The sequence below is a fragment of the Streptomyces sp. NPDC096048 genome, from assembly GCF_044763415.1.
Taxonomy (GTDB): domain Bacteria; phylum Actinomycetota; class Actinomycetes; order Streptomycetales; family Streptomycetaceae; genus Streptomyces.
Map to the genome: position 1 here is coordinate 287,848 of NZ_JBIWGG010000010.1, position 57,271 is coordinate 345,118.

Annotated in this window: 48 protein-coding genes and 1 pseudogene (1 of these 49 cut by a window edge); 24 read left to right on the top strand and 25 right to left on the bottom strand. The window is 70.2% G+C overall.

Annotated features, from left to right (window positions below; all coding sequences use genetic code 11):
* Positions 1–540: 540 nt before the first annotated feature.
* The 8 genes from ACIQ6R_RS27760 to ACIQ6R_RS27795 form a co-directional block, all read right to left on the bottom strand.
* The gene (locus tag ACIQ6R_RS27760; RefSeq protein ID WP_404224166.1) at positions 541–1,077 is read right to left on the bottom strand and encodes a hypothetical protein; all 537 of its coding nucleotides are present in this window, start codon (positions 1,075–1,077) and stop codon (positions 541–543) included.
* A 138-nt stretch (positions 1,078–1,215) separates the two neighbouring features.
* Positions 1,216–2,139 carry a class I SAM-dependent methyltransferase gene (locus tag ACIQ6R_RS27765; RefSeq protein WP_404224168.1) on the bottom strand — a complete coding sequence of 308 codons (924 nt, stop codon included), beginning with the start codon at positions 2,137–2,139 and terminating at the stop codon, positions 1,216–1,218.
* Between the two features lie 80 nt (positions 2,140–2,219).
* A complete protein-coding gene (locus ACIQ6R_RS27770; RefSeq protein WP_404184907.1) occupies positions 2,220–3,323 on the bottom strand; it encodes an NAD(P)-dependent alcohol dehydrogenase in 1,104 nt (367 codons plus the stop codon).
* Position 3,324: 1 nt separating this feature from the next.
* Positions 3,325–4,725: an aldehyde dehydrogenase family protein gene (locus ACIQ6R_RS27775; RefSeq protein WP_404224170.1), complete on the bottom strand. Its 1,401-nt coding sequence runs from the start codon at positions 4,723–4,725 to the stop codon at positions 3,325–3,327.
* Between the two features lie 11 nt (positions 4,726–4,736).
* A complete protein-coding gene (locus tag ACIQ6R_RS27780) occupies positions 4,737–5,489 on the bottom strand; it encodes a (5-formylfuran-3-yl)methyl phosphate synthase (protein WP_404224171.1) in 753 nt (250 codons plus the stop codon).
* Positions 5,490–6,222: 733 nt separating this feature from the next.
* Positions 6,223–6,729, bottom strand: coding sequence for an SRPBCC family protein (locus ACIQ6R_RS27785; protein WP_404224172.1), 507 nt, complete (start codon positions 6,727–6,729; stop codon positions 6,223–6,225).
* A 343-nt stretch (positions 6,730–7,072) separates the two neighbouring features.
* Complete coding sequence (locus ACIQ6R_RS27790; RefSeq protein ID WP_404224173.1) at positions 7,073–7,606, bottom strand: GNAT family N-acetyltransferase; 534 nt, start codon at positions 7,604–7,606, stop codon at positions 7,073–7,075.
* A gap of 110 nt (positions 7,607–7,716) precedes the next feature.
* Complete coding sequence (locus tag ACIQ6R_RS27795; protein ID WP_404224175.1) at positions 7,717–9,261, bottom strand: fused MFS/spermidine synthase; 1,545 nt, start codon at positions 9,259–9,261, stop codon at positions 7,717–7,719.
* Between the two features lie 157 nt (positions 9,262–9,418).
* Between ACIQ6R_RS27795 and ACIQ6R_RS27800 the strand changes: the two genes are divergently transcribed.
* Positions 9,419–11,872 carry a SpoIIE family protein phosphatase gene (locus ACIQ6R_RS27800; protein WP_404224177.1) on the top strand — a complete coding sequence of 818 codons (2,454 nt, stop codon included), beginning with the start codon at positions 9,419–9,421 and terminating at the stop codon, positions 11,870–11,872.
* 337 nt (positions 11,873–12,209) lie between these two features.
* On the opposite strand, the gene ACIQ6R_RS27805 is transcribed toward ACIQ6R_RS27800, so the two are convergent.
* Genes ACIQ6R_RS27805 through ACIQ6R_RS27825 form a run of 5 tightly spaced genes read right to left on the bottom strand, consistent with a single transcriptional unit; the run spans position 12,210 to position 19,776 of the window.
* Positions 12,210–15,392 (bottom strand): glycoside hydrolase family 38 C-terminal domain-containing protein, encoded by a 3,183-nt coding sequence (locus tag ACIQ6R_RS27805; RefSeq protein ID WP_404224179.1) that lies wholly within the window; start codon positions 15,390–15,392, stop codon positions 12,210–12,212.
* Positions 15,393–15,434: 42 nt separating this feature from the next.
* Entirely contained in the window at positions 15,435–16,640 is a 1,206-nt protein-coding gene (locus ACIQ6R_RS27810) for a glycoside hydrolase family 76 protein (RefSeq protein WP_404224180.1), read from the bottom strand.
* Positions 16,641–16,688: 48 nt separating this feature from the next.
* Positions 16,689–17,510: a carbohydrate ABC transporter permease gene (locus ACIQ6R_RS27815; RefSeq protein WP_404224181.1), complete on the bottom strand. Its 822-nt coding sequence runs from the start codon at positions 17,508–17,510 to the stop codon at positions 16,689–16,691.
* Positions 17,507–18,466 carry a carbohydrate ABC transporter permease gene (locus ACIQ6R_RS27820; protein ID WP_404224183.1) on the bottom strand — a complete coding sequence of 320 codons (960 nt, stop codon included), beginning with the start codon at positions 18,464–18,466 and terminating at the stop codon, positions 17,507–17,509. The genes ACIQ6R_RS27815 and ACIQ6R_RS27820 overlap by 4 nt, the downstream gene beginning before the upstream one ends.
* The gene (locus ACIQ6R_RS27825; RefSeq protein ID WP_404224185.1) at positions 18,463–19,776 is read right to left on the bottom strand and encodes an ABC transporter substrate-binding protein; all 1,314 of its coding nucleotides are present in this window, start codon (positions 19,774–19,776) and stop codon (positions 18,463–18,465) included. Before ACIQ6R_RS27825 ends, ACIQ6R_RS27820 begins: the two co-directional genes overlap by 4 nt.
* Before the next feature lie 295 nt (positions 19,777–20,071).
* Between ACIQ6R_RS27825 and ACIQ6R_RS27830 the strand changes: the two genes are divergently transcribed.
* The 4 genes from ACIQ6R_RS27830 (at position 20,072) to ACIQ6R_RS27845 (ending at position 25,315) form a co-directional block, all read left to right on the top strand.
* Entirely contained in the window at positions 20,072–21,790 is a 1,719-nt protein-coding gene (locus ACIQ6R_RS27830; protein WP_404224187.1) for a class I mannose-6-phosphate isomerase, read from the top strand.
* Positions 21,787–22,722, top strand: a complete 936-nt coding sequence (locus ACIQ6R_RS27835) for an ROK family protein (protein WP_404224189.1) — start codon at positions 21,787–21,789, stop codon at positions 22,720–22,722. The genes ACIQ6R_RS27830 and ACIQ6R_RS27835 overlap by 4 nt, the downstream gene beginning before the upstream one ends.
* Before the next feature lie 44 nt (positions 22,723–22,766).
* The gene (locus tag ACIQ6R_RS27840) at positions 22,767–23,807 is read left to right on the top strand and encodes a LacI family DNA-binding transcriptional regulator (RefSeq protein ID WP_404224190.1); all 1,041 of its coding nucleotides are present in this window, start codon (positions 22,767–22,769) and stop codon (positions 23,805–23,807) included.
* 152 nt (positions 23,808–23,959) lie between these two features.
* Positions 23,960–25,315 (top strand): glycoside hydrolase family 125 protein, encoded by a 1,356-nt coding sequence (locus ACIQ6R_RS27845; RefSeq protein WP_404224192.1) that lies wholly within the window; start codon positions 23,960–23,962, stop codon positions 25,313–25,315.
* A gap of 44 nt (positions 25,316–25,359) precedes the next feature.
* Here ACIQ6R_RS27845 and ACIQ6R_RS27850 read toward each other — a convergent pair whose 3' ends face one another.
* Positions 25,360–25,647, bottom strand: a complete 288-nt coding sequence (locus ACIQ6R_RS27850) for a hypothetical protein (RefSeq protein ID WP_404224193.1) — start codon at positions 25,645–25,647, stop codon at positions 25,360–25,362.
* 491 nt (positions 25,648–26,138) lie between these two features.
* Here ACIQ6R_RS27850 and ACIQ6R_RS27855 point away from each other — a divergent pair, with 491 nt between their 5' ends.
* Genes ACIQ6R_RS27855 through ACIQ6R_RS27870 form a run of 4 tightly spaced genes read left to right on the top strand, consistent with a single transcriptional unit; the run spans position 26,139 to position 29,145 of the window.
* Positions 26,139–26,645: a DUF2617 family protein gene (locus tag ACIQ6R_RS27855; RefSeq protein ID WP_404184886.1), complete on the top strand. Its 507-nt coding sequence runs from the start codon at positions 26,139–26,141 to the stop codon at positions 26,643–26,645.
* Positions 26,642–27,043, top strand: coding sequence for a DUF4247 domain-containing protein (locus ACIQ6R_RS27860; protein ID WP_404224194.1), 402 nt, complete (start codon positions 26,642–26,644; stop codon positions 27,041–27,043). Before ACIQ6R_RS27855 ends, ACIQ6R_RS27860 begins: the two co-directional genes overlap by 4 nt.
* 55 nt (positions 27,044–27,098) lie before the next feature.
* Positions 27,099–27,536: a DUF350 domain-containing protein gene (locus tag ACIQ6R_RS27865; RefSeq protein WP_404184880.1), complete on the top strand. Its 438-nt coding sequence runs from the start codon at positions 27,099–27,101 to the stop codon at positions 27,534–27,536.
* Between the two features lie 10 nt (positions 27,537–27,546).
* Entirely contained in the window at positions 27,547–29,145 is a 1,599-nt protein-coding gene (locus ACIQ6R_RS27870) for a polyamine aminopropyltransferase (protein WP_404224196.1), read from the top strand.
* A gap of 178 nt (positions 29,146–29,323) precedes the next feature.
* Here ACIQ6R_RS27870 and ACIQ6R_RS27875 read toward each other — a convergent pair whose 3' ends face one another.
* On the bottom strand, positions 29,324–31,318 hold the full coding sequence (locus tag ACIQ6R_RS27875; protein WP_404224197.1) for a flavin monoamine oxidase family protein: 1,995 nt from the start codon (positions 31,316–31,318) through the stop codon (positions 29,324–29,326).
* A gap of 287 nt (positions 31,319–31,605) precedes the next feature.
* On the opposite strand from ACIQ6R_RS27875, the gene ACIQ6R_RS27880 reads away from it, so the two are divergent.
* Positions 31,606–33,504: an NAD-binding lipoprotein gene (locus tag ACIQ6R_RS27880; protein WP_404224199.1), complete on the top strand. Its 1,899-nt coding sequence runs from the start codon at positions 31,606–31,608 to the stop codon at positions 33,502–33,504.
* A gap of 129 nt (positions 33,505–33,633) precedes the next feature.
* On the opposite strand, the gene ACIQ6R_RS27885 is transcribed toward ACIQ6R_RS27880, so the two are convergent.
* Positions 33,634–34,152: a phosphatase PAP2 family protein gene (locus ACIQ6R_RS27885; protein WP_404224201.1), complete on the bottom strand. Its 519-nt coding sequence runs from the start codon at positions 34,150–34,152 to the stop codon at positions 33,634–33,636.
* Between the two features lie 318 nt (positions 34,153–34,470).
* Between ACIQ6R_RS27885 and ACIQ6R_RS27890 the strand changes: the two genes are divergently transcribed.
* From ACIQ6R_RS27890 to ACIQ6R_RS27900, 3 genes are all read left to right on the top strand, one after another.
* Complete coding sequence (locus ACIQ6R_RS27890) at positions 34,471–35,091, top strand: ATP-binding cassette domain-containing protein (protein ID WP_404224203.1); 621 nt, start codon at positions 34,471–34,473, stop codon at positions 35,089–35,091.
* The gene (locus tag ACIQ6R_RS27895) at positions 35,088–35,918 is read left to right on the top strand and encodes a hypothetical protein (RefSeq protein WP_404224205.1); all 831 of its coding nucleotides are present in this window, start codon (positions 35,088–35,090) and stop codon (positions 35,916–35,918) included. The genes ACIQ6R_RS27890 and ACIQ6R_RS27895 overlap by 4 nt, the downstream gene beginning before the upstream one ends.
* A 245-nt stretch (positions 35,919–36,163) precedes the next feature.
* Complete coding sequence (locus ACIQ6R_RS27900) at positions 36,164–37,081, top strand: SDR family NAD(P)-dependent oxidoreductase (protein ID WP_404224206.1); 918 nt, start codon at positions 36,164–36,166, stop codon at positions 37,079–37,081.
* Positions 37,082–37,281: 200 nt separating this feature from the next.
* Here ACIQ6R_RS27900 and ACIQ6R_RS27905 read toward each other — a convergent pair whose 3' ends face one another.
* The 5 genes from ACIQ6R_RS27905 to ACIQ6R_RS27925 all read right to left on the bottom strand — a co-directional run bounded on the left by ACIQ6R_RS27905 (position 37,282) and on the right by ACIQ6R_RS27925 (position 42,514).
* Positions 37,282–37,524 carry a DUF5133 domain-containing protein gene (locus ACIQ6R_RS27905; protein WP_404224208.1) on the bottom strand — a complete coding sequence of 81 codons (243 nt, stop codon included), beginning with the start codon at positions 37,522–37,524 and terminating at the stop codon, positions 37,282–37,284.
* A gap of 424 nt (positions 37,525–37,948) precedes the next feature.
* Positions 37,949–38,332, bottom strand: coding sequence for an STAS domain-containing protein (locus ACIQ6R_RS27910; RefSeq protein WP_404184853.1), 384 nt, complete (start codon positions 38,330–38,332; stop codon positions 37,949–37,951).
* Positions 38,329–39,453 (bottom strand): B12-binding domain-containing protein, encoded by a 1,125-nt coding sequence (locus ACIQ6R_RS27915; RefSeq protein ID WP_404224210.1) that lies wholly within the window; start codon positions 39,451–39,453, stop codon positions 38,329–38,331. Before ACIQ6R_RS27915 ends, ACIQ6R_RS27910 begins: the two co-directional genes overlap by 4 nt.
* Entirely contained in the window at positions 39,450–41,069 is a 1,620-nt protein-coding gene (locus ACIQ6R_RS27920) for a SpoIIE family protein phosphatase (RefSeq protein WP_404224212.1), read from the bottom strand. The genes ACIQ6R_RS27915 and ACIQ6R_RS27920 overlap by 4 nt, the downstream gene beginning before the upstream one ends.
* Positions 41,070–41,353: 284 nt before the next feature.
* Entirely contained in the window at positions 41,354–42,514 is a 1,161-nt protein-coding gene (locus tag ACIQ6R_RS27925) for a PP2C family protein-serine/threonine phosphatase (RefSeq protein ID WP_404224214.1), read from the bottom strand.
* A 149-nt stretch (positions 42,515–42,663) separates the two neighbouring features.
* Here ACIQ6R_RS27925 and ACIQ6R_RS27930 point away from each other — a divergent pair, with 149 nt between their 5' ends.
* Both ACIQ6R_RS27930 and ACIQ6R_RS27935 read left to right on the top strand, forming a co-directional pair.
* Positions 42,664–43,146: a MarR family winged helix-turn-helix transcriptional regulator gene (locus ACIQ6R_RS27930; protein ID WP_404224215.1), complete on the top strand. Its 483-nt coding sequence runs from the start codon at positions 42,664–42,666 to the stop codon at positions 43,144–43,146.
* A 399-nt stretch (positions 43,147–43,545) separates the two neighbouring features.
* Positions 43,546–44,106, top strand: coding sequence for a DUF6328 family protein (locus ACIQ6R_RS27935; RefSeq protein WP_404224217.1), 561 nt, complete (start codon positions 43,546–43,548; stop codon positions 44,104–44,106).
* Positions 44,107–44,384: 278 nt separating this feature from the next.
* On the opposite strand, the gene ACIQ6R_RS27940 is transcribed toward ACIQ6R_RS27935, so the two are convergent.
* Positions 44,385–44,849, bottom strand: coding sequence for an ATP-binding protein (locus ACIQ6R_RS27940; protein WP_404224219.1), 465 nt, complete (start codon positions 44,847–44,849; stop codon positions 44,385–44,387).
* 179 nt (positions 44,850–45,028) lie between these two features.
* Between ACIQ6R_RS27940 and ACIQ6R_RS27945 the strand changes: the two genes are divergently transcribed.
* From ACIQ6R_RS27945 to ACIQ6R_RS27965, 5 genes are all read left to right on the top strand, one after another.
* Positions 45,029–45,394, top strand: a complete 366-nt coding sequence (locus ACIQ6R_RS27945; RefSeq protein ID WP_404184832.1) for an STAS domain-containing protein — start codon at positions 45,029–45,031, stop codon at positions 45,392–45,394.
* 324 nt (positions 45,395–45,718) lie between these two features.
* Positions 45,719–47,356, top strand: coding sequence for a SpoIIE family protein phosphatase (locus ACIQ6R_RS27950; RefSeq protein WP_404224221.1), 1,638 nt, complete (start codon positions 45,719–45,721; stop codon positions 47,354–47,356).
* Positions 47,357–47,897: 541 nt separating this feature from the next.
* Positions 47,898–48,740 carry a GAF and ANTAR domain-containing protein gene (locus ACIQ6R_RS27955; RefSeq protein ID WP_404184826.1) on the top strand — a complete coding sequence of 281 codons (843 nt, stop codon included), beginning with the start codon at positions 47,898–47,900 and terminating at the stop codon, positions 48,738–48,740.
* 101 nt (positions 48,741–48,841) lie between these two features.
* Positions 48,842–50,146, top strand: a complete 1,305-nt coding sequence (locus ACIQ6R_RS27960) for an acetyl-CoA carboxylase biotin carboxylase subunit family protein (protein ID WP_404184823.1) — start codon at positions 48,842–48,844, stop codon at positions 50,144–50,146.
* A gap of 12 nt (positions 50,147–50,158) precedes the next feature.
* Entirely contained in the window at positions 50,159–52,249 is a 2,091-nt protein-coding gene (locus ACIQ6R_RS27965; RefSeq protein WP_404224223.1) for a CocE/NonD family hydrolase, read from the top strand.
* 243 nt (positions 52,250–52,492) lie between these two features.
* Here the strand turns inward: ACIQ6R_RS27965 and ACIQ6R_RS27970 are convergent, their stop codons facing one another.
* Together ACIQ6R_RS27970 and ACIQ6R_RS27975 are read right to left on the bottom strand one after the other, a co-directional pair.
* Positions 52,493–52,921 carry a VOC family protein gene (locus tag ACIQ6R_RS27970; protein ID WP_404224225.1) on the bottom strand — a complete coding sequence of 143 codons (429 nt, stop codon included), beginning with the start codon at positions 52,919–52,921 and terminating at the stop codon, positions 52,493–52,495.
* A gap of 58 nt (positions 52,922–52,979) precedes the next feature.
* A pseudogene (locus ACIQ6R_RS27975) lies at positions 52,980–53,201 on the bottom strand (hypothetical protein); the annotation flags it as partial.
* A gap of 164 nt (positions 53,202–53,365) precedes the next feature.
* Here ACIQ6R_RS27975 and ACIQ6R_RS27980 point away from each other — a divergent pair.
* The 3 genes from ACIQ6R_RS27980 (at position 53,366) to ACIQ6R_RS27990 (ending at position 56,071) form a co-directional block, all read left to right on the top strand.
* Positions 53,366–54,556 carry an NAD(P)/FAD-dependent oxidoreductase gene (locus tag ACIQ6R_RS27980; protein WP_404224227.1) on the top strand — a complete coding sequence of 397 codons (1,191 nt, stop codon included), beginning with the start codon at positions 53,366–53,368 and terminating at the stop codon, positions 54,554–54,556.
* Between the two features lie 10 nt (positions 54,557–54,566).
* Positions 54,567–55,505 (top strand): sigma-70 family RNA polymerase sigma factor, encoded by a 939-nt coding sequence (locus ACIQ6R_RS27985; protein WP_404224229.1) that lies wholly within the window; start codon positions 54,567–54,569, stop codon positions 55,503–55,505.
* A 137-nt stretch (positions 55,506–55,642) separates the two neighbouring features.
* The gene (locus ACIQ6R_RS27990; RefSeq protein ID WP_404224230.1) at positions 55,643–56,071 is read left to right on the top strand and encodes an SRPBCC family protein; all 429 of its coding nucleotides are present in this window, start codon (positions 55,643–55,645) and stop codon (positions 56,069–56,071) included.
* A gap of 156 nt (positions 56,072–56,227) precedes the next feature.
* Here the strand turns inward: ACIQ6R_RS27990 and ACIQ6R_RS27995 are convergent, their stop codons facing one another.
* A complete protein-coding gene (locus ACIQ6R_RS27995) occupies positions 56,228–56,623 on the bottom strand; it encodes a RidA family protein (RefSeq protein ID WP_404184806.1) in 396 nt (131 codons plus the stop codon).
* Positions 56,624–56,759: 136 nt separating this feature from the next.
* Here ACIQ6R_RS27995 and ACIQ6R_RS28000 point away from each other — a divergent pair, with 136 nt between their 5' ends.
* On the top strand, positions 56,760–57,271 hold the 5' portion of the coding sequence (locus ACIQ6R_RS28000) for a helix-turn-helix transcriptional regulator (protein ID WP_404224231.1). The gene runs 463 nt beyond the window's last position; 512 of the gene's 975 nt are visible here — the first part of the coding sequence; the start codon lies at positions 56,760–56,762; its stop codon lies beyond the right edge, outside the window.

Genomic DNA, 57,271 nt, shown 5'->3' on the forward strand with positions numbered 1-57,271 from the left:
CCGCGCATGAAGCGGGGTGAGTCTGGACATCACCGCGCCCATGACGCCCACGCAGGACACCTGCGCGGACACCCTGGTGACCAGGCCGGCCGCGTTCGCGCGCAAGGAGTGGAACCGAAGCCCACGACGGCCAGCTCCCCCGGGACGCTGAGACCACGCGCGAGCGACGTGCAGTGCGCCCAGGGCGCTCCAGGCGCTGCCGGGCCGTCTCGTTCCGCAGATGCGGCTGCGGACCGATCGCCGCGATGCCCCTGCGGCCCGCCCGCGACGAGTCTGGCCACACTCACGGTCTGGGGGGTCGACCCGCTGATCGCGGTGACCGCGCTGAGCACGATCAACGCCGTCGGGCGGTGGGGAACGTTCTTCGTGTACGCCGCGATGAACGTGCTGTGCGTGGTCTTCGTGGTGTGCAAGAGGCTCTACGGGCCCCCGGCAGTCCGCGGGCCAGTCTGAGGGCGCGGACCTGACCGCGGCGCGCGGCGCACCGACACCCGCGGGAGGCACCGAGCCCGCACCCGGCCCGCGGGTGAGCGACCGGACTCACTCGATCAGCGCGTCCGCAGCGATGACCAAGAGCCCGATCAACATGTCCACGGCCCCGGCGCGGAAGGAGGACAGCCGGCCGAGACCCGCCGTGCGGGCTGCCAGAACTCCCGCACCGAACAGGCCGACGGTGTTGAACAACAGAGCCACCTCGACCGCCGTGTCCTCCGTCCACCACTCAGCGACGGCGCCCAGCAGAAGCAGGACGGTGGGCAGCACGGCAGCCGGCAACGGCCATTCGGCGAGCACCGCCCGCAGCCTGCCGGGCGCGGCCGACGCATCGCCGGCAGCACGCTGGGCGATGACATGCGCGTACCCGTGGGCGGCACCCGACGCCAGCGCGGTGAGGAGCACCCACAGCGCGTCCTGACCGGGATCGGCCTCCTCGCCCGGCACGTCCAGTGCGGCCACCATGGCGCTGGCCAGCACCAGACCGTAGATGCCCCTGAACAGCAACCGCTCCGCCAGGTGGGGTGCGAGGCTGCCCCTCGGTGCGGTTCCCTCGGGCTGGGAGTGCTGGGCGTGGTCGGACATCGCATGGCCTCGGGACGGGCGGAGAGAATCGGTCTCCCCATGCTCACGCGTACGTCCCCGGCCCACGCGCCGCCACGCCGGTCGAGAGTCTCCGTGAGTGCCTCGGACGCGGTTTCGACCTGTGCGAGCGGGTCGCCGCTAGCACTCCGGCCGGGGCTTGTCCGCGAAGACCCAGCGGTTGCCCGCGAGGGCGTCGTTCGCCTCGGGCAGCGGGCCGCGGCCGTGCCGGTGGGTGAAGTCGAAGGGGGTGCGGACCGATGTGGACCAGCCCATGTTCGCCAGACGGGCCGCTGAGTCGGGCCTCGCCTCCCTGCTGAACAGTGTGAGCAGGTCGATGCCGAGTTGCTGATGGGTCGACCTGTACAGCGGGCTGTCGCGGTACTCCATCAAGTCCTTCTCCAGCTTGACCTCGAACGCCAGCGCGCTGCCCGCCGCACTCAGCCGGTCCACCGTGCCGATCAGGTAGGTCTCCGCCGCATTGGGCAGGTAGAACAGCAGTCCCTCGGCCAGCCACACGGTGGGCGCCGTCGGGTCGAAGCCGGCTGCCGTCAGCGCGCCGACCCAGTCGGCGCGCAGATCGACCGCGATCGGTACGCGCGTCGTCGCCGGTGCCGCCGACAGCGCGCCCAGCACCTTGTGCTTGAAGGCGAGGACCCCGTCCCTGTCGATCTCGAAGACCACACAGTCGGGTGGCCAGTCGAGTCGGAAGGCCCGTGTGTCCAGCCCCGCCCCGAGCAGGACCACCTGGCGGGCGGCGCCGGCCCGGACCGACCGGAGGACGAAGTCGTCGAGCACGCGGGTCCGCAGCCCGAAGTAGCGGGCGAAGCGTCCCCACAGCGGGCTCTCGTCTCCGTCCGGAGCCTGGTGCAGGCGCACCGGCCAGTGTGCGGACGCCGGGGCGGAGAGCACGAAGTGCTCCGCGTAGAAGTCCTGGGCGAGGCTGTCGGGACGGTGGGTCTCGATCGCCCGTGCCGCGGCGACCAGGAGGGCGGTGAGGCCGACCCCTCCCTCCACGCCGTTCACGCCCTCCACTCCGGTGCTGCGATGTGCCGTATCGGCCATGCGTTCTCCCCTGGTTCGAGTGGAGGCCGGCGTCGCTCGGGGACGGCAGCTCAGGTGGGTGGCGTCGTGCGAGGCCCCGTTCACCGCTCTCGCCCTTCCGGGATCAGGACGGGTTTGACGACGCGGCCCGTCTCACAGTCGTGTTCGGCCTCGTTGATACCGGCGAGCGGATAGGTGCGGATCAGGCGGTCGAAGGGGAACCGCTCGGCCTGCCAGAGGGCGGTCAGCCGCGGGATCAGCAGTCCGGGGACCGCGTCGCCCTCGCAGATGTGGGAGATCCTGCGCCCGCGGTCCAGTGTTCCCGGTTCCAGCGGCAGCGCGCTGTGGAGCCGTGCCACCAGGCCGAGGTGGCCGTTCGGACGCAGCGATCGGAGCGCATCGTTGATCAGCTTCACGGAACCCGTGGTGTCCAGCGCGTACCGCGCTCCCCCGTCGGTCATCCGCTGGATACGGTCGGGAAGTCCGGCCGCTGCGGCGTGCAGTGGAAGGGCGTGGAACCGCTCGGCCAGAGCCAGCCGTTCGGGGTGCCGGTCGACGGCCACGGTCACCGCGCCGGCGGCGTGCGCCGCCATCACCGCGGCCAGGCCCACCGCTCCCGCGCCGAAGACCGCGAGCGTGTCACCCGGCCCGACGCCGAAGGAATTGAGGACCGCTCCGGCGCCGGTGAGGAAGCCGCAGCCCAGCGGTCCGAGCAGTTCGAGGGGCAGTGAGCGATCCACCCGGACGGCGTTGCGGGCCGGCACCATCGCGTACTCGGCGAACGAGGACTGGCCGAACCACCGGGGAGCCATTTCCGCGCCGTCGGCGTCGGTGAACCGGCCGGCGTTCTCCCTGCGTCCTCCGAAGAGGTTCAGCGAGGCGAAGGAGTCGCAGTAGGCGGGGGCCGCGCCCATGCAGCCGCGGCAGCGGCCGCAGGAGTCGAAGCTCAGGACCACGTGGTCGCCGACGTCCAGACCGGTGCAGGCGCCTCCCGTCTCCACGACGACTCCGGACCCCTCGTGGCCGAGCACGGCCGGGAGCGGTGAGCGGCCCGCCGAACCACGGACCGCGAGGTCGGTCCGGCACATCCCGCAGCCCGCGATCCGGACCAGGAGCTCGCCCTCGGCCGGTCCTTCCTTCAGCATCACCTCCTCGACAGTGAACGGGTCCTCGTACGAGCGCAGTACGGCCGCACCGAACTTCACTTCATGCCTCCTCGGGCCGGTGCACGACGAACGGGCTGAGGTTTCCGTAGAGACCCCACGGTCCGCCCGCGACGCCGACACCGCTCTTCCCGACGCCGGCGAAGGGCTGTGCGAGGGAGAGCTCGGCGTGATGGTTGATCCAAGCGGTTCCGCACTCCAGGCGGTCGGCCACCGCCGCGGCCCGGTCGAGGTCGGTCCCCCACACCGAGCCGCCCAGGCCGAACCCGGTGCCGTTGGCCGCATCGACGGCCTCGTCGAGGGTGCTGTACGGCAGCACCGGCAAGACGGGGCCGAACTGCTCCTCCGTCACCACCGGGCTGTCGGCCGGTACGTCGGTGAGGATCGTCGGGGCGAAGAAGTACCCCGGCCGGTCCAAGCGGTGCCCACCCGCGGCGGCGCGGGCGCCGTCTGCCAGGGCCCGGGCCGTGTAGCTCCCGACTCGGGCCAGTTGAGGGGCGTTGTTGACCGGTCCGAGCTGCGAGTGGGGGTCCAGGCCGGGACCGACGACGGCCGCCTTCGCCCGGTCCGCCAGCACCTCCACCACCCGTGCGCGAAGACGGACCGGGGCGTAGACGCGCTTGACCGCCATGCAGACCTGCCCGCAGTTGCGGAACGCCGCCCAGAACAGCCGGTCCGCGCTCGCCTCCACATCGACGTCGTCCAGCAGGACGGCGGCGTCGTTGCCACCGAGCTCCAGGGTGACCCGCGCAAGCGAGGCCGCCGCGCTCGCGGCGACGGCCCGGCCCGTGGCCGTCGAACCGGTGAAGGTCACGTGCCGGATTCCCGGATGCGACGCGAGCCGGGCGCCGAGTGGCTCACGCCCGGTGACGATCGTCAGTACTCCCTCGGGCAGGGCGCCGGAGAGGACGGACCCGAGCAGCCGGGTGGCGAGGGGCGTGAACGGAGAGGGCTTGAGCAGCATGGTGTTGCCCGCGGCGAGCGCCGGCGCGAACTTCGCCGACGCGAGCTGCAGGGGGAAGTTCCAGGGAACGATGGCGGCGACGGGTCCGAGCGGTCTCCACCGGAGCTCGCTGCGTACGGGACGGCCGTCCGTGATCGGCTGGGGCCCGACGACCAGCTCGGCGAAATAGCGGAGCCGGGCGGCCGTACGGGCCACCTCCGCGTACGACTCCGTCAACGGTTTGCCCTGTTCACGGGTGAGCAGTGGGGCGAGGTCGGCCGCTGCCGCCTCGACGGCGTCCGCCGCCGCGAGCAACGCGGTTCTCCGGGTGTCCGGCTCGGCCCGCCAGCCGCGCCAGGCCTCGTGGGCCCGTTTCACGAGCGCGTCCAGCTCGTCCGGCCGGCGGTCGGGAGCCTCGTCGAAGGCCTCACCCGTAGCCGGATCGACGACGGCGAAGTGCCCGCCCCCGCCACCGGGTGTTCGGTGGGACTGTTCCGTCACCACGGCGAGGGTCAGCTCGCCGTGGGGGTGGTCGCGTGCTCCCGGACATGCCGGTCCATCTCCGCCCGGAACGCCGCCACCAGGTGTGGCTGGATCCGGCCGGCGTTGCGGTCGCCACCCTCGCAGACGGCACCGCGCACCCCGACGATGTCCGTCTCGATGCGGGCCAGATCTCCCAGGTCGCCGACCTTGACGCTGCCCGCCAGAGCGGCGAGGAGTCCGGCGTCGTGGGCGCGGCGCACGAACCGCGCGCAGACGTCGGGCGGAAGGTGGTCGAAGAGCCGGGTACCGTCCTTGACCGCGGTGTCGAGCATGGCGGCGTCGCAGCCGGAACGGCGCGCGATGTCGGGCAGCGCGAGCGGGTTGACGCAGCCGATGCGGTGGGCGTCGGCGTAGCCCGAGGCGACGACGAACGCGTCCGCCCGGTAGTCCTTCACCGCACGGACGACCCCTCGCATGACGTCGACGGCCTGTTCGGGTGTCGTGCACCCGTAAAGGCCGACCTTGATGTAGGTGGCTCCGGAGACGGCCGCACCGAGCGCCGCCTGGGCCACCGTGCCGGGCTTGTACGGTACGTCCCCCACGGTGGCGGAGACCGGCTTGTCCGCCGGCACCGCCGTGCGGATGTCCCTGATGACCCAGGGGAAGTTCGCGCCGAGAGAGCCCTCGTCGGGCTTCTTGACGTCGACGATGTCGAGGTGCTCGGCCGCCTTGGCGCAGTCGAAGGCCTCGTCGACACCGTCGGGAGAGATGAGAAGCAACAAGGTGGAATCCTTCCCCTGCCTGTCCACCTGCCGAGGGCAGGTGTGCGGATTCGCCTGGCTCACGTGCGGTCCGCACATCATTTCCGTGGGTGTCGGGCCTCGGCAGGGCGCGCGGAGTGACGAATGGATCGTTGCCACGACGTGCCCGCGCCCCGCGCAACGCGCCGTCTGCGCCGAACCGGCGGCGCGCGGGCGGGCCACCGGCCCGGCGGGACCGACGACGCGCTACGACACCCAGGCCCGCCGCCTGGCTGACGCGAGCCGGTCATCCGCTGGGTCTGTCCGGATCGGTCGCGCGTTTCCGCCCTCGGGTCGCGTCCACGAGGCCGGCGCCGACTCGGGTTACTCATGGCCACCGCCGACGCCCGCGGGCTGTTGTCGTCGGCGATCCGCGGCCGGGGCCGCGGGCTCCCGGTCTTTGCGCCCGGTGGCGGGCCGACGGGCCCGGGTCCCGGTGCCGACGTGGGGCGAGGCGGGAAGGACAGGGCACGGGAGACCGAGCGCTGCCGGTCCCCCTGAGCGAGGACGAACTCAGCCGCGCGAGCCGCTCCTGACACATGCACGCGCGGCCGGCGTCCCGGCGCATCGCGCCCCGGCGCGCCGCGTCGCGGAACTGCCGGCGGGGAGTTGACAACCGTCCAGGCGATCGCCCGCTCGAAGGAGACCGGGCACCGAGACGAACGAGTGCCGTAGTGCCCCAGTGCCCTAGTGCCCTAGTGCCGGTCAGGGTCTGTCACAGGGTGCGGGCCTGCTCCAGCTCACGCTTGAGGTTGCGCAGGGTCGTCTCGATGTTGCGGACCTGGAACTCGGCGAACGTCTTACCCGAGGTGACGAGCCGGTCAAAGGCATTCGCCGCGAACGCGGGCCACGCACGCCGGTCGTCGGTCCACGTCTCCGTCACGCGCGTGCTGTCGCCCACGGGCTCGAAGCGGTACTCCCAGGTGGCGATCGGGCCGGGCAGGCGCGGGCGGCCGAGCCCGATCGCGTGGACCCGGAAGGCGAAGCGCCTCCCCGGCTCCGCTGCCGTGACCGTGCACCGCGTCACCCACTTGAAGGCGCCGCGCTTGTTGCGCCCGACGAACGTCGCACCCAAGGCGGCACTCCCCTCCGTCGGGCCCGTCGTGCCCAGATTCTCCGGGCTCCAGCGGCCCATGTCTCCGGGACGGCTCACGGCCAGGTAGGCGGCGTCCGGCGAGACGTCGATGACGATGCTGCCGCTCACGGTGAATGTACGAGCCACTGCTTTGCCTCCGGCCGGGAACACAGAAAGTTACTGACGAGTAGGAACATGCTACGCGCTGAGGCGACGCCCGGAGGGCCGGACTCCGTTCACTGCGTGAGGGCAATCGCCCCGGACGAGTCCTGGTCGGCGCGACCGGTGACGGCCACCGTTGCGCCGAGCCCGACAGAGCACCGCGCCGGCGATGGACATCCCGCCGTCCTTCTCGTCCGGATACTCGGAAGCTTCGGAGGCTTCGGAAGCTTCCAGGGCGATGTCCGACGGTCGCCGCCTGAGGCTGCCCGGGAACGGGAGCACCGCCGCGCCTGCCGCAGGGCGCGTCCTGGAGTGAGTCGTACGGGTGCTAATCCTGGTACTGCGTCAGGTCGATGCCGAACATCGCGAGGTCGTAGCCGTGGACCGGGTGCTGTGCCGTCCCTTCCGCCTGCATGCCGAGCTTGTCGAGTACGTTCACGGAAGGTCGGTCGATCGCCCGGCAGACGGCGACCACACGGTCCAGGCCCCGGTCCTGCAGGGCGAACTCCAGTGTCGCGTGCGCCGCTTCGGAGGCGTACCCCTGCCCCCAGAACACCCGCCCGAGCCGCCAGCTGATCATCACCTGACCAGCGATCTCGGCCGGAGCGTCGGCGACGGACAGGCCGACGGCGCCCACCACCTCACCGGAGCCCAGGAGTTCGACCGCGAACATCCCGAACCCTTCCTCGTCCCATTCCTCCTCCCATGCCTCGATGTCCTCGGCCGTCTGTTCCAGGGAGCGCGGCTGGCCGTCACCGATGCCCTGCATCACCGCCGGGTCAGCATGAATCTCGGACAGGGGGACAAGGTCGTCGTCCAGCCATCGACGCAGGACAAGACGAGGAGTTCGGATCTCGGTCATGATCCCATCTTCCCGCCGCGGGGGCGGGAAGGCGAACCGCGGCGCCGCGTCCCCCGGCCTTGTGACCGAGGCTGCGCGGCCCAGCCCGGCAGCGCTGAGAACCGGCTGGGTCAGTGGCTGCTCGGTGGGCCGTAGGGCTGGAGGAGCTGGTCGACGGGCGCGTAATCGTCGGTCAGCGGTTGGGCGCCGCCGATCCAGGAGGTCAGGTCGTCGCCGGTGGCGATCTTCCAGCCGGTTTCCCGGGCGTCCAGCGCTTCCTGAACCGTGCCGAGGCCGACCGGTCGGTCGGAGGCGAGTACCACCATGTTGCCGCCCTCGGAGGCCGTGGTCTCGGTGAAGCCGATATCGGTCGGTTCACCGACCACGGCCACATACTCGAAGGTCTCGCCGAGGGTGGCCACCTCGGCCCGCGCGAAGGACAGAGCACCGTGATCGATCAGGTTGGCGACGTACAGGCCGTCCTCGTCGAGCACCCGCCGTACGTCCGTCATCGCTTCCACCGTGGTGAGGTGCCACGGGACACTGACACCCCCGAAGGCGTCGCCGACGACGAGGTCGCGACTGTCGGCGTCCAGTCGCCGCAGGGCGAGCCGGCCGTCCTCGGCACGTACGTCGATTCCGGCTTCCGCTCGCAGCCCGAGGTGGTCGCGGTTGATGCGAATGACCCCGCTGTCGATCTCGGACACGAGGCTGCGCGTACCGGGCCGCGTGGCCGCGAGGTAGCGGGGGTAGGTGAGCCCGCCGCCGCCCAGGTGGTGGGCGACGAGTGGCTCACCCTGCGGAAAAGCGGCGTCGACCACCGACGCGATCGCGCGTACGTAGGTGAACTCCAGGAAGGTCGGGTCGTCGAGGTCGACGTAGGAGTGCCGCAAGCCGTCCAGCACGAACGTGCGGCCGCTGGGCCGGTCGGGATCCGCGACGACTCGTGCGCAGTGGTACCTGGTCTCCGTGTCGCAGGCACCGGGCGCGACCGTGGTGGCGAGGCCGCCGGCGATGATCACGAAGACCAGGACAGCGGTGCCGATCCACCGGCGCGTGCGCCACTCGACCAGCGCGGAGCCGACCACCAGCAGTGCGCCGAGCCCGATCAGGATGCCGCTGACAGGCAACCGTGACACGAGCACGAACCCGGTGAGAACGGTGCCGACGATGGCGCCGACGGTGCCGACGCCCGACAGCCGTCCGACAACCGTTCCGGTCTCGGCGAGGCTGGTGAGACGCAACTTGGTGACGATGGGCGTCACGGCGGAGAGCAGGGCCCCCGGCAGGAGAATCGTCAGCGAAGCGATCAGCAACAGCAGCACCGGGGCCCACTCCGCGGTGGAGCGCAGCACGGCGGGGGTGAGCGCCACGACCGCTCCCGACACCCCGAGCGAGGGGCCCAGCAGCCGGCGCGGGTCGACGTGGTCGGCGATGCGCCCGCCCAGCCAGGAACCGAGGGCGATCGCGGTGAGGGCGATACCGATCACCGTGGTACTGGTCTCGAGGGTGAGGCCGAGGTAAGGAGCCAGTAGCCGCAAAGCGACGATCTCGACCACCAGGACCGCCGCCGACGCCCCGAACACGAGGACGGCAGCCGCACGGGGGCCCAGGCCGTAGTGGCGGGGCGTGTCTTCGGCGGGAGGCGGGGAAGACGGTCCTGTCACGGGCGACATCCTTGCACGCGGCTCACCTGCTGACAGGAGTTGAGGAAAACCGGTCGCCTCGCTGCCCGCTCGCCGGAGGCAACCTCGCTGGACGAGCGGTCCTGCGGTTGTGCTCGCCCAGGGGACGGCGGATTCTGTAGGGGACGAACGGGGCTGGTGTGGCGCCATGACTGTTTGGAACACGGACGACGGTGCTGACTTTCGTGGCCCCCTCGACGTCACCAGGGCAGCCACGATGGTCATCGACGCCGACGACACGGTGATCGGGTGGAGCCCGGCGGCGCAGCGGTTGCTCGGTTATCAGCCCCAGGAGATCGTCGGCCGCCCCCTGAGCATGCTCCTGCCGGCCGGCTCCACGCCCTCCGTCCGCTCCCTCACTCCTCACCTGCAGGGGAACGACATCCGCACCGCCCGGCACAAGGACGGGGTGGAGGTGATCGTCGCCATCGCGGCATGCCCCCTGCCGGGCGCCGGCACGGCGGCGCGCGTGCTCGTCGCGGCCGAGCTCAAGGATCTCCGGGTGTGGGACTCCCGGCTGGCCCTGCTGAACGGGCTGGCCACCCAGTCACCCGTCGGCCTGGCCATCTACGACACCGATCTGCGTGTGACCTGGTGCAATACGGCATTCGAACGGGAGATCGGACGGCCGTTCGCCGAGTTCCGCGGGCTTCGGGCCGATGAGCTGTACGCGGAGGGGAGATTCGTGACCAAGGGGCATCCGCCCACCCTTGACGCGGTCATGAACCATGTCCTGGCTACCGGTGAACCTTTTCTGGACTTGCATTTCCAAGGCCGGCCGCCCAGCGATCCGGATACGGTCCACCTCTGGTCCTGTGCCTACTACCGGCTGCAGGACGCCGACGGCCATGTCTTCGGAGTGTGCGAGGACGCGTTCGACATCTCCGATCGCTACAAGGCACAGCGGCGGCTGGCCCTGCTCGTCGAGGCGGGCCTCGGGATCGGAAGCACCCTCGACGTGATGGTCACCGCCCAGAAGATCACCGAGGTGGCGGTGCCGGAGTTCGCCACCACGGTGACGGTCGACCTGGCGAGCGAGGTGCTGGAGGGCGAGGCCCCGGCCACCAGCGGCGCGGCGCCCATGCCTCTGGTTCGGGCCGCCCGCCGCTCGACCGAGGAGCACGACGCCGGGGGGCCGGGAGCGCCGTCCTCCCCGTCACTCGTCCCGGACCGCTCGCCCGTGGAGTACCCGTCCGGTTCGCCGCAGGACCGTTGTCTCTCCTCCGGTGGGCTCGTGCTCGAGAACACGACCCTGGTCGTGCCGCTGCGGGCAGGGGGCGGCATGCTGGGACTCGTCACCTTCGTCCGCGGCGCCGGTGCGGCCACCTTCGACGGCGGTGAGGTGGCGCTGGCCGACGAGCTGGTCGCCCGCACGGCTGTGTCCATCGACAACGCCCGCCGATTCACCCGTGAGCGCACTGCCGCGCTGACCCTGCAGCGCCAGTTGCTGCCGCAACAGTTGCCCGAGGCGTCGGCGGTCGACCTGGCCTACCGGTACCTGCCCACGGACGACGTGACCGGGGTCGGCGGTGACTGGTTCGACGTCATTCCGCTGTCCGGGACCCGGGTCGGTCTCGTGGTCGGGGACGTGGTCGGTCACGGGTTGCAGGCGGCCGCAACCATGGGCCGGCTGCGTACGACCGTACGCGCGTTCGCCCAGATGGACATGGACCCCGTCGAGCTGCTGTCGCGGCTCGACGACCTGGTGGCTCAGTCGGCGGAGGAGCAGTGGGGCGAGATGGGTATGCCGGACGGCACCCACGCCGACGTCACCACAGGGGCGACCTGCCTCTACGCGGTCTACGATCCGGTCTCGCGGCGCTGCGTCATGGCCAGGGCCGGGCATCTGCCACCGGCGGTCGTCGACCCGGACGGCCGGGTGTCCTTTCCGGACCTGCCGGCCGGTCCACCTCTGGGTCTCGGCGGGCTGCCTTTCGAGTCCACGGAGGTCGAACTGCCGGTGGGCAGCCTGCTGGGCCTCTTCACGGACGGTCTGGTCGAGGCCCGCGACCGCGACATCGATCACGGACTCGCCCTCCTGGGACGGGTACTCAGTGACCGGTGCGCGTCCCTGGACGAGCTGTGCGACCGCGCGGTGGCGGAACTCCTGCCGAGCGGATCGACGGCGGACGACACCGCGCTGCTGCTCGTCCGTACCCGCGAACTCGACACCACGCAGGTGGCCGAATGGGAGCTCCCCGCCGAACCGGTCGCCGCGGGCCGGTTCAGGGACCTGACCACCCGGCAACTGCACCAGTGGGGTCTGGAGGAACTGTCGTTCACGACCGAGCTGGTCGTCAGCGAACTGGTGACCAACGCGGTCAGATACGCTGAAGGACCCGTTCAGGTACGCCTTATCCGTGACCGCACCCTGTTGTGCGAGGTCGCCGACACCGGCCACACGTCACCGCATCTGCGCCACAGCGGCGAGGACGACGAGGGCGGGCGAGGGCTGTTCATCGTCGCGCAACTCGTCCAGCGCTGGGGCACACGCTATTCCGGTGCCGGCAAGACCATCTGGACCGAACAGGCTTTCCCGCGCCGGGACGAGAGGTCACCCGGCACGAGCCGGTTCGAGGATGGCCTGGTCCCCGGTCGATAGCCGGTACCGGGCGGTCCGTCGAGGACGGTGGGAGCATACTCGAGCAGTTGGACGAGGACGCAGTTCCTTGCCGGTGGCGCCCGTGATGACAGTTCTGTCCTGGCCCACGTGAGCGGGGTCTCGCCCGTCGGGCCACCCTCGTCCCGAAATTCCGCAAGATCCTGTTGCGCACCGCCCGGAGGCGGACGCGGCCTCGTGCGCGGCGACCATCAGTGATGTGCCGCGGCGGACACGACGGAGGCGAACCGGTCGGACGGCAGCGGCGTCGATTCCGAGCTCCCGGCTGCAGAGGCCCGGCTTTGTGGGCCGGGCCTCGAATTGCGCTGCCGCTCGCAGGTCACCCGTCGTTCGATCTCGCGGGCGCCGCGGCGCTGCGAGCGGTCGAGGAGTGCAGGTGGAGGACGACGGCTGCCGTCCCGAGCGCGGGGACATCCACCGGGACAGCGCCGTCCGGCTCCGGGGCGATGTCATTCGGGACCAGGCCCAGGTAATTGGTGCGGACGGCGCGGGCGACGGTGAAAGGGGTGCTCAGGCGGCAGGTGACGGGGGTGTCGGCCACTGACTGCAGGCGGACCAGGAGTCCGCCGTTGTCGGGGACGGTGACCCCGACGAGACGGACCCTGGAGTCGTCCAGGGTCAGGAACTGTGTCTGGGCCGGGGTTTCGCTCCCGGCGGCGGCTCGGGCGCGTACCGGCACGATCGGGTGGCTGGTGACGGCTGCGACGCGTACGGCGAGCTCGTCGGCGTGAGCGGGGGTGTCCTCCGTGGTCGTGGCGAAGCCGACGCTGTAGCGGAAGACGTGGTCGAACGCCTGTTGGGCGGGGAAGTTCGTGTCCCAGATGTTGTTGTGTACCCAGGAGAAGACGGTGGCCGGCTCTTCCTGGGGCAGTGACTGGGGGTAGGGGACGTAGGGGATGGCGATCCCGCCGAGCTGGACGAGGGGAGCGTCCGCTGTCGCCAGTGCGACGTGGTGGGTGCCGTCGCTCAGGCTGATCCAGCGCCGGACGGCGCGCATATGGGCGGCCGAGCCCGGTACGTTCTCGCGGTCGGTGCCCAGGACACCGCCCGTGGCCTCCGTGTGCACGACAGGACGGTCGAGGGCGAAGGGGAAGGCGAAGAAGGCACTCTCCTTCGTGAGGGTCGCGGTCTTGTCGATCCGGTTTTCTATGTCGATGCGGGCCGCGCGGTGCGGAAGGTGCACCCGCACACGAAGTCGGCGGGTGCCGGCCGGGGCGCATTCGTAGACGATCGTCTGACCGGAGGCGTCCGTGCTTCGGTCGACGAGTGCCGCGGGCGGGGCGGTGCTGCGGGAGGCCAGCAGGTGCATCGAGTCGTCGGCGACGGTCTTGCTGGACTGGTGGTTGAACGCCCCGGCCGTGGCGTATTCGTCGTAGACGTATCCGTTGAAGCCGATGACGGCGTCGGTGCGCACCATCTCGCGACCGGTGCGCTTGTCGATGACGGAGGTGATGCACGCCTGTCCCAGGTCGACGGTGACGCGCAGGTGGCCGTTCTCCAGCACAGTGGCTTCGGCGGGCGAGGTCGTCTTCTCGTCGCGCGGCGCCGAGGGTTCGGCCTCGGTGGCGACGTCCAGACGCACGGCTCCGCAGGCCGGCACGTCCGTGACGGGTACGTTCAGGAAGCGGCCGGCCGCACGGTGGCGTTCGTTGCTCTGGGGCTCTTCCACGAAGGGCAGGGGTGAGCCGGTGCGCGCGTCGAGGACCCGGACCGCGTCGTCGAGAGCGACGGTGATCTCCGGCAGGAAGATCCGGACGGTCTCGTCGCGTGGCCAGCTGCAGGTGTTCACGGCGTAGAAGGACGCCGCCACGTCGTCGGCGGGAGCGAGGGCTTCACCGAGCAGGGCGGAGGCGGCGTCCAGGAGTGTCTCGGCGTCGTCGTGGGCGCGCACGGCCTGGGAGTACTTCCAGTGCCACTGCTTCTCGCCGGAGCCGTGGCCGTGGTCTCCGTGGGTCCAGGGGTCGCCGGCGCCCCAGGTGTGTTCGTTGAACAGCGAGGCGGACCGGTAGACGTCCGGCGCGCCCGCGGTGACGGCCGTACTACCGGGCACACCCATCAGGTGGGCGTACCCGGCCACGGTCTGTGCCTCCGCGAGGGCCGCCTGTCCGCGTCGGGTGGCGGCCAGTGGTACGGCGCCGGCGCCGACCCCGTCGACCCACCAGTCGCTCCAGTCGCCCCGGTAGGTCTCCAGGCGGTCTCCGACGCGCTTCTGCGCGTCCTCGAAGAAGTCCTGGTTGCGGGAGGCGCGCAACCGCGGGTACGCCCACTGTTCGTTCCAACGGCGCACCGTGTCGGAGATGATGCGGCGCGGCGGGCCGTTGTCCGCGAACTTGCCCAGTACCCGCAGGTGCAGGACGTCCCACGGGTAGGGGTCGGCGGTACCGGGAAGGTCGAGGGTGGGGAAGCCGGGGATCCCGCGTCCCTGGTGGGGGTAGGGGAACTGGGCCAAGGCGCTGAGGTAGGCGGGCAGCAGGTCGTCGACGTGGTCGTACGACTCGTCGAAGCCGAGGATCGAGCCCTCCATGTAGGCCAGGCCGTGCGGGGTGTCCGTCCGCCAGACCAGGACGCTGTTGCCGCTCGGCGCCTGCCAGCGGAACAGCCGGGGAAGGTGCTCCCCGCCGACGAGGTGGGGCACGGCGCGGCCCGCCCAGTTGTGCGCCACGGACAGGTAGCGGATGCCGTTGTCCGCGAGTACGTCGGGCAGGCCCACCACCTGACCGGGCACGTCCGTCTGCATGGCCGTGGTGATCTCGATGCCGTACCGGTCGCGCAACTCGGTCACCGGGCGCAGCAGTTCGTGCAGTTCGTCGGTGGAGCAGGTCTCGGTGTGCAGGTTGAACGGCATGGCCGTGAGTTCGACCCGTCCCTCGCGGACCCGGTTCAGGAAGTTCTCCACCTGGCGCCGGGGCCGGCTCGCCCGCCAGTCCTGGAAGGAGTGGAATCCCTCGACTGCCCAGCGGAAACGGGCCGGGTCCGGCCAGTCGTCGGTGGCGTGGCACAGTTCCAGGAGCGAGTCGAGGTAGGCACGGCTCTCGGCCATCACCCGGCCCTGCGGGTCGGTGTAGCCGATGTCCAGGTGGGAGTGCTGCACCAGGTGCAGCGTCCAGTGGCGCTGCGGCCGTGCCTCGAAGGCGAGTCGGGTGCCCTCTTCGAGTTCCGGAAGCTCGATCAGCAGGGAGGTGGGTGCGTCCACCTCCGGGACCAGGAGGCGTGTGTCGCCACCTGGTCCCGGCATGACCTCGCAGTGGACGGGGGTGCCTCCGCCGGTGGTGACGTGCGCCTTGGTGACGTGCCGTCGCGGGAGCCCACTGTCGGGACGGTCCACCCGCAGCCGGATAGACTGCAACAGTCGGCCCGTCCCGTCGTAACGCAGCAGTGGCTCTCCCGACAGCCGCACCTGAAGGCCGCCGAGGCCGACGGTGGTGGCCACACGCTCCTTCAGGATGTCGCGCGCGATGTCGGAGTCCCACCAGGACGGCCGGGTCAGCGGTGGCTTGGGCATGGTGCGTGAGTGTCCTTTGCGATGAGGATGCGGTGGGCCGCGTCAGGAAGGCTGACGGCGCTGGTGCGTGGCGTCGGCGAGGGTGGCGAAGATCTGGACCATGGCCGACTGGTTGAGGGTCGCGGCCGGCGCTGTGGGGTCGTAGTCGCCGCCGTTGGAGGGCTGGAACCGGAACAGGCCGGTGGAGGTGTCGCGGTTGGACCGGTAGGTGCCGTCCGCGTACGCGCTCATGGCCCGCAGGTAGGCGGGGTCGGGGCGGAGTGTGTCCAGGTCGAGCAGGTCCTTGAAGTAGAAGGCGTTGAAGACGGCCGGCTGGTCGTGCAGACGGCTGCCCTCGGTCCAGTACGCCAGCGAGCCGCGGGCGTCCTGCGTGGCCTTCTTCAGGTACTCGGCGTCGCCGGTGCCGCGGTAGAGCGCGGTGGCGGTGCCGATCATGGCACCCGAGTTGTAGGTCCACAGCGTCTCGTTGGTGCTGCCGTCGTCACCGCGGTCGTTGACGTACAGACCGGGTGCCTTGCGCATGCACGAGTACACCCAGCCGTACCACTGTTCCGCCTTGTCGAGGTAGGTGCGGTTGCCGGTGTGCTCGTACAGGCGAGCGGCGAGCTGGGCCGACAGGGCGGTGACGTTGGTGGCCCGGATGTTGTTGCCGGGCGAGTCGTACCAGTCCATTCCGCCCGGACACGTCTTGGTGGTGTCGCCGTCCCAGGCTCGGGAGACGACGGGTACGACCTGTTCGGCCCGGTTCAGCAGGCGTTCGTCGCCGGTTGCCTCGTACTGGTCGAGCTGGGTGAGGGCGACCACGGCGTTGTCGTCGTAGTAGATGTCGCCGCCGGTGCCCAGAGGGGCGGGCAGGTACGACGCGTAGCCCGGGCGCTCTCCGCCGGTGGAGTAGAGCTCGGCCGTGTCGAGCCGCTCGGCCGCGTCGTGCCGGTAGGTGGTCCCGGTGTGCGGCAGTTGCTGCATGTCGACGGCCGCCTGCGCCGCCTCGCGAAACGGCCACAGGTAGGAGTGCTCCGGATCGGTGGGCTGCCGGGGGGTGTGCTCGAGGTACAGCCCGTGGCGGTCCGGGCCCTCGTACAGGTGCTCCTGCAGGGCGCGGTAGGTGCCGGTGGCGCGGTCGGCCCATGCGTCGGAGGAGAGCGGGCGGGTACGTTCGGGGCTCTGGGCGTGTGCGGGAGCGGCGGTCCAGAGCAGTCCGGCGCAGACGACGGGCGCGGTGGCGCGGGTGAGCAGCGATCGCAGCATGGGTGTTTCCCTTCGCGGCAGTCAGGAGGGAGGAGACGGCGTGCGGGCTCAGCGGTGGATCTTGAGGCTGCTGACGAAGAAGCGCTGGGCGGAGAAGAACAGCACCAGAGTCGGCAGCGAGACCAGGAGGGCGCCGGCCAGCACAATGGGCGGCCCGACGTTGGAGTAGTTGCCCTGCAGGTCGGCGAGCGCGGCCATGACCGGCCGGATGTTGCGGCTCGTGACCATGGTGATGCCGAACATCAGGTCGTTCCAGACGGCGACGAACTGGAACACGAACACGGCGATCATGGCGGACCGGGTCAGCGGGACGTGGATCTGCCAGAACACCCGCCACCACGACGCGCCGTCCATGCGCGCGGCTTCCACGACCTCCCGCGGCAGCGTCAGGGCGTAGTTGCGCATGACGAAGAACGCGAACGGGACGGCGATGGCGGTGTAGATCAGCACGAGGCCGATCTGAGTGTCGTACAGCGATGTGTGGGCGTAGGACAGGAACAAGGGCCTGATGAAGACCTGGAGGGGCAGCAGGGTGCCGGAGTAGATGACCCAGAACCACAGTGCCTGCCGTTTGACGGGCATGATGATCGTGGCGAAGGCGGCGAAGCCGGCGATCACCGCGGCGGCCACGGCGCTGACCACGGAGTACAGCAGGCTGTTGCCGAGGGCCGGACCGAGGTTCGCCTTGTCCCAGGCTAGGGACATGTTGTCGAACAGTCCGAAGTCCTGGGGCAGCCAGTGCGGGCTGCCGGAGTAACTCGCGGCGGGCACCAACGCGTTGACGATGAGGAGCCAGGTGGGGATCAGCCACAGCACGGCGAGCGCCGTGATGGCGGTGTTGCGCAGAACTCGACCGAGGGACATCGTCATCCGCCTTTCACGTCGAGTTGGCGCCGCAGGTAGAGCCAGGATGCCGCCAGCACGATCAGAGTGAGGACCACCGCGATCGCCGCTCCCGCGCCGGGCCGCAGTTCCAGGAAGGTCTCGTTGTACATGGACACGGCGAGTGTCTCGGTGGCCCGGCCGGGGCCGCCTTGGGTGAGCACCCAGATCAGGTCGAACGACTTCAGTCCGTTGACCAGGCTCATGCCGATCACAATGATCGACACCGGGCGGAGCTGGGGCAGGACGATGTGCCGGAACTGCTGCCAGCCGCTCGCCCCGTCCAAGGAGCCCGCCTCCAGGGTCTCTGACGGGATGGACTGCAGTCCGACCAGGAAGAGGATGACGGCCACGCCGGTGGCCTGCCAGGCGTTGGCGACGATCATCACGAGGGTGTTGCCGGGCCAGGTCAGCAGCCAGCCCTGGGCCAGCGAGTCGAGTCCGACGCCGGTCAGGACCTGGTTGACGGCTCCGTCGGTGGTGAGCATGAAGTTCCACACCACCGCCACCGCGGACCCCGACAGCGCGTAGGGCAGTACGACGCACAGCCTCGCCAGGCGTGAGAGGCGGCTGGCGTTGGTCATACAGGCGATGGCGAGCCCGAGCACGAACGGGAGCGCGACCGTGCCCACCACCCACATCAACGTGTTCTGGATGGAGCGGGACAGGGCCGGGTCGGAGGCGAACAACGAGTAGTTGTCGAACCAGCTGAACGGCGAGGTCCGGGTGTCGCTGAAGAAGCTGCGGTAGACGGTCCACACGAACGGGGCCAGCAGGAAGAGCGTGACCAGGAGGACGGCCGGAGCCATGAACCCGCCGGCCGCCAGACGCTCGCGCGCCTTCTGCCGCCCGTGTACGAAAGGGGAGCGCCGCTTCACGCGTCGTGGCGCCGTCGGGCCGCCGGTCGCGATCGGAGGGCGTCGGTCGGTCATGGAAGTGCTCATGCCTCGTCTCGCTTCCAGGCCGCCCACTCGTCATGTGCACGCTCTTGCATGCGGCGCAGCGTGGTGGCCGCGGAGGTCTGCCCGGCCATGAATCCGCCGAGGTCGTTGGTGTTGCCCTGGATGAGGCTGGGCGGGCTGGCCTCCCAGTAACGAACCAGCGCCATGCGGCGGTTGCGGCCGATGTCCCGCTGGAGACCTGCCACCACCGGGTTGCTGGAGCGGACCTTGGGGTTGGCGGAGCTGTCCTGCAGGAAGTCGCTCCACACTCGCTGGACGGTCGGGTCGAGCCAGGCTCCGACGTTCGCCATCGCGGCATCGTGTGAGGAAGCGCGGCTGGGCACCACGAAGACGCCCGACTCGGCGATCACACTCTTCGGGAGGGCGGGACGCACCGTCGGAAGGATGAAGGCGCCGTAGTCGGCGCCGGGTTCCATACCCGCCGCCGACATACCGGACGCCTGCCAGGTGCCGTGCAGGAACATGCCCACCGTGCCCTCCTTCAGGGCGCCGGGGCCGCGTGCCTGGTCGAAGTCGGGGGAGGTCATCCAGCCCTTGCGCATGAAGTCGTGCCAGATGTCCATCGCACGACGGGCCGGGGCGTCGGTGTAGGAGGCTTCGCCTGCCACCAGCCGCTCGTAGAAGTGGGGGTCGACCTTGCTGACGAGTTCCTGGAACCACTCGATCGCGGGCCAGCCGCCGACCTGACTGGCGAGGAACGGTGTGATCCTGTTGCGCTTGAGGACGTCGGCGCAATGCAGGAGTCCGTCCCAGCTGGTCGGGGCGGACAGGCCGAGCTTCCGGAACACCGACTTGCTGTAGAAGAGCACGTAGTAGGACTCGTACAACGGGATACCGAAGGCGTTGCCGCGGTAGGAGACGGCCTCGCGTGACGAGCCGCGCACCCACCCTTTGGCCGCGTACCCCTTCCATACACGCGTCAGGTCGGTGAGTCCGCCCGCACGCGCCAGACGCTTGAGCTGGTAGCCGGACGCCCATTTGACGAGGTCGGAGGATTTCGAGGTCTGCAGAGTCATTTGCACGACCTGCTGGTACGAGGTGACCGACGGGTTCGACAGCGGCCTGAGCGAGTATCCGGTGATCTTCCTCAGTTCGCGGCCGGCCGCGCGGTAGCCGTCATCCCAGGTGGCGTTGTCGTTGGAGATGCTCGTGGTTCCCGGCTGCGCGGATGTGCTCGCTCCTCGCGCACAGCCTCCCGCCGTCAGGGTGGCCGCCCCGACGGCCATCCCGGCAAGGAAGCGGCGTCGAGCGAGCGCGACGGCCGCACTGCTGGTCCTGCCCGCTGCTGACATTGATCACCTTCACTGAATCGGGCCCTCTGTGTGGCCGGATGTGAATCACTGGGAGGCAGGACGCCGGAGGACCCCGGGGCTACCCCAGTCCGTGTTGCGTGGAGGTTAACGACACCATTCCGAAGCTGACAAGGCTTTGCGGCGAAGAGAATCAGCACTTGAGTGCGCATCTCTGGAAAACGCCTGTTCAAAGAGGTTCAGGCCCTACCAAGAGAATTCGGAGCGAGCGTGGACACCTTGAGACAGTCGCTGTTATCGTTAACGTCCCCCTCTTGGTACCGAGTAAGGAGCAGATGTGCCCGCGTCTCGTTCGTACGATCCCCTTCCCAGCTACCAGCCGGTCGCCGGGAAGGTGGCTGCCGGCTGGGCGCCCCTGGCCGCGGACCTGCCGCTCGGCCCGCTCGTCCTGGCAGTGGACGGGCCGGCGGCCCTCGACTGGGCCGCCCTGACCGATGGCCTCGCGGAGGCCGTGGGCGCCGCCGGCCGCGCCGTGGATCTGTTCGATGTCCGCGACCACTACGCTCCGGCGGCTGACGAACGGGTGGCCGCCCGGCCCGTCCACGCCGGTGAGCCGTTCTTCATTCCGCTGTCCCGGGCGAGTGTCGCGGACCTGTTCGACTCCGCCCCGCAGCCCGAGCGGCCCACGCGGGACGGAGTGGTGGTGGTGTACGGGCCTGGTGCGTCATTGTGCGGCCCGGACGTGCTGTGGTACGCCGACCTGCCGAAGCGGTACGCCGAAGCGGCCGTGGCGAAAGGGGACCTGCCGGTCGGTGTCAACCTGGGGCGCCCCGCCGAACCCGGCGATCTGGTGCACCTCTTCTACACCGACTGGCCCGTTCTGGACCGTCACCGCGACGCCATCGCCGGACGTGTCGACCGTTGGATCGACGTACAGAACACGGCCTGCCCGGCCTCACTGGACGGCGCCTCGCTGCATGGCACCCTGGCACACCTGGCACGGGGCCCGGTACGCACCCGGCCGTACTTCAACTCCACCCCGTGGGGCGGCCAGTGGGCGGCGAGTGAACTCGGCTTCACCCCGCAGGCGGGCAACACGGCGCTCGGCTACGAGCTGATCGCGCCCGAGGCGGGGGTCCTGGTCGGCGAGAGGGGCGAAGCACAGGTGGAGCTCCCGTTCCAGCTGCTGTGCGTCGAGCATCCCGGGGACATGCTCGGTGAGGACGTGCACCGCCGGTTCGGCACCTCCTTCCCGATACGCTTCGACTACCTCGACACGATGGGCGGCGGCAATCTGTCCCTGCACCTCCATCCACGTGAGCAGTACATGCGCGAGGTGTTCGGCTGGCCGTACACGCAGCACGAGACGTACTACGTGACGGCCGCCGAGGACGGCGCCCAGGTGCTGCTCGGCCTCACCGAGGAGGCGGACGTCGAAACCATGCGACACCAGGTGGAGGAGGCCATCGCCGACGGCACCCCGATGCCCGTCGGGGACCACGTCCAGTCGCACCCCGCGACGGTGGGCCAGTTGTTCATGATCCCGGCGGGCACTCCGCACGCCTCCGGCGCGGGCAACCTGGTGCTGGAGGTGAGCGCCACCCCGTACCTGTACTCCCTGCGGTTGTACGACTGGCTGCGCAAGGACGCCGCCGGAGCGTCCCGGCCCCTGCCCTACGAGCACGGCTTCGCCAACTTGGACACCGCACGGCGCGGGGATGACGTGACGAAGGACCTCATCCAGCAGCCGCGTACACTGCGGGCCGGCGGCGGCTGGCGCGAGGAGGTCATCGGCGCGCTGCCCGAGATGTTCTACGCAGTGCACCGCCTCGTCGTCGAGCAGGGCGCCGAGATCCTTGACGACACCGCGGGCCGCTTCCACATACTCAACATCGCCGCGGGCGAAGGCGCCGTCATCGAGACCCGCGACGGCCGCACGCATGATCTGGCCTTCGCGGAGACCATCACCATCCCCGCCGCGGTCGGCCCGTACCGCATCCGCGCACTGGGCGGCGACGAGGTGCGGATCGTGAAGGCGCTGGTGGTCGAACCGTGACCACGGCCCCGTCGGGGCGGTCCTCAGCGCCGGTCCCGGTCCTCGACGTCGGCGGTACGCATGTCACCGCCGCGCTCGTGAACCCCGCCACGAGCCGCCCTGTCCCCTCCACCGTGATCCGCGGGCCTCTCAGTTCGCACGCGGCAGCCGAAGACATCCTCGACACCATTGCCCTGACCGCCCTGGCACTGCCGTCCGGGCACAGCATGCGGTGGGGCGTGGCGATGCCCGGCCCCTTCGACTACGCCACCGGCATCGGCCACTTCGCCGGCGTGGGGAAGTTCGAGTCCCTGTCCGGCGTCGACGTGGGGGCCGGGCTGCGCGAGCGGCTGACCGGCCGGTCCGAACGGCTCTGCTTCCTCAACGACGCCGACGCGTTCGCCGTCGGCGAGCACCGCTCCGGGGCAGCCGCGGGTCACGACCGTGTCGTCTGCCTGACGCTGGGCACAGGGGTCGGATCCTCGTTCCTGTCTGCCGGACGTCCGCTCCATACCGGCCCCCTGGTCCCGCCGAGCGGACACGTGCACCATCTGACGGTACGAGGCGGGCCGCTGGAAGACACGGTCTCCCGGCGCGGTATCCGCGCCCACTTCGCCCGCCTCTCCCCCGCGGGGCGTGATCAACACGTCCCCGACGTCCGCGAGATAGCCGCACGCGCCACGAGGGGCGACACCGCCGCGGCAGAAGCCTTCCGCTACGCTTTCGACGCACTCGGTCAGGCCCTGGCTCCATGGATCGACCGCTTCCGAGCCACCGCGGTGGTCGTCGGCGGCTCCATGGCTCGGTCGTGGCAATTGATCCACCCTGCGCTCACCAGAGGGCTGGCCTCGGCCGGCAGTCCGGAGGTACCTGTTCTACCGGCCCGATGGCCCGAAGAGGCACCCTTGATCGGGGCCGCCCGCTGGGCACAGGGCGTACCGGACGCCGTATGAGGGCCACGGCGCCGGCACAGGCAGACAGAGAAAGGGGCAGGAGCATGACCGCTCGCCGGGGCAGCGTGCCGACCATGCACGACGTCGGCAAGCTCGCGCAGGTCAGCGCCATGACCGTCTCACGCGTACTCAAGAACGACCCCGGAGTGTCGGAAGCGACCCGAGAGCGGGTCTTCGCGGCGGTCGACCGCCTGGGATACCGCCGCAATCAAACCGCACGCAGCCTCCGCCTCGGGGGCAGCGGGATGATCGGCCTCGTCGTCACCAATCTCGCCAACCCCTTCTACTCACGCCTCGCCCTCGGCGTCCAGGAGATCGCGACCGAGTACGGCTTTCGGGTGCTGCTCAGCAACTCCGGCGAGCAGGCCGACCGCGAACCCGAAATCATCGACGGGCTGGTCGATCACCAGGTCGAAGGGCTGATCGTCGTTCCGGCCGGCAGCCGTCAGCAGCACCTGGCCGGCGCCATGCGGCACGTCCCGGTCGTCCTGGCGGCACGACCGCCCGCCGGACTCGACACCGACTGCGTACTGGTCGAAGACTTCCACGGCGCACGTGAAGCCACCGCATGCCTCCTCGCCGAGGGACAGACCCGCATCGCCTTTCTCGGCAACCCGCCGGCGCTCTACACCGGTGCCGAACGCCTGCGCGGATTCTGGGCGGCACACGAAGAAGTCGGCATCGAGCCGGACAACGCCCTGATCCGCCAGGGACTGGTCGATTCCGCGACGGCGGAACGGGCAACCCTCGAACTGCTCGAACAGGCCGAACGCCCCACTGCGCTGTTCTGCACCAACAACCGCATCAGCCAGGGTGCGATCCGGGCCCTGTACAAGGCCGGAGCCACCCTTCCACTGGCAGGCTTCGACGACTTCGACCTCTCCGACGTCCTCGGTCTGCCACTGACTCTCGTCTCCTACGACGCCGACGAGGTCGGCCGCCAAGCCGCACGTCTGCTGATCGACCGTCTCGAGCACCGGGACACAGCGCCGCCGGCCTCCCGCCGCGTCACTGTGCCCACCCGCGTCGTCCGCCATGGCGCACCCTCCGGGAACTGGCCGAGGCACCCGTCCGCCAGCGCCTGAGCAGCTCCGTCCAGGTCGCGTACCCGCGACGGCGGCCCAGGCCTGCCGTCCTGCCCTGCGGCGCATACCGGACGCCACCGCGACGGGCCTCGCCGCCCGTGCCGCCCGGTGATCCAGGGCCATCAACCAGTAGACCGCCGAAAGGCTGACCCATGGGTTTCCCCACCAGCGTCAAGGACCACCCGATCGTCCGGCGGGCGGTCCAGCACCTGGACGACCTCGGCGACCCGCGCTTCGGCCGGACGCTGACGCGCTGCCTCGACGACACCTTGGCTCGCACCATCCGGCCGCTGTCCGACGGCACCGCCTTCGTCGTGACCGGCGACATCCCCGCCATGTGGCTGCGCGACTCCTCCACACAGATGATGCCTTACCTGGCACTTCTGCAGGACAACAGCGCCCTGCAGGACCTCCTGCTCGCCGTGTTGCGTCGTCAGTTCCACTACATCGCACTCGACCCCTACGCCAACGCCTTCAACGCCGAACCCTCCGGGCGAGCCCATGACCCGCACGACCTGTGCGAGGACCCCTGGGTGTGGGAAGAGAAGTACGAGGTGGACTCCCTCGCTTTCCCGCTCCTGCTGGCCCACCGCTTCTGGGCGGCGACCGGACGCACCGACCACATCTCCCGGACGCTGCGGACAGCGCGCATCGTCATCGCGGTGTGGCGCACGGAACAGGAGCACGAACGCCTCTCCACATACCGCTTCCGACGCCGGAACTGCCCCCCGGGCGACACCTTGGACAACGCGGGACGAGGAACGCCTGTCACACGGACCGGCATGACCTGGAGCGGGTTTCGGCCCAGCGACGACGCCTGCGTGTACGGCTACAACATCCCCGCGAACCTGTGTGCCGCCGCCGCCCTCGACGGCACCGCCGAACTGGCCCACCACGTCCACGACACGGAACTCGCCGAAAGCGCGACCCTACTGGCGGCGGAGCTGCGAGCAGCCACGATGCGACACGGCACCGTGCATCACCCGCGGTTCGGCTTGATCTACGCGTACGAGGTGGACGGCAAGGGCAACGCGCTGCTGATGGACGACGCCAACATGCCCGGTTTGCTGTCCCTCCCCCTGGTCGCGAACGTTCCCGCCACTGACGCGGTGTACCGCGCCACCCGACGGTTCGTCCTCTCGTCGGCGAACCCGACCTGGCACCGGGGTGCGGCGGCCGAAGGCATCGGCAGCCCGCATACGCCGGATGAGCACATCTGGCCCATCGCCATCGCCGTGCAGGGACTGACCAGCACTGACCGGACCGAGCGAATCGCGGCCCTCAGGGCACTGCTTTCGACCGACGCTGGCACCGGTCAGATGCACGAGTCCTTCCACAAGGACGACCCCAGCAGATTCACCCGCCCGTGGTTCTCCTGGGCCAACGCCATGTACGCCGAACTCGCGCTGGACGTAGCCGAGCTCGGCACGCGGCCCCTGTGGGGCTCCCGGCTTGCGCGGGGCTCAATCGCTACCGAACTCGATCAGGCTCGGACCGGCCATCGGTGACGGACACCGTCCAAGCGTATCCGGGCTGAAGGGCTCCCTGCGGATCATCTGTCCTGCCGACGATGTCGTAGCCGGTGGACTCGATGTACTTCCGGGTACCCGTCTTGTACTGCACTGTGGTGCGATTCCAGCTCTCGGGCGGCCGCGCGGTCGCTCAGCCAGGACGGCGGATTGGCCATGTCCTCGAGGAATGCGTGGTCGGCGTCTAGATCGGTGTAGACGCCGACCTGGGCGAGGTTCTCGACCGCTGCCTCCCGCTTGTCCTCACCGAGGCCGGTGAGGAAGAAGGCCTCGACACCATGGTCCTTGGCGTACTCGATCAGCTCGGGCACGCCGAGGACGGCCGGGGCGTCGATCTCGGCGCGACGAGCTGCCCGATGTTGTGGGGTTCGTGACAGCGGGGAGCGCCCCGACCAGTTCCGTGTCATGTGGACCATGCACGGCACATACCGGGGCACGCCCACGTTCGGCGCTCTGACCCGGCAGCCGGTGACCGTGCTCGGCGTCTGCCAGTTCCAGATCCAGAACCTCCGGATCGCGCGGGAGTACCGCACGTACGACGAGATCTCGCTGCGCACGCCCAGATCAAGGCGACGCGCGGGGACGGACCCGAGGTGGACGCCAACATCTACCGAGCCGCACACACCGGAGCCCCCGTCGGACACCACCGGCGGGGGCTTCGCGCCGGCTACCGCGTTCTCGAGGAAGTCGGACGACAGGGTGGCGGATGCGCAACCGCGAGGGGACCCCCTGCCGTTCAGTCTCCGCGGCCCTCGTGTGCCATACTCAGCGCCGCTCGTAACAAAATCGGACCGGGGGCCGTATGCACGTCCAACCCTTGCAAGCCCCCTATCTCGACACGGCCGCTGACCAGCTCTGCTTCTCCCTGGACCTGACCGAACGGCCGGCGCTCGCCGAGCGTGAGGTGCTCGTGGGGGGACTGACCGTACGGATGAGACTCCTCGGTGCCTCGCACCAGGTCTTCGCCGGTCCCGTGCGGGAGACGGTGGCCTGTCTGCCGGGGGCCGCCAGGGGGCTGCCATCCCGACTCACCCGGCAACAGGCGGGCTGGACCTACGACTTCGGCGCCACCACGGCCCGCCTCGACCCCCCTGAGTTCGGCCCGCGGGTCGCTGGGATCCTCGACCGGGCGGCCGCCGCGGAGCACGGTCTGTGCGGAGTCTTCCCCGGTTCACCACAGGCGGTGACTGCCGTAGTAGTCGAGACGTCCGACGAGGCGTCCCGTACCGGACTGGTCTGGCGCACCTGGCACACCTATCCGCAGGACGGGCAGATCGTATCGACGCGCACCCGGCTGGAGGCCCGATGAACAGTGCCCGACTCGTCCGCGGAGCGGTGGCGGCCGCGCTGGTGACGATTCTGCTCTCGGCCTGTTCCAGCGACGGGGACGACGGCGTCCCGCGATCCTGGATACGTGAGACCTACACCGTCAGCGGATCCCGGTGGCTCGACAAGGACAGTTCCCCGGCCCGGGTCGCCGACGCGATCCACGACCATCGCAAGGCCCTCGACCGCTCCTCCGGCGGTGGCATGCGCTTCCTGCGCTACGGCGACGACATGGTGACCGTCTCGCCTCACCGGGGCGGCAGCATGATCGAGATCGAGGACTACCGCAACGGTTACCGGCGCCACAAGCAGCACCTCGTCAACTGGCCCAACCCGAACAGTCAGAGTTACCGCGGCGGCGGCCCCGGTGAAGGCAAGTGACACCGGCACCGCACCCTCTCTCCACTCCGACGACGTCCTCCAGAAAGGCAACCCAGTGACCGAGATCTTCGAGTCGGCCGGCCAGGCCCTGCTCTACGGAGTCGTGGGCCTCGCCGTGATGGCCGTCGGCTTCGTCGCCCTCGACCTCGTCACGCCCGGCAAGCTCTTCCACGTGGTGTGGCGGGACCGCAACCGCGGGGCGGCCGTACTGCTGGGCAGCCAGTCTGTCGCGGTGGGCCTGGTCATCATGGAGGCCATCCGGGCGAGCGAGTCGGAAAAGGGGCTGGGCCAGGGTCTGCTCAGCACGCTCCTCTACGGCCTGGCCGGCGTGCTGGTGATGACGTTGGTCGGCATCGTGATCGGCATTCTCACTCCGGGCCAGATGGGCGCGGTCGCCCTGGAGGACGGTGACGACCGCCCGCACCCCGCCGCATGGGTCCAGGCCGGCATGTACCTGGGCACGGCCTTCATGGTTGGCGCGGCCCTCTCCTAGGACCGCACTCATGAGTTCCACCGCACTGGACGACCGCGACACCGCGACTCCTCCGCGCCCCCCGACCGCCCGTCCCACTCGGGGAGCGCGGTTTCTCCTGCTGCTCGCCGTCTTCCTCTGTGCGGCCTGCGGCCTCGTCTACGAACTGGCCCTGACCGCACTGGGCAGTTACCTCATCGGCAACTCGGTGCTCCAGACCTCCGTGGTCATCTCCGTGATGGTCTTCGCCATGGGTGTCGGCTCGCTGGCCGCCAAACCGTTGCGCAGCCGCGCCGTCGTCGCGTTCGCGGTGGTGGAGGGGGTGCTGGCCCTGATCGGCGGCCTGTCCGTCCTCGGGCTGTACGCGGCCTTCGCCTGGCTCCAGCTCTACATGCCCGCGATGATCGTGGTGTCCCTGGTGGTCGGCACATTGATCGGCGCCGAGATACCACTGCTGATGACCCTGCTGCAACGGATCCGCCGGCAGGAGGCGAGCAGCGCCGTCGCCGACATGTTCGCCGTCGACTACATCGGCGCCCTCGTCGGCGGACTGTGCTTCCCGCTGTTCCTGCTGCCGACCTTCGGCCAGTTGAAGGGCGCGCTGGTGGTCGGCGTGGTCAACGCCGTCGCGGGGGTCATCGTCGTGGTGTTCATCTTCCGCCGCGAACTCCGCCGCGTGGTCCGGGTCGGCCTGCTGACAGGCGTCGCGGCGGTGCTCGCCGTGCTGGGCGCGACATACGTGCTGGCGGACGACCTGGAGGTGAACGCACGCCAGCACATGTACGCGGACCCCATCGTGCACTCCGAGACCACGCCGTACCAGGACATCGTGATCACCCGCGCCACCGCCTTCACCGGAGACCCCGACATTCGGCTGTTCCTCAACGGCGACCTCCAGTTCAGCTCCGTCGACGAGTACCGCTACCACGAGTCCCTCGTCCATCCCGCGCTGTCGGGCCGCCGCTCCGACGTACTGATCATGGGCGGTGGCGACGGACTCGCGCTGCGCGAGGTGCTGCGGTACGAGGACGTCCGGCACGTCACCCTGGTCGAACTGGACCCGGCCATGACCCGGTTGGCACGGACCTACGCACCGCTGCGCTCGCTCAACCGCGGCGCGCTGGACGACCCGCGGGTCGACGTCGTCAACGCCGACGCCTTCAACTGGCTTCGCGAGGCCCGGCAGAAGTACGACGCGGTGATCATCGACTTTCCCGACCCGGACTCGGCGTCGCTCGCCAAGCTGTACTCGGTGGAGTTCTACCATCTGCTCGGCCACGTCCTCGCCCCGGACGGCAGGTTGATGGTGCAGAGCGGGTCGCCGTTCTTCGCCCCGAAGACGTACTGGTCGATCGCGAAGACGATCGAGACGGCGGGCTACGCGACGACGCAGTTCCAGGCCGACGTGCCGAGCTTCGGCAACTGGGGGTTCGTGCTCGCCGCCCACGGCACCGAATCCCCGCCGCTGCGGCTCGCCACGGATGTCCCGAAGCTGCGGTACCTGGATGACGCGGTACTCAGGGCGGCGGCCGTGTTCCCCGTCGACCGCCGCCGTACCGACGTACGGCCGAGCACCCTGATGGACCCCGCGGTCCTCGAATACGTCCTGGACGAGTGGCGCAACTACTGAGCCCCGGCTCGCCCGTGGGACCGCCGGGGCGAACCAGGTGTGTCGTCGGCGGCCATCGGCTGCTCCCCCTCGGGGGAGCGCGCTCCATGTGAGATGACGGAGTCGCCGCGCAACCCATGTTGACCGGCGACGTCTCGGCTCGTCGTCGAGCAGCCGGCTCCGCTGGGGCCGGGTCGGCTCACTCGGTGTGGATCTCCAGAGCGGTGCGCACGGCGGACTCCACCGCTCCCTCGATCCACGCCGGTTTGACGGACGTGTGGTCTCCGGCGAAGTGCAACGGCCCTTCGGCCGCGGGGATGGAGGGCAGCAGCTCCGTGTGCTGACCGGGCAGGAGAACGGACGCCTCCCCGTAGGCGTAGGGGTCGCGCAGCCAGCTCTGCGTGCGGCCCGCGCCGGTGTAGAAGACCTCGATGCGCTGGCCGTAGACCTGCTGGAGGCCGCACAGAGCGTGCGGGTACCGCGCCTCGTCGTCCAGGGAGTCCCATCGCAGCGCGTCGTCCGCCCAGCTGTAGCTGGCCAGGATCACACCCCCCGCGCTGCCCGCGACCGGATGGGAGGGGTTGAACATGAACCGGTTGGCGTTGTCCGAGACCGAGCCGCCCCCCACGACGTCGGCTGCCTCCGGCTGATCCCGGGCGACCGCGCGGTTGGCGGCGTAGTGGGTGCGCTGACCCGCTGTGATGTGCCCGTCGGGCACGGAGGGATGCGCCCCGAGCAGGCTGCCGTCCGCGGCGGCCCGGCCGGTGCGGTAGGCGTCGTACAGACCCGGGTCGATGGCGCGCAGCTCCCGCTTCCAGTCGGCCTCGTCGAACTCCCACCAGCGGCGGCTGAACTCCAGCAGCACCTTGGTCGCGCAGTCGTAGTGCAGTTCGCAGACCGCCCGGCGCTTCCGGTACGACATGGGCGGGTCGATCTGTACGTGGCGCAGCCCGGAGAACGGCACCGTGACCACGGCGACGTCCGCGGTGAACTGTTCCCGCACGACGGGGCCGTCGCGGCCCTCTGACACGGTGTCCACCCACACGTGCGGGCCCTTGCTCCGGACATGCTCGGCATCCGGGGCGGGGCGGTCGGGGTGGTGGTACTGGATACGCGTGACCCGGCGGTCGAAGCGCACCTCCTCGCGTACGCGTTCCAGCAGCGCGTCCGGCAGTACGGCCGTGCCGCCCTCCAGTTCGTAGAAGGGCGTGTCGGGACTGATGAGGGAGGAACCGATGAAGCTGTGGATGAAGGACAGCGGCAGGCGTGAGGTGAGGTTCTCCAGGGTGCCGATCAGGTCGATGGTCCGTTCGTCGAGGTCGGCGTGCTCGGTGAGGAAGCGGAACATCGACCAGTCACCGAACCGCTCCACCACGCGTGCCCAGCCCTTCAGCCGCTCCGGGAGCGCCTTGTCGACCCGTTTGCCGTCGCGGTCGACGTAACTGAACTCGTCGCGCACCGGGTCCAGCGCGGAGCTCAGGATGGCGGCGGCAGGGGTGTCCCAGTGGGCCTTGGGAACGCCGAACGACCGGTTCACGCGCCGGGGCGCGCGGGCGTACTCGGCGCGCCGCACGCGGATGCCGTTGACGTGGATCCAGGTGCGGTTGGCGGGACGTCCCTCACTGTCGACGTCGACGTAGTGGAAGCGCCGCTTCTTCAGGCCGAACTGGTCGATCAGCTCCATCACCAGAGGATGGCTGCCCGGGATGCGCATGGCACCCGCCTCGGCGTACTGGCGGGGATCGGCGAAAGGCTGCTCGGCGCGCTCGTGGCCGCCGCCGCGGAAGGTCTTGACGCGTCCGCCCGCCCGGTTGCCGTTGGCCTCCAGCACCGTCACACGGTGACCAGCCCTCTTCAGCAGCCAGGCGGTGACCAGACCGGCCGGCCCGGCACCGATGACCAGGACGTTCTTGGGTCGTGTCCGTCGCTGAGCCGGCAGGCCCTTCCGCAGGACGCGTCGGTAACCCGGCACGAGGGGACGGTCGTCGGAGTCCAGTACCAGCAGTGCGCGAGCGACGGTGAGACACCGCTCGGAGTCGGTGTCGCGGCTGTCGCTCGGAGCGGCCGGTGCGGGCAGCGCCGTGGCGACACCGCCGGTGAGGGCGGTGGCCACCGTGGCCGCGCCGGCCACCGTCGCGAAGCTCCTCCGCGTCAGACCGCCATCGGAACGCACCGCCGTGTGATCTTCAGTCATGGCGGTCTTTGTACCGGCGTCAGCGGTCGGGTGCCCGCCCTTCGCTCAGCCGTTGACTCGAAGGAGCGAAGGGCGCGCCGGTCCTGACGTCACCGCAGGTCCGCCGCCGTGAACGGCTCGGTGTCCCCGAAGGGATGAACGTTGATCGAACTCCGAACGCCGCGAAGATCGGTCCCACACACTGCGACATGCGTGTCCACATCCGTGCTCTCCGCGGGCCTGCGCGGTGCATCGCCCTGCGGTGCGGACGCGGCTTCGCGAGAGCGCGAGGCGATGGAGGGGGAAGGGTGGCGCAGCGGCGCACTCCGTTCGGTGACAGAGCCCGTTACTGGTTCGACAGCACGCTGACCCGCGGTGCCGCCGCTCTCGTCGGCTGGATGGCCCTGCTGTGCCTGGCCGTTGTCGTGCCGGCCAGTGCGGTGCTGGTGTGGACCGACCCTGATGTCCCGGCGACCCTGGCGGGCCGGCTGTCGGAGGTGTGGCGCCTCACCGGGGAGACACTGCGGCTGGGCGGTGCGACGGGCACGCCGCTGCAGGCGACGATGTCGGTCCTGCTCGCACTGGTCACTCTGCTGTACGTCTCCACGCTGGTCGGCCTGATCACGACGGCGCTCACGGAGCGGCTCACCGCGTTGCGGCGGGGCCGCTCCACCGTGCTCGAGCAGGGGCACGCGGTGGTCCTGGGGTGGTCGGAACAGGTCTTCACGGTGGTGAGCGAGCTGGTGGCCGCCAACGCCAACCAGCGACGCGCGGCGGTTGTGGTGCTGGCCGACCGGGACAAGACCGTCATGGAAGAGGCCTTGAGCACGAAGGTGGGCTCTTTCGGCCGTACGCGGCTGATCTGTCGCAGCGGCCCCACCACCGACCCGGCCGTGCTCCCCCTGACCAGCCCGGCCACGGCCGGTGTCGTGCTGATCCTGCCCCATGACGAGCCCGACGCCGACGCCGAGGTGGTGAAGACGCTGTTGGCGCTCAGGGCCGCGCTGGCCGGGGAGGGAGACCGGCCGCCCGTCGTCGCCGCAGTCCGGGACGACCGGTACCGCCTGGCCGCCTCTCTCGCCGCCGGCCCTGGTGGCATCGTGCTGGAGAGCGACACCGTAACCGCCCGGCTGCTCGTCCAGGCCGCTCGCCGCCCCGGGACCTCCCTCGTCCACCAGGAACTTCTCGACTTCGCCGGCGACGAGTTCTACCTGACCAGCGAACCGGCCTTGACCGGACGCCGGTTCGCCGACGCGCTGCTGTCCTACTCGATGTCGAGCGTCGTCGGGCTGATGCGAGGTGGCACTCCGCTGCTGAACCCGCCGCCGGACACGCCCATCGCTCCGGACGACCTGCTCGTCGTCATCTCCCGCGACGACGACACGGTCTGGCTGGACGACTGCGCGGATCTGGTCGAGAAGTCGTCGATGGCCTCCGGCCCTTCGGCACCCGCCCGAGCGGAGCGGATTCTCCTGCTGGGCTGGAATCGCAGGGCGCCGCTCATGGTCGACCAGTTGCACCGCCGCGCCCGGCCCGGATCAACCGTCGTCGTGGTGGCGGACCGGGGGGAGGCGACATTCCGGCAGGTGAGCGAGGTCGACGCCCACAGCGGGACGGACCTGAGCCTGACACTGCACCACGGAGACGTCACCCGCCCCGAGACCCTGCGGCGTCTGGACGTTCACTCCTACGACAGTGTGATCGTGCTCGGTCGGGATCCGCTTCCCGGACAACCGCCCGATGATCCCGACAACCGCACACTCGTCACCCTCCTGCTTCTGCGCCGGCTGGAAGAAGCCACCGGACGCGAACTGCCGGTCATCACCGAACTGATCGACGACCGAAACCGGGCGCTGGCCCCCCTCAGCCCCGGAGCCGACGTGATCATCAGCGGCAAGCTCATCGGCCTGCTCCTGGCGCAGATCTCCCAGAACCGGCACCTGGCCGCGGTGTTCGAGAAACTGTTCTCCGCCGAGGGCAGCGGGGTGCGCCTGCGACCGGCCACCGACTACGTGCTGCCGGGGAGTGAGACGGCCTTCGCCACAGTCGTGGCGGCGGCACGCGATCGCGGTGAATGCGCCATCGGTTACCGAAGCCACGACGACGCGTCCACGAGTCCCGGCTACGGCGTGCGGATCAATCCGCCCAAGGGTGAGCGGCGCCGCTGGGCGGTCGAGGACCAGGTGGTCGTCGTCGGCAAGGACTGACGTACGGCTTCGGCGGAAGGGGGCACGCCCGGCACCGGAGCCGACCACGCCCGACCCGTCCGACCCGCCCGGTCCCTATCCGGTCGGTTCCCGACGTCTCGGTTGTCGGCCACCGACCGCCCGGCACAGTCAACGGCTGGAAGAGATCAGCGCGACGCATACCGTTCCCAGTACGGCGCCCGCGAGCACTTGCCTGGGGGTGTGGGCCCGCAGATGCAGGCGGGACCAGCCGACCGCCCCGGCGAGCGGGTACAGCAGGGTCCATGCCGGGCCCAGCTCCAGGGCGTGGAGCGTGACGCTCGCGGTCGCCGCGCTCGTGTGCAGGGAGACGTTGCTCACCCAGGTGCAGGCGAGCAGGAGGGCGGCCAGCCACGGCGCGGTGCTCCCCAGCCCCAGCAACGAGGCCGGAGCCCCCAGTCGTTCGCAGAGCAGCCATACCGCCGCCGCGGCGACGACACTCACGCTCAGCAGGGCCAGTCGAGGTCTGCGCCGGGACGGGACATGGGCGTGCCACCACCCCAGGCGGGTGCCTGCGAAGGTCACAGCCACACACAGCAGCGCCCAGGAGCCGCTGCCGCACAGGCCCCACAGCAGGCCGTCGTAGCGGGGCCAGGTGTTGTGCCAGCTCACCGCGCTGCCGGCAATCACCGGCAGGACAGGAGGAGAGAAGTACCGACTCAGGGACCGCGCCAGTCCGGTTCGGTCGGTGCTCAGGATGATCATCGCCACGAGGGGTGAACGAGACAACCCTTCCGAAGTGCACGTCCGGGGGCCGCGAGTTCGGTCCGCCCTGTACGAGTCCGCGGCAGGGCGCCCGGGCGTCGAGTCACCCGGCGGATGCGGCCACGGGCCGGCCGGGCCGGTGACTGTCCGTCGCATGCGCCGACCACGCGTGTCCGTACGCCGCCTCTCCCGTTGGCTTGAGCGAACGTGCCTCGTGCGGTGGGCGGCGGGAGATGGGGAGCGATGACATCGGACGTGCGGTTGCAGCTGACAGCCGTGTACAAGTCGTACGGCAGACGGACAGTGCTGCGCGGCGCCGACTTCTCCGTGTCGGCCGGCATGCTCGCCGGGGTGGTGGGCGAGAACGGCGCGGGCAAGAGCACGCTCCTGGGTATCGCGGTGGGGCAGCTCGTGCCGGATCGGGGCGCCGTGCGGCGTTTCAGCGCGCTGGGCTACTGCCCACAGCGGGCCGTGGTCAACGACACCCTCACCGTTGCCCAGCATCTGCGGCTGTTCCAGGTCGCCTACCGGCTGCCCCGGTTGGACACGGCCTGGGAGCTGGTGGACCTGCTCGGCTTCGGCACGGAACGGCGAACCCGAGCGAGTGAACTCAGCGGCGGGACCCGGCAGAAGCTCAACCTGACCCTGGCACTGATGCACGATCCGCCGCTCCTGGTGCTCGACGAGCCCTACCAGGGCTTCGACTGGGACACGCACCAGCGCTTCTGGCAGTTGGCGGACCGGCTGCGCAGCCGCGGGCGTTCGGTGGTGGTGGTATCGCATCTGCTGCACGATCTGCGGCACTTCGACACCGTCCACCATCTGCGCGACGGCCGCCTGCATCAGGAGGAAACGTCACGATGAGACATCAGTGGACCGCCTTCACGGTGGCTCTCGGGTTCACGCTGACCGGGCACCTGCGCAACCGCCTCGCCATGGGCATGATCGCCTTCTTCATCCCGACCTGGATCTACCTGGTCCGCGGGACGGCCCTGGACAAGGACATCACCTTCAGCAGCACACTGGGCATCGAGATCACCGCCACGATGAACCGCGCCATCCAGGTCTCCAGTGCTCTGCACGCCGTCACTGTGATCGCCGGTTTCATGATGTTCATGGCCACCTTCAGCGCCCGGGACATCGACCTGCGCCTGGTGCTGGCCGGCTATCCCCGACTGCAGCTGCTGACCGCCAGGTTCGTCGCGCTCCTCGTCGTCACGGTACTGCTCACCTGCTACACCACCGGTCTGCTGTGGATGTCCTGGCCGCTGACCCAGCCCGGTACGGTCGCCGCCGCCGTCGCGGCCGCGATCCTGGCCTACGGAGGGCTGGGCGTCATGACCGGATACCTGCTGCGGGGCGAACTGGAGGGATTCTTCGTCGTGGTGATGGCCACGCTGATCGATGTCGGCATGCAAAGCCCGGTCTCCAACCCGGCCGGGGACCAGGCATGGCTCGGTGTCCTGCCGCTGTACGGGCCCGCGCAGTCAGCCCTGGCCGCCTCCTTCACGCACGCGAGCGCCCTCACCTGCGCGGCCCGGGCGCTCCCCTGGTTCGCAGCCACCGGCCTTCTCGCCGTGCTCATCTTCTGCCTACGCACCCGGCACTACGGCCGTTCCGTCACCACCCCTTCACCAGCCACCCCGCACCCGCGAGCCGACTCAAGGCGCACACGGCACGGCACCGTGTGATCAGGCGGCCCGGCGCCCGTGCGGGGGCAGAGCCAGCCCGTGGGACTCGGATCGTTCCTCGACCGGTGAGCGGGAGCCGTTCCTTGCCGGGGCGGACGGTCGTTGCACTTGGCGTGGGCGACAGCGAAGAGGTGCACGTCGGCGTGACAGGACGAGATGGCGCGTGCCCGCCCGGTCCGTGGCGGCGCTGGCGGGCGGGGCGTGGCTCGTGGACTCCCGCTCAGCTACCGGACCTCTCCGGACAGGTGGCAGTGGTCACGGGTTCGTCCCGCGGCATCGGCGCCGCGGCAGCCGAACACCTGGCCCGCCGCGGGGCGCACGTGATCATTCTCTGTCCCTCCTCCTCGCTGGGGACCGCGTCGGCCGACGCGATGCGGCGCCGCCTCGTGAGAGCCCAGGTGGAGAGCGTCGTGTGCGACCTGGCCCGGCTGGACCAGGTTCGCGGGGCCGCTGAGCGGATCACGCGGCTCGTGGGCGGACGGCTGGACCTGCTGGTCAACAACGCCGGAGTGGCCGCGCTGCCGCACACCCGTTCACCGGCCGGCTTCGAGATGCACTTCGCCGTGAATCACCTCGGTCATTTCGCCCTGACCGGCCATCTGCTGCCCGCCCTGCTGAGCGCGCCCCGGCCCCGGGTGGTGACCGTCTCTTCCGTGCTCCATTGGCTGGGTCGATGCCGTGCCGCCCGTCCACACGCGCCCCGGCGCTACTACCGGTGGCCGGCCTACTTCGACTCGAAGCTGGCGAACCTGCTGTTCACTCGCGGACTCACGCGGTGGGCGCAGACCCGCGAGCTGCCGCTGCGCGCGGTCAGCGCCCATCCCGGCCTGGTCGACACGACTTTGGGCTCCCGGGCCCTGCACGCAGACGGCCGCCGGTGTGAGGCGCGGCTGCTGGAGTGGATGCAGGCACGATGGCACAGTCCGGATCAGGCGGCCTGGCCACTCCTGAGAGCCGCGAGCGACCCCCACGTCACCGGCGGGGAATTCTTCGGCCCGGGCGGCCGCTGGGAATGGTCCGGTTCCCCGGTGCACGTGCGGGCCGCACGGCGGGCGCATGACGACCGTTGCGTCGCGCGGCTGTGGCAGCTGTCCCAACGACTGAGCGGGCACCCTTTCCCGGCGTCGTCGGGGTGGCCAGGGCGACGCGGGGAAGACCCGTGACGGCGTCGCGGTCGGCCACCGAACAGTACGCCGACCGCCGCGGAAGCACCGCGGCGGCCGAAGACGCCCTGACGGTTCGGGCCGGGTGCGTGACGCGATATTTCCGGTCGCCGCGCTCACCGTTGTGTCCGCATCCGTGCGGGGCCGCGTGGCCCACGACGCCGGCAGCCGCCAGAGGGCTCATCGCGGCCGACCGACGCCTACGCGGCCAGTGTCTCGTCCTCGCGGGAGACACCCGTACGGTCCGCGTACCGCTCGAGCAGGGTGTCCGCTGTGAGCAGTGCCTGCTCGGCGGTACGGGCCCCGGTCATCACGCACAGCGTGTACGTGGCGTCCTCGAGCGTCCTGCTGGTGCAGCCGGTCGGACGCACATCGTGTTCGATGCGCGCCTGAGCGAACCGGGCCAGCGCCGCGCGCAGTTCCTGCTCCGCCGGAAGGATCATGGTGATGCCTCTCCCCTCGCAAGCCCTTCCCGATGGACGGCCGACCGCGCCGCACGGGAATGGCCCGTCTGTCTCCAATTCGCTCGACAGCCCGCCGTTCGACACCGGGGACGTCAAGCAGAACATCAGGTGCCCCGCGTCGAGAGGTCTACGCCATGCTCCGCACACCCTTCGGTCCCCCGTCTCATTCCGTGCCCGAGCCGCCCTCCCCGACGCGCATGCTCGATCGCGACGTCGGCACCGGCGAGCCGTCGCCGGAAGCTTCCGTCGATGCTGTCCGACGCCGACGGATACGGGATTCTGGAATCCGACGACGTCGATCCGACGGTCGGGTCACCTGGACGAGTACCAGGCGTGTGTGCTGTCGCCGGAGCGCTACGGCGGAGCGATCGACGAGTTCGCGTGGTAGTGGCTTTCCCGGGACTCAGGGGTGTCGTCCATCGTTCGGCGCTGTCGCGCCGCCCTGCGAGTCGAGCAGGTACTCGCCGGTGCCCGTGATCTCGAGCAGGCGCTTCAACGACGGGCCTATGTTGTCCAGGTGGAAGCCGATGCCGTCCTGGCAGGCGGAACGATGGATCTGAAGGAGCGTCGACAACCCCATGGAATCCACCACCTCGAGGTCTCGGCAATCCAGACGCAGGTGTTCGACGTCCTCGCGTCCGCCCAGGACCAGCCGCACTTCCTGGAGCAGTTCGCCGCAGGTGTCGTAGTCCAGGTCGCCGGTGAGGGCCAGGCGCACGGTGTGCGGGCCGGCGGACGGCGAAGCCGCCGTGGGATCTGCGTCCGGAGAGGTGGTCACGGTGTTCATCCAGCGTGTCGGGGTCGGGGGCTGTCGGTCAGCACGTCGCGTCCGGTTCCGATGAGAGCACGGGCGCGCGGAAAGTCCCGCAGTTGCTCCTCCAGCAGATCCAGGCCGGGCACGAGAGACCGCGCGGGCACTCCTCGGGCGGTGAGGACGTCGGCGGTCCAGGTGAGGAATTCGGTAAAGATCTCGGAGGCGTCGACGTACAGGGCCGCGGTCAGGAAGTCGACGATGTGGGCGATGTCCTCGGCGGTGCGTTCCCGCTGTTCGTCGTCGTAGCCCTTCATCGTCGGGTAGCGCTGTTCCAGGCGGTGGAAGGTGTCGCGGACCAGGCGGGCGGAGGACCCGGCGACCATGGTGTACTCCTGGTCGCCCAGATGTGGCAGGTCGTCGATCGTCTGGTGGGCGGGCGACGGCTGCGGCAGGGGACCGGCGGCGAGTCTGTCGGCTGCCGTGCGTGCGTCGGGTGCCCAGGCGTCGGCGCCCAGCAGGCGGGCGTAGCGACCGTCGGCGCCGAAGGCGAGGCCGCCGGTCATGACGGATGTGCCGACGGCCTGGACGGCGGTGATCGCACCGTGGGCCAGCGGCAGACGGGTGGGCAGGGAACTGGACAGGCACACCGCGTCCGGCCCGGTGCGGTGGATGTGTCCGATCAGGTGGGGCGTGGGGACCTGCGCGCCGAGATAGTCGACGTGCCAGCCCCGTAGCCGCAGGGTTTCCGCCAACAGGCGAGCCGGCAGCGCGTGCCACTCCTGGTCCACACAGGCGACCGCGATCCGACCGCGCGGAGCGGCGGGGCGGCGGATGGGCAGGGAGGAGATGACGCGGTCGTTGATGGCGGTGGCGACGTGCTCGCCGGCCACGCTCATGCGGTTCGCGGCCCACTCCGTGCCGACTCTGCGCTGTACGGCCCCGACGACGTCCAGCAGCACCGCCTCGGGTTCGAGTCCGTCGTCGAGTGCGTTGTCGATGAGGTCGAGGGCCGAGTACTCGTCTCCCGCCTGGACGGCGGTCCAGAGTCTGTCAGCCCACCGTGCCGTCCGCACGTCCCCGAGCAGCGTGGTGCGGCGGGCGGTCGCGCCGGGGCCGCCGGCTCCGGCGTCGAGGTCGGTGGTACGGGTGCTCATGCCGTATACCTGCCCCGGGTCGTCCCGTCCACGGCACTGAGGTGGCTGCCGCGTGGGGCGGTGATGGCCATGACGGCGATGTCGTCGTGGCGCCGGCCACCGAGCCACTGCGAGGTGACCATCTGAATCCGCTCGACGACGGCCTGCGCCGGCATGCCGGCACACTCGGCTACCGCGCGGTGGAGGCGCTCCTCCCCGAACAGGGCGTCACCCATGGGGCCGCCCCTGGCCTCGGTGACACCGTCGGTGAACAGGAGACACGTGTCCCCCGGCGCGAGCCTGACGTGTGCGGTACGGGTGGTGATGGCGGGCAGGACTCCGATCAGGGTTCCATTGGTGTCGGCCTCCTCCACGGTCCCGTCGCGGCGCACGATCAGCGGTGTGGGATGACCGGCCGAGGTCAGCCTCAGCGCCACGTGGCGTTCCTCGCGGCGGACGGAGGCCAGCACGAGGGTCGCGAAGCGGGTGTGGTGGCTGGTGCGCATGGCGTTGTTCAGCAACCGCAGCATCCTGCCGTGGTCGTCGGCCATGGGGAGCAGGGCGTGCAGCGTGTTACGGATCTTGCCGGTGAGCACTGCGGCTTCGAGCCCTTTGCCTGCCACGTCCCCGAGCACGGCGAGGGTCTCGGGGGAATCCTCGCCGGGCGGATGAACGTCGTAGAAGTCACCACCGACGCGTTCGCTGTCCTGGCTCGGCCGGTACCCGCCCGCGAAGTCCACTCCGCCCACGTGCCGCAGGGTGGGCGGCAGGAGTTCACGCATGAGCGTGTCGGAGATCGTGTTCTGTTCCGCGTAGAGCCGGGCAGCCGACATCGCCGCGCCGGCCCGGGCGGCGAAGAGCCCGGCCAGCACCTCCTCCCCGTCGGTGAAGGCGGCCTTCTGCACCCGGCGCAGCAGAATCAGCGCACCCGCGGACACTCCGTGACCCGGGAGTGGTGTGACCGCCAGTGAGCCGACCGCCCCGAACCCCTCGGGTACGAGCCACCGCGGGGCCGCGGCTGGGTCTATCCACTTCGACGGCACCGGCGGGAAGCCCCGCAGGGCCTCGCTGAGGCCCGGCATGCTCTCCGGGGATTCGGCGACGGCACTACGTGAGATCTCACCCCGGTGGTCGCAGCCGACCACCGGCAGCTTGCCTCTCGCGGTGGGCGCGATGACCAGCGCGGCATCCGCGAGATGCACGGTGGCCAGGCGCGCGGTGACCTCCATGCACCGGTCCACGTTCAACGACGCCGACAGCGCGGTGGAGGCCTCGTTGAGAAAACGCGTGCGCCCGCGTTCCACTTCCAGTTCCTCCAGAAGCGACTGACGCTCGGTCTCGTCCACCAGCAACCACGCCGTCCTGCCGCCCTCCAGGACAGACGGATGCGCGGAGAAGAACCGGTCGCCCACCGCGCCCTCCAGGGAGACGGGATGAGTGGTCCCGCCGGCGGCGGCAAGCCACGACGGGGATCGCAACCGTCGGCCGGAACGGGCGGCCGGCAGGAGGCCTGAGGCGGCGTCGTTGAGTTCCACGACGTGCCCCTCCACGCCTATGACCACCACCGGACAGGGGGTGGTGGCGGCACTCGCCGTGCTGGCAGCACCGGTGCGGGGGCGGGCCGGGGAAGAAGTCATGCAACGGGCCCCTACGCGTGGACCCTCACCTCACTCAGCGAAGAAAACAGATGCCTGACGACAACAGTCCCGCAGTGCGGTGGCATCGTGCAACCACCGCATGCTCCAGCAACCCCCTCGATCGGCCGAGCGCTGGGCCAGGACCCCTGCCTCCAAGGGGTTGTGGCTCTTGGCGCGCCCGCGAAACGGTTCGAAGATTCACATCCTGTCCACACTCTGCCGGCAGGACGGTCCGGCCAACCCCTGATGTCGGCCGGCAGAGCGGTCGCCCGCCGTCCTGCCGTTCAGCGTCCCAACCAGTCCAGGCAGACGACCAGGGCGTCGTCGTCCGACGCGGACTGACCGCGGTGGCCGGTCAGTTCCCGCAGAATGGCGCGCGGGACCTCCGCGGCGGGCAGCAGGCGGGTGGCCTGGATCGCCCGGACCAGTGCCGCGTCGCCGTACGCCTCTCCCTCGGGCGAGGAGACTCCGTAGACCCCGTCGCTGACGAAGACCAACCGGTCACCGGGCTCGGCACACAGCTCCTGGGACCCGTAGTCGGTCTCGTCGAACATGCCCAGCGGCAGCTGTGCCTCCAGTTCGACGCGTTCGACCGCGCCGTCACGCAGTCGCAGCATCCGCGGTGAGCCGGCGTCCACCACGGACACCCGTCCGGTGGCCAGCTCGAAGTCGAGCATCAGTACCGACAGATAGCTGCTGCCGCGGTAGTGGGCATATACCGCCTGGTCGGCGAGAGCCGCCTGGTCGGCCAGGGAGAGTCCGGCCCGCCGGGCGTTGCGCAGGGCGCTGATAGCCAGATTCGTCAGCAGGGAGGCTTCGATGCCCTCACCCATCCCGTTGGTGACATAGAGCATCAAGTGGTCCGCTGTGGCGGACCAGTCGAAGTTGTCACCGAAAATGGCGTAGGCGGGTTCGAGTTGGGCACCCAGCTCGTACTCCGGCCGGGCGCAGGAGCGGCCGGGAAGGAGCTGCCACTGCATCTCCGCGGCCAGCGTCAGTCGGTTCTTGCGCCGCGCCTGCATATACACGTCCGTGTCCCGTTCCGCGACGACGACCTCGTGTGCCAGCACTTGGGCCACATCGGACAGCTCGGCCAGACTGCCCTGTGCCTGTTCACCGTCGGGCAGCGTCACCGACAGCACACCGAGACGGTCACCGCGCACCGTGACCGGCAGGTGCAGACGCGCCAGGTCGTCACGGACCGATTCCGCATAGGGCTCCTGGGAGCCGAAGGCACGGCCGGCGGCGCTGTTGTGCACCGATATCGGTTCCATGGTGTGCGGCAGTACGGACACCGGCTGCAGCACGGTCAGGCCGTAGTCGGCCAGGAACAACTCGACGGACACTGCCGCGTACTGCTCGGTCAGGACCCGCCGGACGGCGTCGAGCAGCTCATGGGGTGCCGCCGTTCGCAGGGCGCGCTCAGCGGCCACGAATCTGTTCACGAGGAAGAAAACACCTGTCTCTTGCCGGGCCCGGACGGGGCCTCGCTCAACACCTGGGCCGTTCGACGGCCCGCACCGATCGCGGGAGACTTCTGTATCCGGCGACCCGGACCTAGTACGCTGGGACGTGCCCCAGCGCCTGCGAGAGTGTGACAGTGACGGCTTCCCGCCCCCGCCCCCGGCCCGACGAGGTCGCTCGTGTGACCTCCACGGCAGCGGAGCTGCTGGAAGTCCTCTGGGGCCGTGCGTCGACCGCGCCCGCTTCCGCCTCGCAGTTGCGCGTACTGTTCGTCCTCGAACACCAGGAGGGCATCAACCTCCGCACTCTCGCCGACTCCCTCGCCTCCACGCCGCCGTCGACCAGCCGGCTGTGCGACCGGCTGCAAGCCGCCGGTCTCGTCGAGCGCGTGGTCAGCGCGACCAGCCGGCGCGAAGTGCGTCTGTACCTCAGCCGACGGGGCCGCGCCTTCCTCGACGACCTGCGGATACGCAGAGAACATGAACTGCGTGCGGTGCTGGACCGGATGCCCGCGGCGAAACGGACCGCGCTGCTGACGGGCCTGGAAGCCTTCTGCGACACCGCGGCGAGTCAAATACACCATGACGCCGACTCCAGCCCCCGCTCCGCGTGATTCCCACGGCGCGGCACCGGCTCTCCGCCACCGCGCCCCCGGTGGTCGGCGCACCACTCGCCGCGCCCGCCCACCGGAACGTTCCCGGTTCTCGCCCTGCGCACCTCTGCTCCCTCACCTTGCTGACCCATGGCCACACTTGTCGAACGGCGGCAGCCACATCGCCGGAAGCGCCGGGTCGACTGTGTGAGCACCCGAATACCCCGGATTTCCTGATCGAACGGCGCGAGTGGCGCACTTCGCCGCCGGAACGGCCGACATCCCGTGTATAGGCCGCCATCTCGTGTATCGGGTGACAGGCCGGCCGGTCACAGCTGCCCGGACAGGGCCGTCATCGCAAGTCTCGGCGTGCGGTCGTTTCCAAGGGGCACATGAACGGTCAGCAACGGGAGGAGAGAGATGAGTACGACGACGGAGCAGGCGGGTCTGGCCGCGGCGGCGACCGGCGAATGCGGAGCGTGCGACGACCGGAGCGCATCGTCCCCGGACGAGACTCCGGAAACCCCGCGCGAGCGCCTCAACCGCCAGTGGAACGAGATCCTGCAGGAGACGCGCGTCGCCCAGACGGGAGTGCAGATCCTCTTCGGCTTCCTGCTCAGTGTCGCGTTCACGCCTCTCTTCCACGACCTGAGCACGTTCGACCACGCCGTCTACGTCATCACCGTGATATCGGGTGCCACGGCCACCGCCTGCCTGATCGCCCCGGTCTCCATCCACCGCTTCCTGTCGGGGCAGCGGATGAAGAACGAGGTGATGGAGGTGGCGCACCGGCTCATGATGTGCGGCATGCTGCTGATGGCCGTGACCATCGGCTGCACCCTGCTCCTGATCCTGCACGTCGTCGTGCCAGGCCTCATGGCGAAGCTTCTCGTCACCGGCGTGATGCTCTGGTTCGCGCTGTCCTGGTACGCCCTCCCTCTGTGGCTGCGCCGCCGGTCCGCCCGCCGCGCGACCCCGTAGGGGCGCCGTACGGACGTGCGTGATCGTGGTGCCGAACGTGCGCGACGCCGGACAGACGTGCGTCACTGGCCGCCGCGGCGACACCGACCGGCAAGCACCTGCTGATCCTCCGGAACATGGTGGCCGCCCCGGGCCTCGCGGAGGCGATCCAAGCGAGTCGCCGTCGGCGGCGGACCGGCCCGCACCGCTCGGGCGCCGGACGCCGACGGCCCGCCCGGCCTTGCCGGCGCCGTGTCGGCCGGGGCACATGACGGTCGCGCGACTGCCCGCCGCGGCGCCTATGCGGGTGCGGTGTGTTCCGGGAAGGACCGCAAGCCGATGCGGGCGGTGATCCGCTTACCGACCGGCTCGGACCGCATGGTGAGGTGGGCGACCGCCTTGACGATCTCCAGGCCGTGCTGACCCACCCGCTGCGGGTCAGCGGCCCGCGCGGACGGCAGCGTGGGGTGGGTGTCCCACACGGCGACCTCCACCGCTGTCTCGGTGAGGCGCAGCCGCAGCCGGACGGGGCCGGGCGCGTACTTGCAGGCGTTGGTGACCAGCTCGCTCACCACCAGCTGCGTCAGATCGATCGTCCGAACCGGTACGGGCAGAGCGTGACCGCCCTGGGTCTGGGTGAGAAAGTCGGCGGCCAGGCGCCGGGCCTGCGCCAGACAAGACCCGTCACCGTCCCAAGCCAGTACCGTTTCTATCGCACCGGTGTCCTGGCTGTCGCGGCACTCATCCTGATCCTCTGCATCCATCTGGCCCGTCACCCGTCACCCTTGCCCCGTTCAGTACCGCCGTGTACCCCAGCGGGTACCACCCAGGCCGTGCGTGTACCTCGCAGGACCATCCGGGTACATCGCCGGTACCATGTGCGGGGCAGCCTTCCCTGATGGAGGTGCTGGTCGAAGCACCATCGAACACTGTTGAGGGAAGTGTGGCAGAGACTCACGATTCCAGGGGCGGCGCCCGGCTGTCGATCGACCGCGCCCGCGCCGACGGGATCCGGATACTCACCGTCCACGGCGAGATCGACCACACCTCCGCCGACCAGCTCCACGAGGCCCTGGCAGCGGACGGCGGCGAGGCACCACCACGGACCGTGCTGGACCTTCGGGCCGTGACCTTCATGGACTCCAGCGGCATCAACATCCTCATCGTCGCCCACCAGACCGCGGAGAGCGGTCAGGGCTGGCTGCGCCTGGCGGGCCCCACGGAGTCCGTCCGACGCGTCCTCCAGCTCGTGGGCCTGGATACCGTCATCCCCTGCTACCCCACCGTCAGCCAGGCCCTCCACGCCTGAGCCGGGCGTAGAGCGGTGGGCGCCTGCCGCCCGCCCTCCTCCGACGTCGTGCCCTCGGACCCAGAAGTCGCTAGCGCTCTGCGACGACCTCGTCCAGGACCGCGAGCGCCTTGACCTTCCCGAGTGGTCTCAGGCCTGCGGGGCAGCGGCCGCGGGGCGACTCGCCTCCTTCCGGAGGCCTGTTGCAGCAGCCCCGCACACCCTGACAGCATGCCGCTCATGAACGGTCCTCTGCGGCGCGGCGACCGATCGCGAGGCGACTCCTCCGTGTCCGGGCACCGGGCACGGTCTGTCACCCAGCCCGATGTCATCACGCTGGACGCCATGAGGACGTCGGCCCTCGCGATCGATGACGATGGCCTCATCGTCGCGGCCAACAGCGCGGCGCGGAGGCTGCTGGGCAGAAGCCTCGCCGAACTCGTCGGGCAGGACTCCCACGACCTGCTGCACCGGGACGAACACGGGCACACGATGCCCCGCACGCGCTGCCCGATGAGAGAGGCACTCCTCACGGGCAGCACCAAGCACGGCGACGCCGGGTGGTTCGCCCGCGGCGACGACACTCTCGTCCGGTTGTCCTGGCTGGTCACCCCTTACTCACCGGATACGAAGGAGCCGGGCGCGCTCGTACTCCTGTACGAGCCGACGCCGGCAAAGCGGCCGCGGCACGACGAGGGGCCCCCCGAGCCACTGACGGAACTGGACCGTCTGACCCTCCTGGCGGAGACGACGACGCAGCTCACGTCGACGCTGGATGTGGACGAGGCACTGCACCGGTTGGCGGCCCTGACCGTGCCCCGGCTGGCGGACTGGGCGGTGGTCGACCTGCTCACCGACCGTGACGAGGTGAGACGTGCCCTGGTGATGGAACTCGAAGACGGCATCCTGATCGAGCGGGAGGACCTGCAAGGTCCGATGCCGCCCGTGCCGGAAGAATCCCCGATGCCCCTTTCCCGGGCTCTGCGCGGCGCCGCGTCCTCGCTCGCCGGCCCCTCCACCTACCAGGGCGAGCCTGACTCGGGTATCGCTGTCGAGCAGCACCGCTTGTTCACCGAGACGGGCATGCACTCGGCCGCCATCGCACCCATCCGCGGCCTGCGGGACGTGCTCGGTGCTCTGACCTTGGGTCGCGCACAGCGCCGTGACGTCTTCACCGCTGCCGACCTGCCGCTGCTGGAGGACTTGACGCGCCGGGCGGGTCTGGCGCTGGACAACGCGCGCCTGTACCAGCGCCAGCGCAAGGTCGCCGAAACCATGCAGCGCCATCTGCTGCCCCAGCTCCCCACCGTGCCCGGGCTCGAGATGACCGCCAAGTACGTGCCCGCCCCGCACGCTTCCTCGGTCGGCGGCGACTGGTACGACGCCTTCGCCCTGACCCCCACCACGCACGCCCTGGCCATCGGTGACGTCGTCGGACACGACCTCGACGCCGCCGCCGGCATGGCACAGGTCCGCAATATGCTGCGCGCCTTCGCCTGGTCCCAGCCGACGGCCGTTCCCAGTGCCGTCGTCAAGCAGCTCGACGAGGCCGTGATGCACATCGCCGAGGTCCCCATGGTGACCATGATCTTCGCCAGAATCGCACTCGGCGACGACCAGCTCTGGCGCCTGAGCTGGACGAACGCCGGCCACCCGCCGCCTCTGCTGGTCACGCATGACGGTCAGGCCCACTACCTCGCCGACTCGCACGGCATCCTGCTCGGGAGCGGAGCCGGCAGGCCGCGACCGGACATCGTCACCGTCCTGCCGCCTCGGGCGACGCTGCTGTTCTACACCGACGGACTGGTCGAGACCCGGCACCACTCCATCGACCGAGGGCTGGACCGACTGCGCCGGCACGCGGCTTCCCTCGCCCATCGCCCAGTGTCGAGCTTCTGCGATTCCCTGCTGCACGCGGTCCGCCCCGACGACAACGACGACGACGTCGCCATGCTCGCGCTGCGTACACCGGCCCTCACGTAGGGGCGGGGCGATGAGGTGACAACGCGGGTCGCCGCGGGCCGCAGGACGGCCGAACGGGCCGCGGAGAAGGAGGGCAGCGACATGGCACACACGAGTGGTTCCGTCGGCTGATCGGTTGACGCTCGACCGGTCGTCCCGAGCAGCGCCGAGCGGTCACGCTGCCGTACCAGCCGTCCTCGACGGGGCGCGGGCACGGGACCGTCGACAGCCCCGAGAGGCGCGGGGCACCGGCCCATGAGCGCGGCAGGCGTCAAGGGGACCGCCGGTCCCCGCCGTCGCGGCGGGAACCTTCCTCCCCGTAGCTGACGGCCGGTCACACGGTGGGTGGCGGCGCGTTCGCCCGTGCCGGCGGGACCGCCACGGCAAGGCGGCCGACGCGAAGGCCCGGGGCCGGGAGGGCTGGCGTCTCCCGGCCCCGGCATGTTTACAGTGTCGGTGAGGTGCTTGGGCCAACAGGCACGTGCGCGCGGTCACCCGTGCGCTGACGGATCACGAACACGGCATGTGCGTCACCTCGGTGACTGCTGAGCCAGGAGGCCTGTTGGCAACCGAATACACCGAAATGCCCATTCCGGCAGCAGCGGACGGTACGGCCGAGTATCCGCAGCGCGGCGCCGTCGAGGCGCGGAACCGGCGACTGGCGCACGCCGGCATCGCCCGGGCCGAGGAACTGGTGCTGCGCACATACCGGCTTCCGTCGCGGGAGGGGGCGTTCGACCTGCTGCGGCAGACCTCTCAGCGTTTCAACGTGAAACTCCACACGCTCGCCGACGTCGCCGCCCACCTGCCCGCCCCGCCCCTCGACGCTCCCGGATGGTCGGTGGGACGCCGACCGCTCGGCGCCGCACCGGCTCTGCCCGCCCTGCCCACGAACGGCACCCGGCCCGGCAGCCAGAGCGCGGTTCTCAGAGCGGCGCTGCGTCGCGTCCTGCACGTCACCGACACGCACATGGGCAATGTCCAGCTGGTGGAGAACGGGCTGCTGCGCATGGAGGAACACAGCCGGCTGAACCGGCGCTTCACCGACTACTTCGCCTTCGTCGAAGACTCGACGACGTCGTGCGCGCGGGCCGCCGAACAAGGGCGCCAGGTCACCGTCAAGGACGTCGCCGCCTCCGACGCGTTCGACGAGGAATCCCGGCAGACGATCCTGCAGGCCGGCAGCCGCGCCTGCCACAGCGTTCCCCTGCTCGGCCCCAACGGCACCGTGGTCGGCATGATCTCCTCGCATCACGAGAGCCCGTTGGGTGAGTTGGCGCCCGCGCAGTTGGCCCAACTCCACGACCTGGGCCGCCAGGTCGGCCGGTGGCTGCTGTGGTACCGCGGCACCGTCGTTCTCAACGCACTCGACCATCTGCACGCCGCTGCCGGCCACCGCCGCTGAGCGGGAGTTTCGACGCGGCTCGACCGAGCAGCGGTCCCGCCCGGTGGTTGCCCGCGCCGGGCGTGGGTACCCCGTCGATCTTGCGAGATGAGAGGAGTGCCGTGTCTGAGGACAATGTCAAGAACGTTTTCGTGGTCGGCCTCGACGAGGCCAATCTTCCGACACTCGAGGCCGTACCGGGAGCCGATTCGCTGCGCTTCCACGGCCTGTTGACGGTGGAGGAGCTGCAGGACGGCGAGGTGTCGCTGCCGACGGTGGTGGAGAAGGCACAGAAGGTGCTGGACGCCTTCGACGGAAGCATCGACGCGATCGTCGGCTACTGGGACTTCCCGGTCAGCACCCTCGTCCCGATCCTCGGCGAACGGTACGGCACCCGGACCACCAGTCTCGAGTCGGTGGTCAAGTGCGAGCACAAGTACTGGAGCAGGCTCGAGCAGCAGAAGGTGACGGACCGGCATCCGCGCTTCGGACGCGTCGACCTGGACGCGGACCCGCCGAGCCCCCCGGACGGCATGCGGTTCCCGATGTGGCTCAAGCCCGCGTTGTCCTACTCGTCGGAACTCGCTTTCGGGGTCAAGGACGAGAAGGAGTTCCGCGCGGCCGTCGCGGAGATACGTGAGGGCATCTCCCGCATCGGCCGCCCCTTCGAGCACATCCTCGACAAGGTCGACCTGCCGCCGGAAATGGACGGCGTCGGAGGCCAGGTGTGTCTCGCCGAGGAGTCGCTGACGGGTGTGCAGGTCGCGGTGGAGGGTTACGTGCACGAGGGGGAGGTGACCGTCTACGGCACGCTGGACTCCATCGACTACCCGGACACCCCGTGTTTCCTGCGCCACCAGTACCCCTCCATGCTGCCCCCGCAGGTCGTCGCCCGGCTGCACGAGGTCACGGAGCGGGTGATGCGCCGGATCGGCTTCGACTCGGCGACGTTCAGCGTGGAGTACTTCTACGACCCCGGCAGCCAGGACATCAGCCTGCTGGAGATCAACCCCCGCCACTCGCAGTCGCACGCCGAGCTGTTCCAGTACGTGGACGGCGCCCCCAACCACCACGCCATGCTCGCCCTCGCCCTCGGGGACGACCCGCGCATGCCCCACCGGCAGGGCCCGTACGCGATGGCGGCCAAGTGGTACCACCGGTGGTTCACGGACGGAGTGGTGCGCCACGTGCCCTCCTCCGAGGACATCGCCCGCATCGAGAGCGAGATACCGGGCGTACGGATCGAAGTCCTGCCCGAGCCCGGCCAGCGGCTTTCCGACCTTTCCCAGCAGGACAGTTACAGCTACGAACTCGCACACATCTTCACCGGCGGCGACGACGAACAGGACCTGCGCAGGAAGTACGACCAGTGCGTCGCTGCCCTGGGCCTCACCTTCGACGAGCCGTCCGAAGGAGCGCGAGGTTAAGGAGCGCCGACCATGCGTCACGTGACCCACCTGCCGTACACGACCAAGGAAGAAGAGCACGTCGTCATCCCCATGTCGGACGGCGTCCGTCTGTCGGCGCGCATCTGGCGGCCCACGTCGTCGGACAACGACCCGGTCCCGGCGGTGCTGGAGTACATCCCGTACCGCAAGCGGGACCTCACCGCCGAACGCGATTCCATCCACCACCCGTACATCGCCGGGCACGGCTACGCCTGCGTCCGTGTCGACCTGCGGGGCACCGGCGAGTCGGAGGGGGTGCTGCGCGACGAGTACCTGGAGATCGAGCAGCGCGACGCCGAGGAGGTGCTGGCCTGGCTCGCCGACCAGCCCTGGTGCGACGGCAGCACGGGGATGATGGGCCTGTCCTGGGGGGCGTTCGCGGCCCTCCAGGTCGCGGCCCGCCGCCCACCGAGTCTGAAGGCCATCGTCATCGCGTCCTTCACCGACGACCGGCACGCCGACGACATGCACTACATGGGCGGGGCCATGCTGTCGGACAACCTGGCCGAGGCGGGCACCATGTTCGCCTACGCCACCTGTCCCCCGGACCCGGCCGTGGTCGGCGACAGCTGGCGCGACATGTGGCACGAACGCCTGGAGCACGCACGGCCCTGGGTCGTGGAGTGGCTGCGCCACCAGCGCCGCGACGACTACTGGCGGCACGCCTCGGTCGCCGAGAACTACGACGACGTGCGCTGTCCGGTGCTCGCCTCCAGCGGCTGGGCGGACGGGTACTCCAACGCGGTCACCCGGCTGCTCGCCCATCTGGACGTGCCCAGGAAGGGGCTCATCGGCCCCTGGTCGCACAAGTTCCCCCACCTCGGTGAGCCAGGACCCGCCATCGGCTACCTCCAGGAGGTCGTGCGCTGGTGGGACCACTGGCTCAAGGGCGTCGACAACGGCGTCATGGACGGTCCGATGTTGCGGACGTGGATGCAGGACAGCGTCCCACCGTCCACCTCGTACGAGGAGCGGCCGGGACGCTGGGTGGCGGAGCCCCGCTGGCCGTCCCCGAACGTCCACCCGGTCACGCACCCGCTCACCGCGCACCGGATCGCACCTCCCGGCGCACGGGACGGTGAGACGGCTCCGGAGCGGGCCGAAGACACGGGCGAACGCACCGGCGGGACAGGCGGAACCGAGGGCCGTGACGTCCTGACCGTCCGGTCCCCGTTGTCCGTCGGACAGTTCGCGGGCAAGTGGGCCTCCTACAACGCTCCCCCGGACCTGCCCTACGACCAGCGCGAGGAGGACGGCGGCTCACTCGTCTTCGAGACCGCACCGCTCGCCGAACGGGTGGAGATCCTCGGTTCGCCGACCCTCGACCTCGACCTGTCGGCCGACGAACCGGTGGCCACGGTGGCCGCGCGCCTGTCGGACGTCCGCCCGGACGGAGCGGCCACGCGGGTCACCTACGGTCTGCTCAATCTGACCCGGCTGGACAGCGCGGAGCAGCCCGAGCCCCTCGTGCCCGGCCGTCGCTACCGCGCCACGGTCCACCTCAACGGGGTGGCGCAGAGCTTCCCGCCCGGACATCGCATCCGGCTCTCCCTGTCCACGTCGTACTGGCCACTCGCGTGGCCGCCGCCGAAGCCGGCGACGCTCAGTGTCCACGAGCACTCCAGCACGCTCACCCTTCCGGTCCGGCCCCCGGAGAAGGCCGACGACGCCCTGGCCGCGCCCTTCGGCGAGCCCGAGGGCACCCCGCCCATCAGCACCACGACGGTGACGCCCCCGGAGGAACGGTGGGACGTGAAGCGGGACCTGGTCGGCTACCGCTCCGAGCTGGACACGGTGAAGGACCGGGGCACGGTCCGCTTCGAGGACATCGGCCTCGACGTCGGCCGGCGCGCGCACGAACGCTACGCCTCCGTCGCCGACGACTTCACGTCCGTGAGCGGCGAGTGCACGTGGACCATGGGCTTCCGGCGCGACGACTGGGACGTACGCGTGGTCACTCACACCCGTCTCACCTGCGACGAGGGCAGGTTCTTCGTCGACGCCACGCTGGACGGCTACGAGGGTGGCCGACGGGTGTTCTCGCGCACCTGGAACGAGACGGTGCCCCGCGACCTGCTGTAGCGATCCGGGTCGGAGGCTCACCGTCGGTTCCTCACCTGCCCGCGTGCGAAGCACGCCGGCAGGTCCGCGCCCAGCGGCGGCACGCGACGGAGCGTGCCGCCGTCGCCGTGGGAGGCTGTCGCCTGTACGCCCGCGGCGACCGCCATCCGGCCGCGACCGAGAAGAGACGGCGCCCGAGAAGCTTGGGCCGACCATGTCGGGCCCGGTCGAGACGGTTCCTCACTTCACCGACTCGGTGGGTGCTCAGTCGAGGCAGAACTCGTTGCCCTCGATGTCCTGCATCACGATGCACGAGTCGTTGCCGTCGTACAGAAGCCGCACGCGTACCGCGCCGAGCGGGAGCAGGCGTGCGCACTCCGCTTCGAGCGCGGCGAGGCGCTCCTCACCCACGAGCCCGGTGCCCACCCGCACGTCGAGATGCACCCGGTTCTTGGCGACCTTCCCCTCGGGGACGCGCTGGAAGAACAGTCGCGGGCCCGCACCGGAGGGATCGCCGCACGCGAACCACGAACCCTGTTCCTCGCGCGGCCGCGAGCGATCGAAGTCGTCCCACGTGGCGTACCCCTTCGGCGGCGGCGATACGACGTATCCCAGCACCTCGCACCAGAAGCGAGCGACACGCTCGGGTTCGGCGCAGTCGAAGGTGACTTGGAACTGCTTGATCGATGACATCGGCGCACCATAGCAGGACGCTTTGTCGCTCATCTCCCGGCAGGCATCAGTGTCTTGGGCGCCTGCGCCGGCCCTTGCCGGGCGGAGACAGCTCGCCTACGAGGTCGTGCACATCGTTGTCACGGGGGTCGCGGCCGGCTTCGGTGCGCAGGACGGCCACCGCGACGTCGGCCGCGAGGTCCCGGCCGGGGTGGAAGCGTCGGGCGGCGGGGGCGCGGGCCGCCCGGGAAACGCCGGCCAGGTCGCCGTGCCCGAGCCTCGCGGAGTACTCCACACTCATGCCGGCGAGGGCGGCGACCTCGCTCCGGCACAGGCCGTCGCCCGGTGACACCCACCCACCCCGCACCCGTCTCGGTCCAGTGACCCGCGTCACACCCGGTTCCTGTCAGCAATCGGGACGCCGTCTCGTTCAAGGGGCACGCGAACGAGAACAGGAGCAACGCCATGAAGCACCGCATCGTCGTACTCGGCGCCGGATACGCCGGGGCCTTCGCCGCCGGGAACCTGGCGCGCCGGCTCTCCCCCGCCGACACCGAGATCACCGTCGTCAACGCCGTACCCGTCTTCGTCGAGCGGATGCGGCTCCACCAGCTCGCGAGCGGCCGGGACGTCGCGTTCCGCGAACTCGCCGACCTGTTCGCGGGCACCGGGGTGCGGCTGCGCCTGGCACGCGTCACCGGCGTCGACCCGGAGCGCAGGACCGTCGCGGTGACCGGCGAGGACGGGGACGGCGAGCTCGCCTACGACACGCTCCTCTACGCGCTCGGCAGCTCCGTCGCCCACCACGGCGTCCCCGGCGCGGCCGAGTACGCCTTCGACGTGACCGGCCGGTCCTCGGCGCTGCGGCTGCGCGAGCGCCTGGCCGGCCTGGAGCAGGGCGGCAGCGTGCTGGTCGTCGGTGAGGGGCTGACCGGCATCGAGACCGCCACCGAGTTCGCCGAGTCCCGGCCCGACCTCTCGGTCGCGCTCGCCGCCGTCGGCGAGCTGGGCGCCTGGCTCTCCCCGAGGGCCCGCCGTCATCTGCGTCAGGCGTTCGACCGGCTCGGCATCACCGTCCACGAGCACACCCGCATCGAAGCAGTCGAGCCGACACGGGCGATCGCCGCCGGCGGTACCTCCCTCCCGGCCGACTTGACCGTGTGGTCGGCCGGGTTCGCCGTGCACCCCATCGCGGCCGCCAGCGGCCTGGAGGTCGCCGAGACAGGCCAGATCGTGGTGGACCGCACCATGCGCTCCGTCTCTCACCCGGACGTCTACGCCGCCGGCGACTGCGCCTACGCGATCGGAGACAACGGCCGGCCGCTGCCGATGTCCTGTGCCTCGGCCGGCTTCACCAACATGCAGGCGACCGCCGCGATCATCGCGCGCCTGACGGGCGGCAAGGTCCCGACCATCGGGCTGAAGTACCACGGCAATCACATCAGTCTCGGGCGGCGGGACGCGATCTTCCAGATGGTGGACGAGGACGTCCGGTCGAAGTCCTGGTATCTCGGTGGCCCGACCGCCGCGAGCCTCAAGTCGGGAGTGCTCAAGGGGGCCGGCTGGGGCATCGCCTACCCGACCTTCGGCATGCCCAAGCGCCGGCGTCGCCTGGTCGCCGCGCCTGACCGGTCCGGTGTGAGGAGCGCCGCATAGGCTGTTCCGCATGGACAGTGCCGCCGTCGTTCGTTTCGAGGCCAGCCGGGGCCGGCTGGCCTCGCTCGCGTACCGCCTGCTCGGGTCGGCCGCCGACGCCGAGGACGCCGTACAGGACACGTTCCTGCGCTGGCAGGCCGCGGATCATGAACGGGTGGAGGTGCCGGAAGCGTGGCTGACCAAGGTCGTCACCAATCTCTGCGTCGACCGGCTCCGTTCGGCGCAGGCGCGGCACGAGCGAGCGGCCGGTGCCTGGCTGCCCGAGCCGCTCCTCGAGGGCGACCCGATGCTCGGCCCGGCCGACACCTTCGAGCAGCGCGAATCGGTGGCCTTGGCCGTACTGACCCTCATGGAGCGCCTCTCCCCGGTCGAACGGGCCGTCTACGTCCTGCGTGAGGCCTTCTCGTACAGCCACGCCGAGATCGCCGGGATCCTCGACATCACCGAGTCCGCGAGCCAGCAGCACGTCCACCGGGCCCGGGCCCGGGTCACCGCCGAGCGCCGCCGCGGTAGCGAGGCCGACCCCGCGTCCGCCCGCCGGGTCGTCGAGGAGTTCCTCGCCGCCGCCACCTCAGGGCGCACGGAACGACTGGTGGCGCTGCTCACCGACGACGTGACGGCGGTCTCGGACGGCGCCGGACTGGCCAGGCGGCTGCTGCGGTACCGGACGCCCGAGCGCGTCGCCTCCTTCGTGCGGGCCGGCTTCAAGCCCACTCCGGCGAAACGGCGACTGGCCGGCGGTTCGCCGGCGATGCATATCGCATGGGTCAACGGCGCCCCGGCCGTCCTCGCCGTGATCGAGGACCGGGTCGTGGGCGCCGTGGCGTTCGAAGTCAGCGACGGCAAGGTCGCGTCCCTGCACGGCATCGCCGCCGCGGACCGGCTCGCGCGCCTCAGCGAGTCCTGGCGGCGGCTCGAACCCGACGCGCCGGTCATCGAGGCGTGGTGACCTGAACCGTCGAAACCCAGTGATCTTGGGACTGAGCCCTTGGAGCTTGCCGTACTCGCTTGGCGGTCTTCCCGGCGGAGCCGCAGCGTCCGATTCGTTCAAGAGGCCGAGGACGGTGACTCACTACCATCGCCATCATGATCAGCACAGGCAGGGAGTCACGTCACCTCAGCGTCTTCATCGATCGCGCGGCCGACGACGTATACGCCTATGCGTCGGACCCGGCCAACCTGCCCGAGTGGGCCGGCGGCCTGGGACCTTCGATCGAGCGGATCGATGACACGTGGGTCGCGACGTCCTCCCCCATGGGACGCGTCGTGGTGACCTTCGCGCCACGCAACGAGCTGGGTGTACTCGACCACGACGTCACGCTCCCCTCCGGGGAGACCGTCCACAACCCGGTCCGCGTGATCGCCGACGGCACAGGCAGCGAGGTGATCTTCACCCTTCGCCGTCGACCCGAGATGCGCGACGCCGAGTTCGAGCGCGACGCCGACACGGTCGCTGCGGACCTGACCCGACTCAAGGAGCTGATGGAAGCCGCATCCGCGAACAAAGGAGGCTGACCCGTGGGCAGTGGATCGCGCGGTGACGCACCGACATCGAACTCGTCGCCGTCGGTGACCGCCTGCCCGTCCTCGGGACCGACCCGGCCATCAGCTGACTGACCACCAAGCCACCAGTGGAAAGTCCGCCCTCACCTCGCCCGCGCCGAGGTCGTCTCACGCGACCGCGGTTCCCTCCAGCTCGACCAGCAGGTCGGGAACCGCCAGCCGGGTCACCCCGAGCATCGTGGTGGTCGGCGCCACCCCGGCGGCACCCAACCGCGCCGCCAGCACGCCGTAGTGTTCGAAGAGCCGGTCGACGTCGGTGGTGTAGACGTTGAGCCGGACGAGGTTCGCGAGGGACATGCCTGCCTCGCCGAGCACGGCCTCCAGATTGTCGATGGCCAGCGCCAACTGCGCCGCCATGTCACCGGCATGCTGAGGCTTGCCGTCGCCACTCATCGCGGCCTGCCCTGAGCAGTACAGGGTTCGGGTTCCCCCGGAGACGACCTCACCCTGGCTGTAACCCATCTCCACCGACCATGTCCACGGGTTGACCGTCGATCGCTCCATAGCCACATCAACTCCATTCGGTTCGACGGCAGTACGTTCGCCCCGAGGCTCCGCGACCACCGTCTTCGGCATCACGTCGACAAGCCTCCCCGCAATAGACGACATCCTTGGTCATGTATTCCGCTAACGTTCTCGTATGCGTGCCGACCGGCTGATCTCGTTGGTGCTTCTGCTGCGCCGACGCGGTCGGCTGACCGCGGCCACGCTCGCCCGCGAGTTGGAGGTGTCCACCCGCACCGTGCTGCGTGACATCGAGGCGCTGTCCGCAGCCGGCGTGCCTGTCTACGCCGAACGCGGCCGTCGCGGCGGTTTCGCGTTGCTGCCCGACTTCCGGACCGATCTCACCGGACTGCATCACGACGAGGCCCTTGCCTTGCTGGTCGCCGGCTCGGGGCGCGGCGAGCAGGTGTTCGGCCTCGGCTCGGCGCTCGCTTCCGCCATGCGCAAGGTGGCCGACGCCCTGCCCGAAGGGCATCGGGCCACCGCGAGCGACGCCGCGCAGCGTTTGCTCGTCGACCCGGAGACCGACCTGCTCTCCCACCGCCTGGCCGGCGAGGAGTTGCCCGACCCCACGATGATCGATGTCCGGCGCGCGGTGCTCACCGGCCACAAGCTGCGCATCCACTACGCGGCCACGGACCAGACCCC

What these genes read in the sequence shown, in the direction of transcription:
- ACIQ6R_RS27820 (WP_404224183.1), bottom strand. Translation starts at nt 18,466, where the DNA reads ATGAGCACTTCCATGACCGACCGACGCCCTCCGATCGCGACCGGCGGC.
- ACIQ6R_RS27870 (WP_404224196.1), top strand. Translation starts at nt 27,547, where the DNA reads ATGAGTTCCACCGCACTGGACGACCGCGACACCGCGACTCCTCCGCGC.
- ACIQ6R_RS27765 (WP_404224168.1), bottom strand. Translation starts at nt 2,139, where the DNA reads ATGGCCGATACGGCACATCGCAGCACCGGAGTGGAGGGCGTGAACGGC.
- ACIQ6R_RS27905 (WP_404224208.1), bottom strand. Translation starts at nt 37,524, where the DNA reads ATGATCCTTCCGGCGGAGCAGGAACTGCGCGCGGCGCTGGCCCGGTTC.
- ACIQ6R_RS27795 (WP_404224175.1), bottom strand. Translation starts at nt 9,261, where the DNA reads ATGTCGCCCGTGACAGGACCGTCTTCCCCGCCTCCCGCCGAAGACACG.
- ACIQ6R_RS27800 (WP_404224177.1), top strand. Translation starts at nt 9,419, where the DNA reads ATGACTGTTTGGAACACGGACGACGGTGCTGACTTTCGTGGCCCCCTC.
- ACIQ6R_RS27805 (WP_404224179.1), bottom strand. Translation starts at nt 15,392, where the DNA reads ATGCCCAAGCCACCGCTGACCCGGCCGTCCTGGTGGGACTCCGACATC.
- ACIQ6R_RS27810 (WP_404224180.1), bottom strand. Translation starts at nt 16,640, where the DNA reads ATGCTGCGATCGCTGCTCACCCGCGCCACCGCGCCCGTCGTCTGCGCC.
- ACIQ6R_RS27875 (WP_404224197.1), bottom strand. Translation starts at nt 31,318, where the DNA reads ATGACTGAAGATCACACGGCGGTGCGTTCCGATGGCGGTCTGACGCGG.
- ACIQ6R_RS27910 (WP_404184853.1), bottom strand. Translation starts at nt 38,332, where the DNA reads ATGAACACCGTGACCACCTCTCCGGACGCAGATCCCACGGCGGCTTCG.
- ACIQ6R_RS27995 (WP_404184806.1), bottom strand. Translation starts at nt 56,623, where the DNA reads ATGGAGCGATCGACGGTCAACCCGTGGACATGGTCGGTGGAGATGGGT.
- ACIQ6R_RS27950 (WP_404224221.1), top strand. Translation starts at nt 45,719, where the DNA reads ATGAGGACGTCGGCCCTCGCGATCGATGACGATGGCCTCATCGTCGCG.
- ACIQ6R_RS27760 (WP_404224166.1), bottom strand. Translation starts at nt 1,077, where the DNA reads ATGTCCGACCACGCCCAGCACTCCCAGCCCGAGGGAACCGCACCGAGG.
- ACIQ6R_RS27915 (WP_404224210.1), bottom strand. Translation starts at nt 39,453, where the DNA reads ATGAGCACCCGTACCACCGACCTCGACGCCGGAGCCGGCGGCCCCGGC.
- ACIQ6R_RS27815 (WP_404224181.1), bottom strand. Translation starts at nt 17,510, where the DNA reads ATGACGATGTCCCTCGGTCGAGTTCTGCGCAACACCGCCATCACGGCG.
- ACIQ6R_RS27970 (WP_404224225.1), bottom strand. Translation starts at nt 52,921, where the DNA reads ATGTCATCGATCAAGCAGTTCCAAGTCACCTTCGACTGCGCCGAACCC.
- ACIQ6R_RS27790 (WP_404224173.1), bottom strand. Translation starts at nt 7,606, where the DNA reads ATGACCGAGATCCGAACTCCTCGTCTTGTCCTGCGTCGATGGCTGGAC.
- ACIQ6R_RS27845 (WP_404224192.1), top strand. Translation starts at nt 23,960, where the DNA reads ATGGGTTTCCCCACCAGCGTCAAGGACCACCCGATCGTCCGGCGGGCG.
- ACIQ6R_RS27840 (WP_404224190.1), top strand. Translation starts at nt 22,767, where the DNA reads ATGACCGCTCGCCGGGGCAGCGTGCCGACCATGCACGACGTCGGCAAG.
- ACIQ6R_RS27825 (WP_404224185.1), bottom strand. Translation starts at nt 19,776, where the DNA reads ATGTCAGCAGCGGGCAGGACCAGCAGTGCGGCCGTCGCGCTCGCTCGA.
- ACIQ6R_RS27965 (WP_404224223.1), top strand. Translation starts at nt 50,159, where the DNA reads ATGCGTCACGTGACCCACCTGCCGTACACGACCAAGGAAGAAGAGCAC.
- ACIQ6R_RS27940 (WP_404224219.1), bottom strand. Translation starts at nt 44,849, where the DNA reads ATGGATGCAGAGGATCAGGATGAGTGCCGCGACAGCCAGGACACCGGT.
- ACIQ6R_RS27890 (WP_404224203.1), top strand. Translation starts at nt 34,471, where the DNA reads ATGACATCGGACGTGCGGTTGCAGCTGACAGCCGTGTACAAGTCGTAC.
- ACIQ6R_RS27980 (WP_404224227.1), top strand. Translation starts at nt 53,366, where the DNA reads ATGAAGCACCGCATCGTCGTACTCGGCGCCGGATACGCCGGGGCCTTC.
- ACIQ6R_RS27855 (WP_404184886.1), top strand. Translation starts at nt 26,139, where the DNA reads ATGCACGTCCAACCCTTGCAAGCCCCCTATCTCGACACGGCCGCTGAC.
- ACIQ6R_RS27920 (WP_404224212.1), bottom strand. Translation starts at nt 41,069, where the DNA reads ATGACTTCTTCCCCGGCCCGCCCCCGCACCGGTGCTGCCAGCACGGCG.
- ACIQ6R_RS27895 (WP_404224205.1), top strand. Translation starts at nt 35,088, where the DNA reads ATGAGACATCAGTGGACCGCCTTCACGGTGGCTCTCGGGTTCACGCTG.
- ACIQ6R_RS27990 (WP_404224230.1), top strand. Translation starts at nt 55,643, where the DNA reads ATGATCAGCACAGGCAGGGAGTCACGTCACCTCAGCGTCTTCATCGAT.
- ACIQ6R_RS27935 (WP_404224217.1), top strand. Translation starts at nt 43,546, where the DNA reads ATGAGTACGACGACGGAGCAGGCGGGTCTGGCCGCGGCGGCGACCGGC.
- ACIQ6R_RS27860 (WP_404224194.1), top strand. Translation starts at nt 26,642, where the DNA reads ATGAACAGTGCCCGACTCGTCCGCGGAGCGGTGGCGGCCGCGCTGGTG.
- ACIQ6R_RS27985 (WP_404224229.1), top strand. Translation starts at nt 54,567, where the DNA reads ATGGACAGTGCCGCCGTCGTTCGTTTCGAGGCCAGCCGGGGCCGGCTG.